Origin of the sequence: Streptomyces sp. NPDC000229, from assembly GCF_040300825.1 — a bacterium.
Classification (GTDB): Bacteria; Actinomycetota; Actinomycetes; order Streptomycetales; family Streptomycetaceae; genus Streptomyces.
This window is the reverse complement of the sequence record NZ_JBEPEL010000002.1, coordinates 109245-166915: the sequence shown is the minus strand read 5'-3', so window position 1 is coordinate 166915 and position 57671 is coordinate 109245. Positions and strand designations below refer to the sequence as shown.

General features: G+C 72.3%; 44 protein-coding genes, 1 pseudogene and 1 riboswitch (2 of these 46 cut by a window edge). Of the genes and pseudogenes, 17 read left to right on the top strand and 28 right to left on the bottom strand.

Features of this window, described 5'->3' with window-relative positions; genetic code table 11:
- The 5 genes from ABT360_RS02300 to ABT360_RS02280 all read right to left on the bottom strand — a co-directional run.
- A protein-coding gene (locus ABT360_RS02300; RefSeq protein WP_351809352.1) for a hypothetical protein crosses the window boundary here: on the bottom strand, window positions 1-657 show its 5' portion. Its footprint begins 258 nt before the window's first position; the window shows 657 of its 915 coding nt (coding positions 1-657); the start codon lies at window positions 655-657; its stop codon lies beyond the left edge, outside the window.
- Between the two features lie 93 nt (window positions 658-750).
- A complete protein-coding gene (locus ABT360_RS02295; protein WP_351809349.1) occupies window positions 751-1908 on the bottom strand; it encodes a VWA domain-containing protein in 1158 nt (385 codons plus the stop codon).
- Complete coding sequence (locus ABT360_RS02290) at window positions 1905-4370, bottom strand: DUF5682 family protein (RefSeq protein ID WP_351809347.1); 2466 nt, start codon at window positions 4368-4370, stop codon at window positions 1905-1907. The genes ABT360_RS02295 and ABT360_RS02290 overlap by 4 nt, the downstream gene beginning before the upstream one ends.
- Window positions 4367-5500 carry an ATP-binding protein gene (locus tag ABT360_RS02285; protein WP_444852165.1) on the bottom strand — a complete coding sequence of 378 codons (1134 nt, stop codon included), beginning with the start codon at window positions 5498-5500 and terminating at the stop codon, window positions 4367-4369. Before ABT360_RS02285 ends, ABT360_RS02290 begins: the two co-directional genes overlap by 4 nt.
- Before the next feature lie 124 nt (window positions 5501-5624).
- A complete protein-coding gene (locus ABT360_RS02280; protein ID WP_351809341.1) occupies window positions 5625-6065 on the bottom strand; it encodes an MmpS family transport accessory protein in 441 nt (146 codons plus the stop codon).
- A gap of 132 nt (window positions 6066-6197) precedes the next feature.
- On the opposite strand from ABT360_RS02280, the gene ABT360_RS02275 reads away from it, so the two are divergent.
- Window positions 6198-7550: an SWIM zinc finger family protein gene (locus ABT360_RS02275; protein ID WP_351809338.1), complete on the top strand. Its 1353-nt coding sequence runs from the start codon at window positions 6198-6200 to the stop codon at window positions 7548-7550.
- 16 nt (window positions 7551-7566) lie between these two features.
- A complete protein-coding gene (locus ABT360_RS02270; protein WP_351809335.1) occupies window positions 7567-9186 on the top strand; it encodes a DUF5691 domain-containing protein in 1620 nt (539 codons plus the stop codon).
- Between the two features lie 732 nt (window positions 9187-9918).
- On the opposite strand, the gene ABT360_RS02265 is transcribed toward ABT360_RS02270, so the two are convergent.
- Window positions 9919-10332: a cobalamin B12-binding domain-containing protein gene (locus tag ABT360_RS02265; protein ID WP_073753619.1), complete on the bottom strand. Its 414-nt coding sequence runs from the start codon at window positions 10330-10332 to the stop codon at window positions 9919-9921.
- 295 nt (window positions 10333-10627) lie between these two features.
- Between ABT360_RS02265 and ABT360_RS02260 the strand changes: the two genes are divergently transcribed.
- Window positions 10628-11434, top strand: a complete 807-nt coding sequence (locus tag ABT360_RS02260) for a lipase family alpha/beta hydrolase (protein ID WP_351809332.1) — start codon at window positions 10628-10630, stop codon at window positions 11432-11434.
- 227 nt (window positions 11435-11661) lie between these two features.
- Window positions 11662-13101 carry a M23 family metallopeptidase gene (locus ABT360_RS02255; RefSeq protein WP_351809329.1) on the top strand — a complete coding sequence of 480 codons (1440 nt, stop codon included), beginning with the start codon at window positions 11662-11664 and terminating at the stop codon, window positions 13099-13101.
- 84 nt (window positions 13102-13185) lie between these two features.
- Here the strand turns inward: ABT360_RS02255 and pcrA are convergent, their stop codons facing one another.
- Window positions 13186-15648, bottom strand: coding sequence for a DNA helicase PcrA (pcrA, locus tag ABT360_RS02250; protein WP_351809327.1), 2463 nt, complete (start codon window positions 15646-15648; stop codon window positions 13186-13188).
- Between the two features lie 221 nt (window positions 15649-15869).
- Window positions 15870-16038: riboswitch (cyclic di-AMP (ydaO/yuaA leader) on the top strand.
- Here pcrA and ABT360_RS02245 point away from each other — a divergent pair.
- Entirely contained in the window at window positions 16037-17266 is a 1230-nt protein-coding gene (locus ABT360_RS02245) for a C40 family peptidase (protein ID WP_351809324.1), read from the top strand. Its footprint overlaps the riboswitch before it by 2 nt.
- A 427-nt stretch (window positions 17267-17693) precedes the next feature.
- Complete coding sequence (locus tag ABT360_RS02240; protein WP_351809321.1) at window positions 17694-18218, top strand: hypothetical protein; 525 nt, start codon at window positions 17694-17696, stop codon at window positions 18216-18218.
- 7 nt (window positions 18219-18225) lie between these two features.
- On the opposite strand, the gene ABT360_RS02235 is transcribed toward ABT360_RS02240, so the two are convergent.
- Window positions 18226-18579: a hypothetical protein gene (locus ABT360_RS02235; RefSeq protein WP_351809319.1), complete on the bottom strand. Its 354-nt coding sequence runs from the start codon at window positions 18577-18579 to the stop codon at window positions 18226-18228.
- 231 nt (window positions 18580-18810) lie between these two features.
- Between ABT360_RS02235 and ABT360_RS02230 the strand changes: the two genes are divergently transcribed.
- Entirely contained in the window at window positions 18811-19845 is a 1035-nt protein-coding gene (locus tag ABT360_RS02230) for a C40 family peptidase (protein ID WP_351809316.1), read from the top strand.
- 61 nt (window positions 19846-19906) lie between these two features.
- On the opposite strand, the gene ABT360_RS02225 is transcribed toward ABT360_RS02230, so the two are convergent.
- The 3 genes from ABT360_RS02225 to ABT360_RS02215 all read right to left on the bottom strand — a co-directional run bounded on the left by ABT360_RS02225 (window position 19907) and on the right by ABT360_RS02215 (window position 23284).
- Complete coding sequence (locus tag ABT360_RS02225) at window positions 19907-21223, bottom strand: alpha/beta hydrolase (RefSeq protein ID WP_351809313.1); 1317 nt, start codon at window positions 21221-21223, stop codon at window positions 19907-19909.
- Window positions 21224-21314: 91 nt separating this feature from the next.
- Complete coding sequence (locus ABT360_RS02220) at window positions 21315-22013, bottom strand: response regulator transcription factor (protein WP_351809310.1); 699 nt, start codon at window positions 22011-22013, stop codon at window positions 21315-21317.
- The gene (locus ABT360_RS02215; protein WP_351809307.1) at window positions 22010-23284 is read right to left on the bottom strand and encodes a PspC domain-containing protein; all 1275 of its coding nucleotides are present in this window, start codon (window positions 23282-23284) and stop codon (window positions 22010-22012) included. Before ABT360_RS02215 ends, ABT360_RS02220 begins: the two co-directional genes overlap by 4 nt.
- A 163-nt stretch (window positions 23285-23447) precedes the next feature.
- On the opposite strand from ABT360_RS02215, the gene ABT360_RS02210 reads away from it, so the two are divergent.
- Window positions 23448-24746 carry a PspC domain-containing protein gene (locus ABT360_RS02210; RefSeq protein WP_351809304.1) on the top strand — a complete coding sequence of 433 codons (1299 nt, stop codon included), beginning with the start codon at window positions 23448-23450 and terminating at the stop codon, window positions 24744-24746.
- Between the two features lie 21 nt (window positions 24747-24767).
- On the top strand, window positions 24768-25055 hold the full coding sequence (locus tag ABT360_RS02205; RefSeq protein WP_351809301.1) for a hypothetical protein: 288 nt from the start codon (window positions 24768-24770) through the stop codon (window positions 25053-25055).
- Here ABT360_RS02205 and ABT360_RS02200 read toward each other — a convergent pair.
- The 3 genes and pseudogenes from ABT360_RS02200 to ABT360_RS02190 form a co-directional block, all read right to left on the bottom strand.
- Complete coding sequence (locus tag ABT360_RS02200) at window positions 24962-25480, bottom strand: DoxX family protein (RefSeq protein WP_351809298.1); 519 nt, start codon at window positions 25478-25480, stop codon at window positions 24962-24964. The two genes, ABT360_RS02205 and ABT360_RS02200, sit on opposite strands and share 94 nt — an antisense overlap.
- A 185-nt stretch (window positions 25481-25665) precedes the next feature.
- Window positions 25666-26172: pseudogene (locus tag ABT360_RS02195) on the bottom strand (hypothetical protein); the annotation flags it as partial.
- A gap of 128 nt (window positions 26173-26300) precedes the next feature.
- Complete coding sequence (locus ABT360_RS02190; RefSeq protein WP_351809295.1) at window positions 26301-27095, bottom strand: class II aldolase/adducin family protein; 795 nt, start codon at window positions 27093-27095, stop codon at window positions 26301-26303.
- A gap of 78 nt (window positions 27096-27173) precedes the next feature.
- Between ABT360_RS02190 and ABT360_RS02185 the strand changes: the two genes are divergently transcribed.
- Entirely contained in the window at window positions 27174-27638 is a 465-nt protein-coding gene (locus ABT360_RS02185; protein WP_351809292.1) for a cupin domain-containing protein, read from the top strand.
- A 32-nt stretch (window positions 27639-27670) separates the two neighbouring features.
- Here ABT360_RS02185 and guaA read toward each other — a convergent pair whose 3' ends face one another.
- A complete protein-coding gene (gene guaA, locus ABT360_RS02180; protein ID WP_351809289.1) occupies window positions 27671-29254 on the bottom strand; it encodes a glutamine-hydrolyzing GMP synthase in 1584 nt (527 codons plus the stop codon).
- A 315-nt stretch (window positions 29255-29569) separates the two neighbouring features.
- On the opposite strand from guaA, the gene ABT360_RS02175 reads away from it, so the two are divergent.
- The gene (locus tag ABT360_RS02175; RefSeq protein ID WP_351809285.1) at window positions 29570-29860 is read left to right on the top strand and encodes a chorismate mutase; all 291 of its coding nucleotides are present in this window, start codon (window positions 29570-29572) and stop codon (window positions 29858-29860) included.
- A gap of 461 nt (window positions 29861-30321) precedes the next feature.
- Here the strand turns inward: ABT360_RS02175 and ABT360_RS02170 are convergent, their stop codons facing one another.
- Window positions 30322-32019: a peptidase gene (locus tag ABT360_RS02170; protein ID WP_351809282.1), complete on the bottom strand. Its 1698-nt coding sequence runs from the start codon at window positions 32017-32019 to the stop codon at window positions 30322-30324.
- A gap of 288 nt (window positions 32020-32307) precedes the next feature.
- Between ABT360_RS02170 and ABT360_RS02165 the strand changes: the two genes are divergently transcribed.
- On the top strand, window positions 32308-33438 hold the full coding sequence (locus tag ABT360_RS02165; RefSeq protein ID WP_351809279.1) for an LPXTG cell wall anchor domain-containing protein: 1131 nt from the start codon (window positions 32308-32310) through the stop codon (window positions 33436-33438).
- A 77-nt stretch (window positions 33439-33515) separates the two neighbouring features.
- Here ABT360_RS02165 and ABT360_RS02160 read toward each other — a convergent pair whose 3' ends face one another.
- The 6 genes from ABT360_RS02160 to ABT360_RS02135 form a co-directional block, all read right to left on the bottom strand.
- The gene (locus tag ABT360_RS02160; protein ID WP_351809276.1) at window positions 33516-35354 is read right to left on the bottom strand and encodes a GMC family oxidoreductase; all 1839 of its coding nucleotides are present in this window, start codon (window positions 35352-35354) and stop codon (window positions 33516-33518) included.
- Between the two features lie 31 nt (window positions 35355-35385).
- On the bottom strand, window positions 35386-37011 hold the full coding sequence (locus ABT360_RS02155) for a succinic semialdehyde dehydrogenase (protein ID WP_351809273.1): 1626 nt from the start codon (window positions 37009-37011) through the stop codon (window positions 35386-35388).
- Between the two features lie 138 nt (window positions 37012-37149).
- The gene (locus tag ABT360_RS02150) at window positions 37150-38985 is read right to left on the bottom strand and encodes a serine/threonine-protein kinase (protein ID WP_444852164.1); all 1836 of its coding nucleotides are present in this window, start codon (window positions 38983-38985) and stop codon (window positions 37150-37152) included.
- Window positions 38986-39085: 100 nt separating this feature from the next.
- On the bottom strand, window positions 39086-40954 hold the full coding sequence (locus ABT360_RS02145) for a serine/threonine-protein kinase (protein WP_351809267.1): 1869 nt from the start codon (window positions 40952-40954) through the stop codon (window positions 39086-39088).
- A gap of 158 nt (window positions 40955-41112) precedes the next feature.
- Window positions 41113-43659: a protein kinase gene (locus tag ABT360_RS02140; RefSeq protein WP_351809264.1), complete on the bottom strand. Its 2547-nt coding sequence runs from the start codon at window positions 43657-43659 to the stop codon at window positions 41113-41115.
- A gap of 138 nt (window positions 43660-43797) precedes the next feature.
- A complete protein-coding gene (locus tag ABT360_RS02135; RefSeq protein ID WP_351809261.1) occupies window positions 43798-46350 on the bottom strand; it encodes a serine/threonine protein kinase in 2553 nt (850 codons plus the stop codon).
- Window positions 46351-46508: 158 nt separating this feature from the next.
- Between ABT360_RS02135 and ABT360_RS02130 the strand changes: the two genes are divergently transcribed.
- Window positions 46509-47585, top strand: a complete 1077-nt coding sequence (locus ABT360_RS02130) for a serine hydrolase domain-containing protein (protein WP_351809258.1) — start codon at window positions 46509-46511, stop codon at window positions 47583-47585.
- On the opposite strand, the gene ABT360_RS02125 is transcribed toward ABT360_RS02130, so the two are convergent.
- Window positions 47582-49288: a glycerol-3-phosphate dehydrogenase/oxidase gene (locus tag ABT360_RS02125; RefSeq protein ID WP_351809255.1), complete on the bottom strand. Its 1707-nt coding sequence runs from the start codon at window positions 49286-49288 to the stop codon at window positions 47582-47584. The two genes, ABT360_RS02130 and ABT360_RS02125, sit on opposite strands and share 4 nt — an antisense overlap.
- A 245-nt stretch (window positions 49289-49533) precedes the next feature.
- On the opposite strand from ABT360_RS02125, the gene ABT360_RS02120 reads away from it, so the two are divergent.
- Together ABT360_RS02120 and ABT360_RS02115 are read left to right on the top strand one after the other, a co-directional pair.
- Complete coding sequence (locus ABT360_RS02120) at window positions 49534-50775, top strand: nucleotide sugar dehydrogenase (protein ID WP_351809252.1); 1242 nt, start codon at window positions 49534-49536, stop codon at window positions 50773-50775.
- Window positions 50776-50916: 141 nt separating this feature from the next.
- Window positions 50917-51405, top strand: coding sequence for a hypothetical protein (locus ABT360_RS02115; protein WP_351809249.1), 489 nt, complete (start codon window positions 50917-50919; stop codon window positions 51403-51405).
- Between the two features lie 77 nt (window positions 51406-51482).
- Here the strand turns inward: ABT360_RS02115 and ABT360_RS02110 are convergent, their stop codons facing one another.
- From ABT360_RS02110 to ABT360_RS02095, 4 genes are all read right to left on the bottom strand, one after another.
- Window positions 51483-52607 carry a GuaB3 family IMP dehydrogenase-related protein gene (locus ABT360_RS02110; RefSeq protein WP_351809246.1) on the bottom strand — a complete coding sequence of 375 codons (1125 nt, stop codon included), beginning with the start codon at window positions 52605-52607 and terminating at the stop codon, window positions 51483-51485.
- Between the two features lie 116 nt (window positions 52608-52723).
- Window positions 52724-54220, bottom strand: coding sequence for an IMP dehydrogenase (guaB, locus tag ABT360_RS02105; protein ID WP_351809243.1), 1497 nt, complete (start codon window positions 54218-54220; stop codon window positions 52724-52726).
- A 142-nt stretch (window positions 54221-54362) separates the two neighbouring features.
- Complete coding sequence (locus tag ABT360_RS02100; RefSeq protein WP_064069910.1) at window positions 54363-54950, bottom strand: sigma-70 family RNA polymerase sigma factor; 588 nt, start codon at window positions 54948-54950, stop codon at window positions 54363-54365.
- Window positions 54951-55204: 254 nt separating this feature from the next.
- On the bottom strand, window positions 55205-55816 hold the full coding sequence (locus tag ABT360_RS02095) for a response regulator transcription factor (protein WP_003948568.1): 612 nt from the start codon (window positions 55814-55816) through the stop codon (window positions 55205-55207).
- A gap of 390 nt (window positions 55817-56206) precedes the next feature.
- Here ABT360_RS02095 and ABT360_RS02090 point away from each other — a divergent pair, with 390 nt between their 5' ends.
- Window positions 56207-56527 (top strand): WhiB family transcriptional regulator, encoded by a 321-nt coding sequence (locus ABT360_RS02090; RefSeq protein ID WP_064069911.1) that lies wholly within the window; start codon window positions 56207-56209, stop codon window positions 56525-56527.
- 149 nt (window positions 56528-56676) lie between these two features.
- Here ABT360_RS02090 and ABT360_RS02085 read toward each other — a convergent pair whose 3' ends face one another.
- Window positions 56677-57570 carry a LysR family transcriptional regulator gene (locus ABT360_RS02085; protein WP_351809238.1) on the bottom strand — a complete coding sequence of 298 codons (894 nt, stop codon included), beginning with the start codon at window positions 57568-57570 and terminating at the stop codon, window positions 56677-56679.
- An 80-nt stretch (window positions 57571-57650) separates the two neighbouring features.
- Between ABT360_RS02085 and ABT360_RS02080 the strand changes: the two genes are divergently transcribed.
- Window positions 57651-57671, top strand: the start of a protein-coding gene (locus tag ABT360_RS02080) for an MOSC domain-containing protein (protein WP_351809235.1). 648 nt of this gene lie beyond the right edge of the window; the window shows 21 of its 669 coding nt (coding positions 1-21); the start codon lies at window positions 57651-57653; its stop codon lies beyond the right edge, outside the window.

Sequence of the window (57671 nt, the reverse complement as noted above, 5' to 3'; positions counted from 1 at the left end):
GTCCGGGCCGGTGCCCCTCGCGTCGGCGGCCGCGCCGTGCGAGGTCGCGGCCCGTGTCCCGGGCTGGGCGGCGGTGGCCTGGTCACCGGTGAGGTCCCGGTCGGCGGCCTCGGCGCCGGTGGCCCCGCCCGGTGCGGCGCCCTCGGCCGACTCCTGGGCCGTCCACTGGTCCGGGGCGGTGCCGGCCGGCGGTACGAGCGGTACGCCGGGGTGGGCCTCGGGCAGCGGTGCCGGAGGAGCGCTGGGCAGGGCCGGGGCCGAGGGCGGTGTCACCGGGGCCTCGGGCAGCGCGCCGGTGACCTCGCGCACGGCGCCCGTGACGGGCTCGGTCACGGTCCGGGCCACCGGCTCGGCGGCCTCCGCGACCTCGTGCACGGCGTCCGTGACACGGCCGCCCACGGCGGCCGCGTCGGCATCGGCGCCGGGCGCGTCGGGGAGCCGCTCGACGGCAGCCGACCGCTCCGCATGCTCCGCGGGCGTCATCGACCGCTGGTCCGCCATCGACCGCTGGTCCGCCGCGTGCGCCGGACCCCCGAAGAGGAAGCCCAGGGCCAGCAGGCCTCCGAGGAACAGCACGACCGCCAGCGCACGCCCCGCCACCGCCCCGCGCACGAGGCGCGGCGCGGCAACAGGCACGGCAGCTGCTGCGGCGGTCATGGTGTCCGAATCCTCCCCCTGCGCGGAACATCGCCTTCCGCGTACGTCGCGCTGATGCTCGCACGAGCAGCCCGGGTTGACGCAAGTCCCGTGTTACTGATGGGTCACCATGTCCGGTATGGGAAGCGGCCGCTTCTCGATCGCCGCCGCCATCACCTCCGGGAAAAGGTCCGGGGTGCAGGCGAACGCCGGTGCGCCCAACGCCGCGAGCGCCGCCGCGTGTTCCCTGTCGTACGCCGGCGCCCCCTCGTCGGAGAGCGCGAGCAGTGCCACGAACTGCACGCCCGACGCCTTCATCGCCGCCACCCGCTTCAGCATCTCGTCACGAATGCCGCCCTCGTAGAGGTCGCTGATCAGGACGACGACGGTGTCGGCCGGGCGCGTGATCTGCGATTGGCAGTACGCCAGCGCCCGGTTGATGTCCGTGCCGCCGCCGAGCTGGGTGCCGAACAGGACGTCCACGGGGTCGTCGAGCTGGTCGGTGAGGTCGACCACGGCCGTGTCGAACACGACGAGCCGGGTCGCGATGGACCGCATGGAGGCCAGCACGGCTCCGAACACCGAGGCGTACACGACGGACGCCGCCATCGAACCGGACTGGTCGATGCAGAGCACCACGTCCTTCTTCACGGACTGGGCCGCCCGCCCGTACCCGATGAGCCGCTCGGGCACGATCGTGCGGTACTCGGGGAGGTAGTTCTTGAGGTTCGCCCGGATCGTGCGGTCCCAGTCGATGTCCCGGTGGCGGGGCCTGCTGATGCGGGCGCTGCGGTCGAGCGCGCCGGTGAGCGTGGCGCGGGTACGGGTGGCGAGCCGCTTCTCCAGGTCGTCCACGACCTTGCGTACGACGGCCCGTGCCGTCTCCTTCGTCGTCTCGGGCATCGCCTTGTTGAGCGAGAGGAGGGTGCCGACGAGGTGGACGTCGGCCTCGACGGCCTCCAGCATCTCGGGCTCCAGCAGCAGTGCCGACAGGCCGAGCCGGTCGATCGCGTCCCGCTGCATCACCTGGACGACCGAGCTGGGGAAGTAGGTGCGGATGTCGCCGAGCCAGCGGGCGACGGACGGCGCCGAAGCCCCGAGCCCCGCCGAACGGTCCCGTCCACCACGCCCCTGGCCGCTCTTCTCCCCGTACAGCGCGGCCAGGGTGCCGTCCATGGCCGCGTCGGTCCCGGCGAGCTCGCACCCCGTCCCGTCGGCCGCTCCCCCGCCCAGCACCAGCCGCCAGCGCCGCAGCCGCTCGTCGTCACTCACTTCCCCGCCCCCAGCAGTTCGTCGTCGTCCATGCCTGCCGTGTCCAGCAGCATGCGCAGCAGCGGCAGCACCGCGTCCGCCCGTGCCTCGTCCAGCCCCGGCGCGAAGCCGGGCGGCCCCGCGTCCGCCCGGGCCGGGCCCCCGCCCGCCGGGCCGCGCCGCACGAGCTCGCCCAGGGTGCGCCGGACGCCCGGTTCGTACGCGGAGAACGTGCGCCGCAGCAGCGGCAGTACATCGGTGAACGCCTCCGCGGGGACCCCGGTGAGCCAGGCGTCGAGGAGCCCGAGCAGCCGCTCGTCGTGCACGAGCAGCATGCCGCCGCCGGGGTTGGCCGAGCCCCCGCCGACGAACCCCTCGACCCAGGCGGCCGCCTCGGCGGGCGGCGTGCCGGGCGAGAGGGCGAGCCCCATCAGCCGCGCCGCCTCGTCCTCCGCGAGCCGCCCGTCGTCCAGCAGCAGCCGGGCGGCCCGTCCGCGGATGACGCCGGGCACACTGTCCCGCCCGGCGAGCTTCGCGAGGACCCCGGCCCAGCGCCCGGCGACGTCCTCCGCGCCGTCCCGCGTCCCGTACCGGTTCTCGTCCTTGGGGCCCCTCGTGCCGTCCCGGTTCTCGTCCTCGGCGCCCCTCGTGCCGTCCCGGTTCTCGTCCTTCGCGTCGGGCAGGAGCCGGATCGCGGTGTGGACGGCGTCCAGGTGGCCGCGCATCTCGGCCGCGCCGTCCGCGTCAAGACCCGTGCACGCGGGTGGCAGGCCGACGCAGATCCGCATCGCCAGTCCGGTGGCGACCTCGCCCAGTGCGGCCGTGTCCGTGGACCGTACGTCGCCGTACCGCAAGGAGCGGGCCAGCGCCGGCAGGGCCTGGGCGAGGTGCCCGACGTCCGCGTCGAGCGCGGCCCGGTCGGCGAGGGCCTTCATCACCACGGGCAGCGCGTCGGACAGTCCGGCCAGCAGGCACCGTTCGGCCAGGGCGGTGACCTCGGCGAGCACGGTCGCCGAGGTGGCGTCCGACTCGGCCTTCGCGGTGGCGGCGGCGAGCACGGTGGTGCCCCAGACGCCGGCTTCGGCGACCCGGACGTGCAGCTCGGGCTCCCAGCGCAGCCGCCAGCTCTCCCGGAACGTGCCGGTGCTGCCGCGCCCGGCGGCCGGTTCGCCCCAGCCGACGCCGAGGAGCCGCAGCCGGTGCAGCAACCGGCTGCGCGCGGCGTCGGTCTCCTTGCGCAGGTCCAGGTCGAGTTCGCGTTCCAGTGCCTCGGGCTTGAGGCGCAGGGTCCGCTGGAGTCCGGTGAGGTCGCGTTGCAGCGGCACGGCGGGCGCGCTGTCGGGAACCTCACCGAGCGCGTCGCCGATGATCAGACGGTCCCGGATGAGTCCGAGCGGCACGTCGGAGCCGTCGCACATCACCGCCCGCACGGCGTCGATCGTCTCGGTCAGCCCCGCGAGGGGACGCCCGCGCATCGCGGCGAGCGTCCCGGCGAGCCGTACGGCCTCGATGACGTGGGCGGAGGAGACCATCCGGTCCTCGTCGCGCAGCAGTCCGGCGACCTTGGTCATCCAGCGCTCGACCGGCCGGTCGGGGGCGCTGAACAGATGCCCGTACCAGCCGGGCGAGTCGATACCGGCGCCGTAACCGCTGTGCCGGGCGAGACGGCGGTGCGTCCAGGGCACCCAGGTGATCTCCGTCTTGACCTTGGGAAGCCCCTTGAGCAGGGCCCGGTCGGCGGTGACGGTGGTCTTTTCGGCGAGGGCGGGCACGTGCCAGGCGCCGCAGACGACGGCCACGCCGTCCCCGTGGGTCTTGCGGGTGGCGCGGATCTGGAGCCGCATGTAGGCCTCACGGATGAGGTCGCGGTCGTGTCCGCCGTGTCCGTAGGCCTCGCGCAGGGCGGCCATGGCGCCGGCGAGTTCGGTGAAGACCGCGATCGGGTCGTGGTCGCCGGGACCCGGTGGCCCGTTGGGTGCGGATCCGGTGCCGCGGTGCTCGATCACGTCCTCCCACCAGCGCTCCGGGTCGTCGTACCCGGCGGTCTCGGCGAGCACGGCGATGGGGTCGACGCGCAGTCCGTGCCGCTGATCGCCCGGTTCGCCGCCGTCCACCTCCTCCCCCTCGCCGTCCGTCCAGGTGGGGTCCTTCGCCATGGCGAGCGTGTGGGTGGCGGGCAGGTCGATGAAGCGGACGGCGGCCCCGTGGTCGAGCGCCCAGCGGATGGCGACCCATTCGGGGGAGAACTCGGCCATCGGCCAGAAGGACGCGCGCCCGGGGTCGTCCACCGCGTGCGCGAGCAGCGCGACCGGCGGGCTCATCCGCTCGTCGGCGGCGAGCGGCAGGAGGGTGTCCCCTTCGGGCGGGCCCTCGATCAGCACGGCCGGCGGCTTCGCGGCGTCGAGCGCGGCCCGGACCGCGCGGGCCGATCCCGGGCCGTGGTGACGGACGCCGAGGAGCAGCGGCCCGGTGGTCCCCGTCATGCCGACACCTCCCGGCACGCGCGGTAGAAGTCCTTCCAGCCGTCCCGTTCGCGCACGACCGTCTCCAGGTACTCCTGCCAGATCACACGGTCGGCCGCCGGGTCGCGGACGACGGCGCCGAGGATGCCGGCCGCCACGTCGCCGGGGCGCAGCACGCCGTCACCGAAGTGGGCGGCGAGGGCGAGGCCGTTGGTGACGACCGAGATCGCCTCGGCCGTGGACAGCGTCCCGGACGGGGACTTGAGCTTGGTGCGGCCGTCCGTCGTCACGCCGTCGCGCAGTTCACGGAAGACGGTGACGACCCGGCGGATCTCGTCGATGCCCTCGGGTGCCGCCGGCAGGTCGAGGGAACGCCCTATCTGGTCGACGCGCCGGGAGACGATGTCGACCTCCGCGTCCGGGGTCGCGGGCAGCGGGAGCACGACCGTGTTGAAGCGGCGGCGCAGCGCGCTGGACAGGTCGTTGACGCCGCGGTCGCGGTCGTTGGCGGTGGCGATGAGGTTGAACCCGCGGACCGCCTGGACCTCTTCGCCGAGCTCGGGGACCGGCAGTGTCTTCTCGGACAGGATCGTGATCAGGCTGTCCTGCACGTCGGCCGGGATGCGGGTGAGCTCCTCGACGCGGGCGGTCATGCCGTCGGACATGGCGCGCATGACGGGGCTGGGTACGAGGGCGTCCCGGCTGGGTCCGTGGGCAAGCAGCTGCGCGTAGTTCCACCCGTACCGGATGGCCTCCTCGGGGGTGCCGGCCGTGCCCTGCACCAGGAGGGTCGAGTCACCGCTGACGGCGGCGGCGAGGTGTTCGGAGACCCAGGTCTTGGCGGTGCCGGGGACGCCGAGCAGGAGCAGGGCGCGGTCGGTGGCGAGGGTGGTGACGGCGACTTCGACGATCCGGCGCGGTCCCACGTACTTCGGTGTGATCACGGTGCCGTCGGGCAGCGTGCCACCGAGCAGATAGGTGGCGACGGCCCACGGCGACAGCCGCCAGCGGACCGGGCGGGGCCGGTCGTCGGCCGCGGCGAGCGCCTTCAGTTCGTGCGCGAACGCGTCCTCGGCGTGCGGGCGCAGAGCCTCGCCGTGGGATGTCTCGGTGGTTTCTTCGGTGGCTTCGGTGGTTGCGGGCACGGTGATGGATCCCCCTCCAGATCACGTTCGACCGGGTGTGGGATCCACCGTGCACCATGCCACTGACAATCGGCCGTTTCCGCAGCTCAGAGGCAGAAACGGCCGACGTCCGAGCAGAGTTGGCGGGGTGTCAGCCGGCGACCGGCGACACGGCGATGCAGCCGGTGGCCGCGGCCATGCCCTTCGCGGTCTCCTCCTTGATGACCTTGCCCTGGTAGATGATCTTGCAGGTCATCTCGACGCCCGCGGGGTCGACCGCGACCGGGAGCACGCCGGGCGGCAGCAGACCGCGGAGCTTCACCGTCTTCTTCCACGGCAGCGCGGGCTTCTGCACGGATTCGACCTTGGGCTTCGTCATGTCCCCGCCGTCGACGTGGTAGTCGATCGAGTCGATGCCCTTGCCGGTGATCTCGTACGTCACCTCGTACTGCTCGTTCACTTCCTTCTCGACCTGCTTGGCTGCCTCGTCCTTGATCTCGGAACAGGCGCCGAGTCCGAAGACGAGCCCACCGGCGACGAGCGCGGACGCGATGGAGCGACTGGCGCGGCTGGTGCCGCTGATGCGGTTCATGCTGACCCCCCGGGTGAGTTGACTGCGTCACAGGCAGAAAACAGTAAAGGGAAAGCAAAGTCAACTCGCTGGCGTCCCGGCGAATCCGCTGGTCAGAGCCGATTGTCAGTGGGGGCCCCTACCGTCGTTCCCATGAATCAGCAGGGGGTGCGCTGGACGGCGGAACAGGTGCTGGCTCTGGCTCCTGACGACGCCTCACGCAGGGCGGGCAGCAAGCTCGGCACGGCCGGGCCGTGGTCGGGCGGCGGAAGCGACGGCTCGGGCGCGGTCTGGGGGCTGTGCAAGGGCAGCGGAAGCAAGCCGTACCAGACGATCGTCGACACCACGGGGCCGGCGTACAAGTGCAGTTGTCCGAGCCGGAAGTTCCCGTGCAAACACGCGCTGGGGCTGCTGCTTCTCTGGGCGGCGGACGGGGAGCCGGTGCACGGCTCCGACGTGCCGGACTGGGCGGAGCAGTGGCTGGCGGGACGGCGCGCACGCGCGGCGGGGGCACAGGGAGGTGAGGCGGGCGACGGTTCACCCGCGAAGAGCGCCGACCCCGAGGCGGCCCGTCGCCGGGCCGAGCAGCGGGCCGCCCGGATCAGCGCGGGCGCCGAGGAGTTGGAGCAGCGGCTGGCCGACCTGCTGCGCGGCGGGCTGGCCTCCGCCGACCGGGCGGGGTACGGGCTGTGGGAGGAGACCGCGGCCCGGATGGTCGACGCACAGGCGCCCGGCCTGGCCGGCCGGGTCAGGGAGCTGGGGGCGATACCGGGCTCGGGACCCGGCTGGCCGGTGCGGCTGCTGGAGGAGTGCTCCCTGACCCATCTGCTCGACCGGGCGTGGCTGGACATCGAGCGGCTGCCGGAGCCGCTGGCCGCGACGGTCCGCACCCGGATCGGGCTGACGGCACCCGCCGACGGCCCGGCGGTGCGCGACCACTGGTCGGTCCTCGCCCAGTACGACACCTCGGACGGGAAGCTGACCACACGCCGCGTCTGGCTGTACGGAAAGGGCAGCGGGCGGGCGGCGCTGCTGCTGTCCTTCGGCGCGGCCGGTCGCGCACCCGGGCTCGCCCTGCCCGTGGGCGTGGTGATCGACGCCGACGTCCGGCCGTACGCGGGCGCCGGGCAGCTGCGGGCCGAGCTCGGCGAGCAGTACTCGGTTCCGGCGCCCGACGCCGGGCCGCCGCCGGGCGGGTCGACGGCCGACGCGCTCGCGGCGTACGGGACGGCCCTGCGGGACGACCCGTGGCTGGAGTCCTGGCCGGTGACGCTGACCGGGGTCATACCGGTGCCGTCCCAGGGCGGTACCTGGCAGGTGACCGACGCGGACGGCGGGGGTGCGCTGCCGGTCGCCCCGGCCGCTCTCGCCCGGCCCGGCCTGTGGCGGCTGGCCGCGCTCTCCGGCGGCCGGCCGGTCTCGGTGTTCGGCGAGTGCGGGCACCGTGGCTTCACCCCGCTGACCGCCTGGTCCGCGGACACGCCCGAGACGGTCGCGCTGACCTGACGTACGGAGGAGCACGATGACCACCACCACCTGGGAAGACCTCGTCACCTCGGCGCTGCTCGGCACCGACCGCCGCGCGCCCGCCGCCGACGTCCTGGCGCGGTCGCCCGGCAAGGACGCTCCGGTCGCACTGCTGGACGCCGCCGCCGTGCACACCGTGCGGCGCCGGGCGGGCCTGCTCCCCGGACCCGCCGCCGACCTGCCCGAGCCGGCGCCGCACGACGAGCGGCCACCGCTGCCGGACACCGCCCGGCGCCGGCTCACCCAGCTGCTCGCCGACCGTTCCGGCGGGTCCTCCGGCGGCGGCCGCCGGGGCGCGGCGCCCGACCTCACGGAGCTGCTCCCGCAGTGGCTCGCCGCCGCCAACGAGCACGGCTACCGGGCGCCCGCGTCCGCGCTGCCCGCCCTGCTGGACGCGGCACGGGCCCGCACCGATCTGCGGCCGGCCGCGCTGGTCTTCGCCGGACCGCGCGGTCTGTGGCTGGCACGGCTCAACCCGGAGTGGCGGTTCGCGCTGCGCGGCGCCTCCGGGGGCACCGCGCTGCCCGACCCCGCGGACGAGGCCGCCGTGCGGCACCTGTGGGAGGAGGGCCTGTTCGCCGAGCGGGTCGCCCTGCTCGGAGCCGTACGGGCACACGATCCGGCCACAGCGGCCGCCCTGCTGGCCTCGACCTGGTCCACCGAACGGGCCGAGGACCGGCTGATGTTCCTCGACTCGCTTCGTACGGGACTGTCCGACGCCGACGAGCCGTTCCTGGAGCAGGCGCTCTCCGACCGCAGCCGCAACGTCCGCTCGACCGCCGCCGAGCTGCTCTCCGCCCTGCCCCACTCGGCGTTCGCCCGCCGCATGGCCGACCGGGCGTCCAGCTGCGTGGGCCTGGACCGTACGGGCGCGGAGGCGGTGATCACGGTCGAGGCCCCGCACGAGTGCGACGCCGGCATGCAGCGCGACGGCGTCCTGCCCGACCCGCCGACGGGCCGGGGTGCACGGTCCTGGTGGCTGGGCCAGTTGGTCGAATCGGCCCCGCTCGCCATCTGGTCGTCACGGCTGGGCGGCCGCGCGCCCGCGGAGATCGTCGCCCTGCCGGTCACGGACGACTGGCGCGACGAACTGCACGCCGCGTGGTGCCGCGCCGCGGTGCGGCAACGGGACCCCGCTTGGGCCCGCGCGCTGCTCGGCACGCCCACGACTCCTCCGGCGACCGGCCCGGGCACCTCATCGCTCGCCGAGCGGTCGAAGCTCCTGTCCATCCTGCCCGGAGGCGAACGGGCTTGCTGGGTGGCCGACTTCATCGCGGCGCACGGACTGTCGGAGGCGTTCCAGCTGCTGGGCGTCTGCACGGTGCCCTGGGCCGAGCCGCTCGGCCGCGCGGTGGTCGACGCGCTCGACATCGCCCGCGACGCCGGCAGCTACCCCTGGAGCTTCAGCGGCGTGATGGGCCTGGCCGAACGCTGCCTGGACCCCGGCCAGGCGGACCGCCTGGAGCTCCTGACAGCCGTCCCGGACGAACCGGAGGGCGCGTCGCCGGGGGCGGGGGGTTACTGGTCGGAGGCCTTCCAGCGCCTGGTCGCCACGCTGCGGCTCCGCGCGGCGATGCTGGCGGAACTCCGGGGCGTCCGCCCCGGGGCCACCTGACCCGCCCCTTCCCCGAACCGGGAGCTGGTGCGCCTGGCGGACCCGTGACGGGGTGAACGCCGGCTGCACGGGGGGCGGCCGGGGTTTCGCGCGGGTCCCCAGCGAACGGTCCTCGGCTCGTCCCCGAAGGGGGACGCGCAGTGGGTCGTGTTCTGGGCGTCGAACGACCGAACTTGCGAGGGGGACAACCCAGGACACGATCCCCGGAGCGGCCCCGACCGCACGCGTACGCGCCGGGCCGCGCCCGAAGGGCCGCGCCCGGGCGGTTGCCGCCTCCGGGGCCTGCCCCGTGGCCACACCCGGGCAGGCGGGCGCGTCCGCTGGGCCGGCCCGCAGGCCACCCACGGCCGGACGCACCACCCCGGGCAGGCCCGAAGGCTCACGCGCCGGGGACGCCCGCCGCCGGTAAGGGCACGCGGCGCCGGGCCGGGGCACGCGGCCGGACGGGCCCACCGCCCCCGGCGGGGTCGTCCCACCGGCACGGGAACCCGGCCCACCAGCACGGGCACCCCGCACAGGCACCCCGCGGACGCACCCCCGCACAGGCGCCCCCGCAGATGCCCCACGCGGGCACCCCGCAGGCGCACCACCGCGGACGCACCACCGCACAGGCACCCCCGCAGATGCCCCACGCGGGCACCCCGCAGATGCCGCAGGCGGGCACCCCGCAGACGCTCCGCAGGCGCGCCCCGCACGGCGCAGCCCCCCGGGGGAGCCCCCCGGGGGAGCCGGTTACGCCTCGGCGGAGACGCGGACGTTGGCGTTGACCCAGTCCACGATCGACGCCGTCGTGGCGCCGGGCGTGAAGATCTCCGCCACGCCCTTCTCCTTCAGCGGCGCGATGTCCGCGTCGGGGATGATCCCGCCGCCGAACACCTTGATGTCCTCCGCGTCGCGCTCCTTCAAGAGCTCGAGCACCTTCGCGAACAACGTGTTGTGGGCGCCGGACAGGATCGACAGACCGATCGCGTCCGCGTCCTCCTGGATCGCCGTGTCGACGATCTGTTCCGGCGTCTGGTGGAGGCCGGTGTAGATGACCTCCATACCGGCATCACGCAGCGCCCGCGCGATCACCTTCGCGCCGCGATCGTGGCCGTCGAGACCCGGCTTGGCCACCACCACGCGGATCGGACCGGTCACACCCATCACTGCCTCCACATGCGTCCCCCGTACCTGTATGCCGGGGAGGTGAACGAACGTTATCGACAGCATCCCGCAACCGGCCGTTTCGCGGTGGACAGGGAGGGGGAAATCACACGTGGGACATGTTCGCTACGCGTCGTACCCGCATCGGACGGCCCAGCGGCCACAGGAAAGCCGGGACGATCGCTACGGGAGCCGCCACGAGGTCGTCGTATCCCCGTGCCGCCGGCCGCGCGGCGCGGGGTACGGCCGCATCGCCCTCGCCCTCCGGGACGGCACCCCAGTTCGGAGGTCGGCCGTGAAGGTCCTGTTGCCCTGGAAGCTGCTGCCCTTCTTCCCGTTACGGCTGTCCGCCGCGCTGATCAAGGCCACGGCCCTGGAGCTGGCGATTCTCGCCGGCCATCTGGTCCTGTACCCCACGGGCATCGCACCGGAACGGCGGCCGCTCCCCGTCGGCGCCGCCCCCCACCCGCCGACCGTGCTGCTGCACGGGTTCGTGGACAACCGGTCCGTCTTCGTGCTGCTGCGCCGGTCCCTCGCCCGGCAGGGCAGCCGTCAGGTGGAGTCGCTCAACTACTCCCTGCTCACCTGCGACATCCGCGCCGCCGCCGAATTGCTCGGCCGCCACGTCGAGGAGATCTGTGACCGCACGGGACAGCGCGAGGTCGACATCGTCGGCCACAGTCTCGGCGGACTGATCGCCCGCTACTACGTCCAGCGACTGGGCGGCGACCGCCGCGTGCGCACTCTGGTCACCCTCGGGACGCCGCACTCCGGCACGACGGTCGCGCCGCTCGCGGGCGCGCACCCGCTGGTGCGCCAGATGCGTCCCGGCTCGTCCGTTCTGCGGGAGTTGAGCGAGCCGGCGCCTGACTGCCGTACGCGCTTCGTCAGCTTCTGGAGCGATCTGGACCAGTGGATGGTGCCCGTGGAGACGGCGCGCATCGATCATCCGGACCTGATCGCGCAGAACGTCCGCGTCACCGGGATCGGCCATCTCGCCCTGCCCGTGCACCCGGCGGTCGCAGCCGGCATCCGCCAGGTCCTGGAGCTGGAGTCCGACGGGACGACCGCCGGAACATCTGATTCCGCGTCCGTAGCCTGACGCGACTCGACCAAACTTCGAACAGCTCTCGAACGTAGAGCCAAAGCTCTGCCCACACTCCGCCGAAAGGCGGCCGAATGCCCGTTTCCCAGGGGGCCAAAACCCACGGAAGATTGTCGGTTGCGCATACCGCCGGGTACAGTCGCGCCCACTGCTTTCCCCTCTGGGTCCCCCGTCACCGGGGCCTGCCCAGACCTGGTCCTGCTGCCGAGGCGAGAGAGAAGTTGGTGAACGACCAGCACCCCCACGCCGGGTACGTCGGAGACGACGCCTATTCCTCGGGTAGCTTCGAGACCGGCAGCCTGGAGACCGGCAGCTTCGCCACCGATCCTCTCTTCGGCGCTCTTCCCGGCACGTACGAGAACACCTACGAAGGCAGCGGCAGTTACCACGTCGGCTACACCGCCGACCACAGCGGCCAGTACGACACCACGCAGTGGGCCGCCGCCACCGCCACCCAGCAGTGGGCCACCACGGACACGACCGGGTACGTCGAGTACTCCGCCCACACCGGGCAGTGGGGCGCCGGCGCCTGGAGCGAGGCGAGCGCCGCGCACGACGCCACCGGCCAGTGGAACATGGCCCCGGGCGCGACGGCGGCCGCCGCCTCCTTCGAAACCGGCGCCTACAACGCCAGCGCCTGGAACTACGCCACCGCGCCGACCGGGACGTTCACCGTCCCCGAGCAGTACGACTACGCGGCCGCGGACCAGCTGCCCACGCCGGAGCCGCAGACGGAGTCCCCGTCGGCCCACGAGCTCGCGGCCGAACACGAAGCGGCGTACGAGCCCGAGGGCGAGGCGGAGCCCGGGGCCGAACCCGAGGACCTGCACGAAAGCCTCACCGAAACCGCACTCGCGCCTGTCGTCCCCCGCCCCAGCCGCCGCTCAGGCGGTGGCGGTGGTGGCGGCAGCCGCGGCCGTCGCCGCACCCCCGCCAAGCGTTCCGCGCTCCTCACCGTCGCCGTGCCCTCCGCCTGTGTGATGGGAGTCGCCGGTATCGCCGCCGCGTCCGTCAGCGGCCTCACGGGCAGCGCCACCGGCGAGACCAAGAGCGACGAGAAGGCGGTGACCGCCGCCGACCCGGCCTCGGTCCAGCCGGTCGTCGCCAACAGCGAGCTCGACACCCAGCTGGCCGCGCTCAGCGCCGACGCCCGTGACTTCGGCGACCGCGCGAGCCGCACCCAGGAGCGCATCGACCTCAAGGCGCGCCAGGAAGCGGAGCGCAAGAAGCGCGAGGAGGAGGCGGCCCGCAAGGAGGCGCTGCGCCCCAAGTTCGCCCTCCCCGTCGAGTTGCACCAGCTCAGCGCCCGTTACGGGCAGGCAGGCGTCAACTGGATGTCCCTGCACACGGGTATCGACTTCCCCGTCCAGTACGGGACCCCGGTGATGGCCGCGACCGACGGCACCGTGCGCACCCAGTGGAACAGCGCGTACGGGAACATGGCGATCGTGACCGCCAAGGACGGCACCGAGACCTGGTACTGCCACCTGAGCAGCACCAAGATCCGGTCCGGCGAGGTCAAGGCCGGTGAGGTCATCGCCTACTCGGGCAACTCCGGCAACTCCACCGGACCGCACCTGCACTTCGAGGTACGGCCCGGCGGCGGCGCCGCGATCGACCCGCTGCCGTGGCTGCGCAGCCACGGCCTCGACCCGACCGGCTGAGCAGGCGCACCGGCCGAGCAGGCTGAGCGGCTGGGCACGCTCACCAGCTGAGCAGGCTGAGCACGCTCACCGGCCGAGCGGCTCCTACAGCTTCTCGACCGGCGCGTACCGCAGCAGCAGCCGCTTGGGCTTCTCGTCCCCGAAGTCGATCGTCGCCTGTGCGTCCGCGCCCACCCCGGTCACCGCCATCACGGTGCCCAGCCCGAACTGGTCGTGCGTCACCCGATCCCCGACCGCCAGCGAGATCACCGGCTTGTCCGTCGTACGCCGGGTGGCGAAGCCGGAGGGGCCGCCGGAACGCGACCGGGACGAGAGCGACGAGGACAGCGACGACGCGATCCCGGACGTCGGTCCGGCGGGCTTGGCCATCGCGCCCGTGCGCTTCCACTCCAGGTGCTGCCCCGGGATCTCCTCCAGGAACCGCGACGGCGGGTTGTACGAGGGCTGGCCCCACGCGCTGCGCATCGTCGACCGTGTCAGATAGAGCCGCTCGCGGGCACGCGTGATGCCGACGTACGCCAGCCGCCGCTCCTCCTCCAGCTCCTTGGTCTGGCCGAGGGCGCGCATGTGCGGGAAGACACCGTCCTCCATGCCGGTCAGGAACACCACGGGGAACTCCAGGCCCTTGGCGGTGTGCAGCGTCATCAGCGTGATGACGCCGGAGCCCTCCTCGTCCTCGTCCGGGATCTGGTCGGAATCGGCGACGAGGGCGACCTGCTCCAGGAACTCGGCCAGGGTGCCGGGCTCCTCGCCCCGCTCCTGCTCGAACTCGAGGGCCACGGCGGCGAGCTCCTGGAGGTTCTCGATCCGGGTCTCGTCCTGCGGGTCGGTGGAGGCCTGGAGTTCGGCGAGGTATCCCGTCCGCTCCAGGACGGCCTCCAGGACCACCGCGGGGCCGGCACCCGAGTCCACGATGGTGCGGAGCTCCTCCATGAGCGTGTTGAACCGCTTCACGGCGTTCGCCGACCGGGCCGCCATGCCGTACGCCTCGTCGACGCGGCGCAGCGCCTGCGGGAAGGTGATCTTCTCGCGCAGCGCCAGCGCGTCGATCATCGCCTCGGCGCGCTCGCCGATGCCCCGCTTGGGAACGTTGAGGATGCGGCGCAGCGGGACGTTGTCCTCGGGGTTGGCCAGGACGCGCAGGTACGCCAGGACGTCCCGGACCTCCTTGCGCTCGTAGAAGCGGACTCCGCCGACGACCTTGTACGGCAGGCCGACGCGGATGAAGATCTCCTCGAAGACACGGGACTGGGCGTTCGTCCGGTAGAAGACGGCGACGTCGCCGGCCTTGGCCTCGCCCGCGTCCGTCAGCCGGTCGATCTCGTCGGCAACGAACTGGGCCTCGTCGTGCTCGGTGTCCGCGACGTACCCGATGATCCGGGCGCCCTCGCCGGCGTTGGTCCACAGGTTCTTGGGACGGCGGCTCTCGTTGCGCTCGATGACGGCGTTGGCGGCGGAGAGGATGGTCTGCGTGGAGCGGTAGTTCTGCTCCAGCAGGATCGTGGTCGCCTCCGGGTAGTCCTCCTCGAACTGGAGGATGTTGCGGATGGTCGCACCCCGGAAGGCGTAGATCGACTGGTCGGCGTCACCGACGACGCACAGCTCGGCCGGGTCCAGGTCCTCGTAACCGGTGCCCACCAGTTCGCGTACGAGCGTGTACTGGGCGTGGTTGGTGTCCTGGTACTCGTCGACGAGTACGTGGCGGAAGCGGCGGCGGTAGTGCTCGGCGACGTCCGGGAACGCCTGGAGCAGGTGGACCGTCGTCATGATGATGTCGTCGAAGTCCAGGGCGTTGGCCTCGCGCAGCCGCGCCTGGTACATCCGGTACGCCTCGGCGAGCGTCTTCTCGAAGCCGTCGGCGGCCTGGTCGGCGAAGGTCTCCTCGTCGATCAGCTCGTTCTTCAGATTCGAGATCTTGGCGCTGAACGACTTCGGCGGGAAGCGCTTGGGGTCGAGGTCCAGATCGCGGCAGACCAGCGCCATCAGCCGCTTGGAGTCGGCGGCGTCGTAGATCGAGAAGGACGAGGTGAAGCCGAGCTTCTTCGACTCGCGGCGCAGGATGCGGACGCACGCGCTGTGGAAGGTCATGACCCACATGGCGTTGGCGCGCGGGCCGACGAGCTGCTCGACGCGCTCCTTCATCTCGCCGGCGGCCTTGTTGGTGAAGGTGATCGCCAGTATCTGGCCCGGGTGGACGTGCCGGGTCGCCAGCAGGTGGGCGATGCGGTGGGTCAGCACCCGGGTCTTGCCCGACCCGGCACCGGCGACGATGAGCAGCGGCGAGCCGGTGTGCACGACGGCGGCGCGCTGCTGGTCGTTCAGCCCCTCCAGCAGCGCGGCGGGGTCCACGACGGGGCGCGGGGCGCCGTCGCGGTAGTGGGCGTCCCGGGCCGGGGGCACGTCGAAGCGGTCCCCGAAGAGGTCGTGGGGGACCTCCTCCGCGGCCGGGCCGTGCCCGGGGCCCTCGGAGTCCTCGGGCGGCGGGGGCTCCTCGGAGGTGTGGTTCCGGAGGTCCGCCAGGAAGCTGTCGTCAAAGAGGCTGCTCATCGCCTATCGAGTCTAGGCCGCCCCACTGACAGCCGTGGACGAACGGCGGATGCGCCGAGAACAGGCCCGATTCGTCACGCTCCGTACCGAGTCGACGACATCACGCCAAGGTCACGAATACGTATCGGGCATATCGAACATCAACCTTCACAGCACCACCACAGGTTGGCTAGCGTGCTCGCCCAAGCGGTCCGTTCTCTCTTCGGCGAACCACGCCAATCGGATCGCCCACGCCGAATTCGTGCTGCCTCCACGGCAGTTCGGAACCGGGGACCCACCACGTACGACCGAGGTGAATCGGCCTGCAGCCGCTCGGGCACGGCCGTAGGGCACCTTCCAGTTCCGCCCGAACCTGACAGCTGACCCGGTAGGCGGTCCACGGAAGGAGATGCCGGCCTTGGCGTCGCATCGCAAGCCGCGCACAACGCGCACCTTGCAGACCCTGCATGCCCACTCCCCCGCCGTCGGGGTCACGACGGCCGCCGCCCTGGCCTCGGTCACGCTCCTGTCGTCACAGAGCGCGACCGCCGCGCCGGGTGCGCCGGGCGACCCCGACCGGGGACCGACGGTCGAGGAGGTACAGAGAAAGGTCGACGACCTCTACCGGCAGGCGGGCACGGCGACGCAGCAGTACAAGAAGGCCAAGGAGGCCACGGACCAGCAGCGGCGCCGGGCCGGCGGGATGCTCGACGACACGGCCGGGCGTACGGACGCCGGGCGTACGGACGCCGGGCGTACGGACGTCGCGCGTACGGACGTCGCGCGTACGGACGTCCTGAACGAGTCCCGCCGCACCCTCGGCGGCGACGCGGCCACCCAGTACCGCTCGGGCGGGCCGGCCCCGACCGCGTCGGTGGTCTTCCCGGACGCCCCGCAGGCGCTCGTGGACGGGACGCGGCTGACCGACCACCGGCACGAGACGCTCACCGACCACCGGTCCGAGCAGGCCGAGGCCGCGGAGCAGCGGGCGGAGGCGATGCGGAAGCTGGAGTCGCTCACCGCCTCGCAGGCCTCCCTCCGCACCACCAAGCAGGCCGTGCAGCGGAAGCTGGGAGAGGCACGGGTGCTGCTGGCTCGGCTGACGGCCGAGGAGCGGGCGCGGGCCGAGGCGGCAGAGGCCCGCACGCGCCACGAGCTGCACCAGGAGCAGCCACAGCACCAGCCGCACCAGCCGCACCCGCCCGAGGCGCAGTCGCCGCCCACGCCTCAGCCTCAGCCCCAGCCGCACCCGTACCCGCACGGGCACCCGGAGGACGACAGCGGCTACACCGCCAAGGCCCGCGAGGTCCTCGCCTTCGCCGAGGCCCAGATCGGCAAGCCGTACGTGTGGGGCGCGACCGGCCCGAGCTCGTACGACTGCTCCGGGCTCACCCAGGCCGCGTGGCGGGCGGCGGGGGTCGACCTCCCTCGTACGGCCTGGGAGCAGGTGTGGGCCGGGACCAGGGTCGCGACGGAGGACCTGCGCCCCGGCGACCTGGTGTTCTTCCACGACGACATCAGCCACGTGGGCGTCTACAGGGGCGACGGACGGATGATCCACGCCCCCCGGCCCGGTGAGGTCGTCCGCGAGGAGTCCATCCACTACATGCCCATCCACAGCTGCGTGCGTCCGGCCTGACATGACCTGACCGACATGACCGCGGGGGAACCATGACCGCGGGGGAACCATGACCGCGGGGGAACCATGACCGATCACCGCCGGCTGACCGTTCTGTTCGTACCGGAGACCGCGTACGGGCCGACGAACAACCGCGTCGGGATCGCGGACGTGCTGCGGCGCCGTGGCCACCGGGTGATGTTCGCCGCCGAGGCGTCCTGGCGGGGGGGCCTCAGCGCGCTCGGGTTGGAGGAGGACCTCGTCCGTCTCGCTCCTCCCCCACAGGGGGAGGAGGGGGACGCGGGCCGGTTCTGGAAGGACTTCGTACGGGACACCGCTCCGGAGTACCGCCTTCAGCCGAGGCTCGCAGTAACGGGCACCCGAGACCAGCTCCTCCGGTCACCTCCTGCAATCCGCTGGAGATCAAGAGCCCCGGCACCAGACCGGCTTGATCCAGGTACCGAGCTGCTCGGAGGTCGGCTTGCGGAACGTCCCGCACGCCTTCTCCGGTTACCCGGCCGGCGACGACTCCGGCTGGGCGGCCTTCCGGGCCGAGTACGACCGTACGCGCCGGGAGCTGTGGGCCGGCTTCAGCGCCTGGGTGACCGAACAGGGGGCGCCGCCCCTGCCGGACCTGGAGTTCATCCACGAGGCGGACACGAACCTGTACGTGTATCCCGAGGCAGCCGACTACGCGCGCGTGCTGCCGCCGCACTGGCACCGCCTGGACTCGTGCGTACGGGAGACGGACGAGGCCTTCAGCCTGCCGCCGGACCTCGCCGACCTGGGCTTCGGTGCCCGGCTGGACACCTACCGGTTCACGGACGAGGAGCTGACCGGCGCCCTGGAGCGGCTGTTCGGCGACACGTCTCTGCGCGAGCGGCCGACCGCGGCGGGGGCGGTGATCCGGGAGCGGGACGGGCTGCGGCGGGCGGCGGACCTCATCGAGGAGGCGGCCGCCCGGGGCGCCTGACGGGCGATCAGGTCCAGAGGGTGGCGATGAAGATGTTGGCCATGGTCAGGCCGCCCACGGCTCCGAAGGCCGCCTTGTCGACCCGCTCCTCGTCCCGCTTGACGTAGACCAGGCCGAGGATGACGACCAGGACGGCCAGCTTCACACCGATCTTGATGTTGTTCACGGTCTGGTCGTCCGCCTGGTTGAGGCCGACCAGGACCACTCCCGTGACCAGCATGGTCAGCGCGCCGTGCAGCATCGCCGGGCCGAAGCGTGCCGCACCCTCGCCCATCGCCTTCATCTGGGTCAGGAATCCACCCAGGAGGGCGGCGATACCGATGACGTGCAGCGCGACGAAGACATTGATGAGTACGTCCATGGGGCGGAGCCTAGCCGGGGCAATACCACCGGTCTCCGGCCAGGGTCGCCTCATTCGTCGCATCGGTCGCAGCTGATACGGAATGCAGGATTCCGAGACCGTGGCCCCTTCCGAATCCGCTCCCGAACCCTCACTTGCGGCCAATTGCGGTCATGCCGCCGCTCGGCCGTGACTCCCAGGTTTAGCGTCCTCCCCCAGGCCCGACCCCGCCGAAGGAAAGTGAGCGCCCCCGTGGCAGCGCACCGGAAACCGAAGCAGCACCCGTTGAGCGGCCGCGCGGCCGTGACCCTGGCACTCGCCGGGGCGGCCGCCGCCACCGCCTTCGAGGGTTCCGGGTACGCCGAACCCCACCTCACCCCCGCCCAGGTCAAGGCCAAGGCCGACCGGCTGTACCGGGAGGCCGAGGAGGCCACCGAGAGGTACAACGGCGTCAAGGAGCAGGTGAAGCGGGCCGAGGCGTCATTGGACGCCCTGCGCGACGAGGCCGCCCGCCGGACCGCCCGCCTCAACACCGCCCGCAACGCGCTCGGCTCCATAGCAACCGCCCAGTACCGCAACGGCGGCCTCGACCCCGCCGCCCAGCTCGCGCTCTCCAGCGACCCCGACGCGTACCTCCGGGGCGCCGCCCTCGCGGACCGGGTCGGCGACCGCCAGGCCACGGCCGTCACCGCCGCGCGCAGCCAGGTCACCGAGCTCGCCCGGCTGCGCGCGGAGGCCACCGGCCGGCTGCGCGAGCTGACGGCCCAACAGGCCGAGCTGGCCCGGCACAAGGCGACCGTCCAGGGCCGGATCGCCGCCGCCGAGAAGCTCCTGGACCGGCTCACCGCCGCCCAGCGCGCCGCGTACGACGGCACGTCGGCCCGGGCCTCCCGGAGCGACTCCCGCGGCGCGCCCCGGACCCCTGTCCCGGCGCCCAACCCGCGGGCAGCGCAGGCGGTCTCGTACGCGTACGGAGCCTTGGGCAAGCCGTACGTGTGGGGTGCCACCGGGCCGTCGGCCTTCGACTGCTCGGGGCTCATCCAGGCCGCCTGGCGCTCCGCCGGAGTGTCGCTGCCCCGCACCACGTACAGCCAGATCGACGCCGGCCGGCGCGTGTCCCGCTCCGCGCTGGCCCCCGGCGACCTGGTGTTCTTCTACTCGGGCATCAGCCACGTCGGCCTCTACGTCGGCGACGGCAAGATGATCCACGCCCCTCGGCCGGGCGCCCCGGTACGGATCGCGCCGATCGACGAGATGCCGTGGGCGGGCGCGACCCGCGTGGCCTGAGCGCGCCGCCGCGCGGCGGCGCGACCACGTACGGCGGCGTCCGCCGGCAGCAGCCCGGTCGCTAGGGGCGGCCGCCGACGGACAAGGTGCCCGGCCCGGCCCCGGCGCCGGACCCTTCGCCCGTGCCCGCGGCCATTCCCGCGCCGTCGCCCCGGCCACGCCCCGCGCCGGGTCCCCGGTCCTGGCCCTGGCCCTGGTCCTGGTCCTGGCCGTCGCCCGCGGCGGCCCCCGGGCCCGCGTCGGTACCCGGGCCCCGTCCGGCCCCCGCGCCCTCGGCACGGAACTGCTGCGTCAGCCACTGGAAGACCGACGGCACCTCCCGTACCCACGTGCTGATGCGGTGACCGCCGTAGACCTGCTGGACGTCGATGCGCGTCGGCGCCTTGGACGCCTCCCGCAGCGCGACGCCCTGCTGGTAGCCGTCGCCCCCGTCGCCGGTGACGAGCAGCGTGACCCGGGGCGGCACCGGGGCGGCCCTGAGCATGTTGAGGGGGTTGTGGGCGTGCCGCAGCTCGGGGTCCTTGGCGGTGAGCGACGACGGCTCGGCGGCCGGGTCGTTGTAGCCGGACATGCTGACGCCGAACCGGTAGCGGTCGGGGTGGGCGATGGTCAGCTTCGTGGCGCAGTGGGCGCCCGACGAGAATCCGACGACGGCCCAGCCGTCGGCCGTCTCCGAGGCGCGGAAGTTGTCGATGACCATCTTGCGTACGTCGACGCTGAGCCAGGAGTCGGCGTTGACCTTGCCGGGCACGTTGGCGCAGCCGGTGTCGGTGTGGCCGAGGACGTTGCTGCGCGGCGAGACGAGGATGAACGGCTCGACCGTGCCGTTCCTCATCAGCGGCTCCAGCTGCTTGCTCACGTGCATGCTGCCGAACCAGGACTTCGGCGAGCCGGGGAAACCCGAGAGCAACTCCACGACGGGGAACTTCTTGTCCTTGTGGGCCGGGTCGTCGTACTGCGGCGGCAGCCACACGTACACCTCGGCCTTCACCCCCGATATCCGCCCGTCGAGGACGGTCCGCCGTACGCCGGGGCCCACATTGGGGTCGTCGACGGGGCTGAACGTCTGCTTGACCTTCGGCAGGTCTGCGATGCGCCTGCCGCCCAGGCCGTCGGGGCCGAGGTCGATGGCGGAGTCGACGTGGTCACTGGTGCCCAGCAGGTCGTCCCAGCTGTCGTACAGCCCGTTGACGTTGTTCACCGCGACGAAGACCACGACGATCGCCGTGAGCTGCGCGAAGGCGACCATGCCCAACCGCGTCGCGCCCCGGACGAGGGCGGGGCCGCGCACGCGGCTCCACAGCGCCAGGGGCAGCAGAACGGCGACCACGGCCAGGACGACCGCGGTCACGAGGAAGGGAGTACCTGTCAGGCTCATCACGGGGAGTAGGAGGGAACCTGTGCCGTACTGGTTGCCGCTCCTATGTACCGGTTACATCACAAATACCCCTGGCGGTGTCCGGCAGCCGTCACACCAGGCGGCGGGCGGTCGCCCAGCGGGTCAGCTCGTGCCGGTTGGAGAGCTGGAGTTTCCTCAGCACCGCCGAGACGTGCGACTCGACCGTCTTCACCGAGATGAACAGCTGCTTGGCGATCTCCTTGTACGCGTACCCGCGCGCGATCAGCCGCAGCACCTCCCGCTCCCGCTGGGTGAGCCGGTCCAGGTCCTCGTCGACCGGCGGGGCGTCCGTCGAGGCGAACGCGTCCAGCACGAAGCCGGCCAGCCGGGGCGAGAACACCGCGTCGCCCTCCTGGACACGGAAGACGGAGTCGACGAGGTCGGTCCCGGTGATCGTCTTGGTGACGTACCCGCGCGCACCGCCCCGGATGACCCCGATGACGTCCTCGGCGGCGTCCGAGACGGACAGGGCAAGGAACCGCACCGGGTTCTCGGGGGCCGTCATCAGGCTCGCGCAGCGGCGCAGCACCTCGACACCGCCACCGCCCGGGAGGTGGACGTCGAGGAGGACCACCTCGGGGCGGGTCGCACTGATCACGGCGACCGCCTGGTCGACGTCGGCGGCCTCACCGACCACCTCGACGCCGGTCGTCTCGGTCCGGCCGATCTCGGCCTGCACGCCGGTGCGGAACATCCGGTGGTCGTCCACCAGCACGACCCGCACCCGACGTCCCGCGCCGCCAGTCGTCGTGACGCTCTCGTCGGTCATCCGTCCGCCCTCTCCATTTCCAGCTCCACTTCGGTGCCGTCACCCGGCACCGACCGCAGCCGCGCGGTGCCTCCGTTGCGCTGCATCCGGCCGATGATCGATTCTCGTACGCCCATCCGGTCGGCGGGTACGGAATCGAGGTCGAAGCCCGGCCCCCGGTCCCGTACGGACACGAAGACCGTGCGGCCCTCGACCTCCGCGTACACCTGCACCGCCCCTCCCTCGCCACCGTACTTGGCGGCATTGACCATGGCCTCACGCGCGGCCTGCATCTGGGCAGCCAGTTTCTCGTCGAGCGGGCAGTCGCCGACGACCACGACCTCCAGGGGCACCCCGTGCGTGTCCTCGACCTCGGCGGCGGTCTTCTTGACCGCCTCGGCCAGGGTGTCCGGCTCCTGGTCCTCGTCCTTGCCGGTGCCCTCCGGCCGGTACAGCCAGTTGCGCAGCTCGCGTTCCTGCGCCCGGGCGAGGCGGCGGACCTCGCCGGGGTCGTCGGCGTTGCGCTGGATCAGGGTGAGGGTGTGCAGGACGGAGTCGTGCACATGGGCGGCGACCTCGGCCCGTTCCTGGGCCCGGATGCGCATGGTGCGCTCCTCGGACAGGTCCTGCGACATCCGCACCAGCCAGGGACCGGCGAGCAGCGCCATCCCGGCGAGGACGGCTATCGCGGCGGTGAGCGCGGTGCCGAGCTGGGCGGCCGAACCGCGCACCACCATGAAGACCGTCAGCCCCATGCCGACGAGTGCGACGCCGGCCAGGCCCCGCACGAGCTGGAAGATCCGCTTGCGGCGCCCCGGCTCGGTCCAGCTGGCCCGCCGCGCGTTGTCCACCTGACGCCACACCAGGACGACGCCGACGCCGACGAGCAGGGTCGGCCACACATACCGGTTGGCGTCGCCGCCGAGGTCGACGCTGGTGACGAAGCCGATCGCACCGACGGTGAGCGCGATCAGCGCCACGATCTGGCCCTTGTCGGGCTTGCGGAGCCGGCGCCGGCCGTCGGGCGTGGTCGCGAAGACGGAGCGCGGCTCGGCGGACCGGCCGCCGACGCCCAGCGGAACGACGATCCAGAAGACGGCGTAGACCAGCACACCGAGGCCGTCGGCGATGAAGAGGGCCAGGAAGACCAGCCGCACCCAGATGACGGGAAGTCCGAGGTGCCCGGCCAGCCCGCGCGCGACGCCGCCGAGCATCCGCCCGTCGGCGCTGCGGTAGAGCTTGCGCACGGGCGGTTCGTCGGTCGTCTCGGGCGGGCGGGTGGCGACTGGCATGTCCCGATCGTCACACGCCGGCCGCCCCCGGACATCAGGGCCGTCCCTCATCCGACCCTGAGAAACCCCCTCGTCCAGGGGCGGCGGCCGACGGGGCAATATCAGGGACGGGCCAGGGTCGCGGAAGGTGCCGACGTGGCTCACGGGCCGTCACCATGGACGTATGACGTCGACGACCCCCGCTCCCGCCGCGACCGATGGCGGACCGCCCCACCCGCCGCTGCGGCGCACCACGCGGCGGAAGGTCGTGGCGGGGGTGTGCGGCGGGCTGGGACGGCACTTCGACCTGGACCCGGTGATCTTCCGGGTCGCGATCGGAGTGCTCGCCGTGACCGGGGGCCTCGGCCTGGTCTTCTACGGCTTCGCCTGGCTCCTCATCACGGCCGAGGGCGACGACGAGAACGAGGCGCGGCGGCTGGTGTCGGGCCGGGTCGACGGCGCCTCGTTGATCGCGCTGCTCATGGCGCTGGTGGGCTGCGGCCTGTTCCTGTCGATGCTGGGCAACGGCAGCACGATCTCCTTCTCGATGCTGCTGATCATCGCCGTCAGCGGGGCGGCCGTCTGGTCGCAGCGGCGCCGGCTGGCCGACGGCCACGAGGCGGTGGCGGACCCGTCGACGGGGCACACGGTGGCGGAGGCGCCACCGGAGACCAAGGCGCCGCCGCCGCCGGAGTCCCCGTCGTGGTGGCGGGAGCCGATCGTCAAGGACGGTACGTCGGGGCCGGTGCCGCTCGGGTACCTGTGGGGACCGGCCGACGGCGCGGGGGTGGAGGACGCGATTCTCCGGCGCCCCGCGAAGAGCGCCGGGGCGGCCGCCGCCCGCGCCCGTGGCCCGCGTTCCCTCGGCGGCCCGGTCCTCCTGCTGGCCCTGGTTGCGGGCGGGCTCGGCACGGGGCTGTCCTGGGCGTCGCAGCCGCTCGGCGCCTGCTTCCAGATCGGGCTGGTGTGCGCGCTGGTGGTGTTCGGGCTCGGCCTGGTGGCCGGTTCGTTCCTGGGGCGGACGGGTGCCGGCACGGTCCTCATGACGGTACTGACGGCCGTGCTGCTGGCGGGCGCGTCGCTGATACCCCGGCAGATCGACACGGAGTGGATACGCACGTCCTGGCAGCCGGCGACCACGGCGGACCTGCGCCCCCGGTACGAACTGGGCACCGGCGTCGGCACCCTGGACCTGTCCCGGCTGGCCGTTCCCGCGAACCGGACGGCGCGCACCACCGCCGAGGTCGGCGCGGGCCGCCTCCACGTCGTCGTCCCGGAGAACGTGACCGTGAGGGTGCGCGCCGAGGTGGGGCTCGGCGACCTGCGCCTCCCGGCCGACCCGCCCAACGACATCGACATCGCCCCGGACCGCGAGGCGACCCGCACGATCGCCCCGCCGAAGGGCACGGCCCCGGCGGGCACGCTCGACCTCACCCTCGAGGTCGCGCTCGGACAGGTGGAGGTCACCCGTGCCGCGTCATGAGAAGCCCGTGCCCCCTCCCCCGTGCCCGGTCCCGAGGAGCACGGCCGGTGGCGCCACGAGTTCCACCCGGGCCGGCTGGTCCTGGGCCTCACCGCCCTGGGCATCGCGGCGCTGTACGCGGGCGACGCGGCCCGCGCCTGGGACACACCCTGGTACGCGGTGCTGCCCCTGCTGTGCGGGGGGATGGTCCTGGCGGGCGCCGCCGGCTGGATCGGCTACCGCGCCCGGCGCCGTCGCGCCGCCAGGCCCGCGTCGAGCGACAGCAGCGGGGCACCGGCCAGCACGAGCGGCAGCCACGCCATCAGGTAGGCGAGGTCGTTGCCGTAGTAGTAGGGGTCGGACTGCCAGCTCACGGTCAGCCACAGGCTCAGCGAGATGAGCGCCCCGCCCAGCGCGGCGAGCCGTGCCAGCAGTCCGACGAGCGTGCCGATGCCGACGGCCAGTTCACCGAAGGCGATGCCGTATCCGAACCCCTCCGGGTTCTTCAGCGCCAGGTCGACGAGCCAGGGCACGGCGGAGGAGTCCCGGACGGACCGCATCATCTCGCCGATCGAGCCGGTCCCGGACGCCGCCATGAAGCGGTCGTCGGTGATCTTGTCGAGCCCGGCGTAGATGAAGGTGACGCCGAGGAAGACCCGCAGCGGCAGCAGCGCGTACCGGGCGGCGGTCGCCTTCCAGCCGGGCGGCCCACCGGCGTTCCCGTAGGTCGCTGTCGTCCGGTAGGTGTGCGTCATCGCCGGCCTGCCTCTCCACACGGCTGTCCCCGAAGCCGATTCTCCTCGGCATTCCCGCCCATGGATACGCGGCGGACCGGAGACCGGTTCAGGAGCGGCCGCCGGGGTACGCCGGTCCGACGCGGTACGCCGGGCGGCAGGCAACAGGCGCCAGACAGCGGTCAGGGGTGGCCGGCCGCCAGGTCGATGACGAGGAGCACCCACCCGGCGGCGACCGCCCTGGACGTCGACAGCCGGTTGTCCTCGCCGATCAGGGGCGCGAGGAGCCCGCCGTACGCCCGGTGCGCACGGGCCGCACCGGTCAGCAGGGCGCCCATGCATATCGCTGCGCCCAGCCCCGCCGTCCGCGCCCAGGTCCATCCGCCGCCCCCGCCCGGCGCGGCCACCGCGTGCGCCGCCGCGAGGAGGGCCGCCAGTGCCGCGACGGTGCCCCACACGGCGTACAGCGTGCCGCGCCACACCACGTGCGGCCATGCCTCGCCGAGCGCCCGGCCCCGCTCGGCGACCGTCCGCGCGTGCCGGCCGAGCTCGTCCGACACCCAGCGCCGTGACGCGCCGTCGGGGAGGTCCGGCACGCCCTCCCCCGACGCCAGCCGGTCGCGCCGGGCCCGGAACGCGGCCACCGCCCGCCGGTGCTCCTCGCGCGCCCCGTGCGTACAACCGCCGCACCGCCTCGCCTCGTGCACCGCCATGGCGGCCCCTTCCGTGTCTCAACCGGCGTCTCAACCACCCGACAGGGAAAAGGAATTCTTTTGAACGCCATGACCCGCGCCCGTCCACACCTCCCCAGGAGTGAAAATCCCGCTTCGAAAGTGACCGCTTACGACAGGAGTTCGGGCTCGGAGCGACTGATCTGCCGCCACAGCGGCTGATAGTTGATCCAGGCGACGAGATCGCTGCCGAGCCGTTCACGCGTGGCGACCGCCTCCCGGTGCTCGACCGGCACCGGCTTCCCCGCCGCCCGGGCCGCGAGCTGCACGCGGCTGCACCGCTCCATGGTGATGAACCACCAGGCCGCCGCGTCGACCGAGCCGCCGACCGTCAGCAGCCCGTGATTGCGCAGGATCATCGCCTTGCGCCCACCGAGCGCGGCCGCGATCCGCCGCCCCTCTGCGGCGTCCACGACGACGCCCGTGTACGCGTCGTACAGGCAATGGTCCTCGTAGAACGCGCACGCCTCCTGCGTGATCGGCTCGATCAGCTCACCGAGCGCGGCCAGGGCCCGGCCGTACGTGGAGTGGGTGTGCGCCACCGCCACGACGTCGGGCCGTGCCCGGTGCACCTCGGCGTGCACGGTGAACGCCGCCTGGTTGACGTGCTCGGTGCCCTCGACGACCTGGCCGTCGCCGTTGACGAGGATCAGGTCCCGGGCGGTGAGGCCGGCGAGCGGCTCCCCGAAGGGGTTGACCCAGAAGCAGTCGGGGAACTCCGGGTCGCGCGCGGTGATGTGCCCGGACACGCCCTCCTCGTACCCGAACCGCGCGAACAGGCGCAGCGCCCCCGCCAGCCGCCGCTTGCGGTACGCCCGCTCGTCGGCCACGGACGCGTGGGTGGGCGGCATCGCGAAGTGCAGCCGCTCGACGGGTATCGGCGTAGGTGCTTCGGCTTCGCTCATGGCCGGAAGTTACCGCCGGTCACGACAACTGACCAGAGAGATCACACCCATGGGAGCGGCTGGAGCAGAATGCACCGCATGACGGACGACGACCGCACCTCGCCTTCGCCCCTGGTCGATCTCCTCGAGCTGCAGCCCCACATCGAGGGCGGCTGGTTCAGGGAGACCTGGAAGACGACCGGATCGACCACACCCGACGGCTACTCCGGCCCCCGCACCTTCGCGACCGGCATCTACTTCCTGCTGCACCCGGGCGAACGGTCGCGCTGGCACCGGGTGCGCTCCGACGAACTGTGGCTCTGGCACCGCGGCGGCCCGCTCCGCCTCTCCCTGGGCGGCGAGGGCGACGCCCCGTCCGAGCCCTGGGAGCTGGTGCTCGGCCCGTCCGTCGAGACCGGCGAACAACCGCAGCTCCTCGTCCCCGCCGGCACCTGGCAGGCGGCCGAGCCGGCGGGCGACGAGCCGGTCCTCGTCACCTGCGTCGTCGCGCCGGGCTTCCACTACGACGACTTCACGCTCGAAGCCGCCGCCCACAGGAAGTAGGCGACGGCTCCGGTCGGGTCAGAGAGGCGTGATCACTCCCACTCGATGGTGCCCGGCGGCTTCGACGTCACGTCCAGGACGACCCGGTTGACGTCCTTCACCTCGTTGGTGATCCGCGTCGAGATCTTCGCCAGCACGTCGTACGGCATACGCGTCCAGTCCGCCGTCATCGCGTCCTCGGACGACACGGGCCGCAGCACGATCGGGTGCCCGTACGTACGCCCGTCGCCCTGCACGCCCACCGACCGGACGTCGGCGAGCAGGACCACCGGGCACTGCCAGATGTCGCGGTCGAGACCGGCGGCCGTCAGCTCCTCGCGGGCGATGGCGTCGGCCTCGCGCAGCAGGTCGAGCCGCTCCTTGGTGACCTCGCCGACGATACGGATACCGAGGCCCGGGCCCGGGAAGGGCTGGCGCTGGACGATCTCCTCCGGCAGGCCGAGCTCCTGGCCGACCATCCGGACCTCGTCCTTGAACAGCTTGCGCAGCGGCTCGATCAGCTGGAACTCGAGGTCCTCGGGGAGCCCGCCCACGTTGTGGTGCGACTTGATGTTGGCCGTGCCGGTGCCGCCGCCCGACTCGACGACGTCCGGGTAGAGGGTGCCCTGGACGAGGAACTCGACGGGGTGGTCGTCCGGCGCCTCGGCGACGATCTCGGCCTGCGCCTGCTCGAAGACCCGGATGAACTCCCGGCCGATGATCTTCCGCTTCTCCTCGGGGTCGGAGACCCCGGCGAGCGCCTCGAGGAACCGCTCCTGCGCGTCCACGACCTTCAGCTGGACGCCGGTGGCGGCCACGAAGTCCTTCTCGACCTGCTCGGTCTCGCCCTTGCGCATCAGGCCGTGGTCGACGTACACGCAGGTCAGCTGCGAGCCGATGGCCTTCTGTACGAGGGCGGCGGCCACCGCCGAGTCCACACCGCCGGACAGGCCGCAGATGGCGCGCTTCTCGCCGACCTGGGCGCGGATCGCCTCGATCTGCTCCTCGATGACGTTGCCGGTGGTCCAGTCGGGGCGGAGGCCGGCGCCGCGGTAGAGGAAGTGCTCCAGGATCTGCTGGCCGTGCGTGGAGTGCATCACCTCGGGGTGGTACTGCACGCCGTACAGCTTCTTCTCGTCGTTCTCGAAGGCCGCGACGGGCACGACGTCCGTGGACGCGGTGACGGTGAACCCGTCCGGGGCGGCGGAGCAGGCGTCGCCGTGCGACATCCACACCGGCTGCTCGGCCGGGGTGCCCTCGAACAGGGTGGAGGACGCCTTGCTGACGTGCAGCGGCGTACGGCCGTACTCGCGCGCGCCGGTGTTGTCGACGGTGCCGCCGAGGGTCGTGGCCATCAGCTGGAAGCCGTAGCACATGCCGAAGACGGGGACGCCGGCCTCGAAGATCTCACGGTCGAGCTGGGGGGCGCCCTCCTCGTACACGGAGGACGGGCCGCCGGAGAGGATGATCGCCTTCGGGTTCTTGGCCAGCATCTCGGCCACCGGCATGGTGGACGGGACGATCTCGCTGTAGACCCGGGCCTCACGGACGCGGCGGGCGATGAGCTGGGCGTACTGCGCGCCGAAGTCGACGACGAGTACGGCGTCGGGCGCGGCAGCGGGATTCGCTGATGACACTACGGCGGCCTTCCGGCGGGAGGAGCAGGAGGAGTCTGTATGTCGATTCTACCGGCGCGGCCGGGGGAGCCTTTGTCTCACCATCCGAACCCGCACCCGTCCTCCTCGGCCGATGGTCCATACTGACCGCATGCGCAAGCTCTCGACCTTCGTCTTTACCTATGGCACCGGCCCGTCCGGCTGCCATGGTCGTGCTGCTTGAGCCACTGACAAGCGACTTCCCAGGCGCCCCGGGCCGACAAGGTCCGGGGCGCCTGTCGTTTTTCCCGGACCTGGTCGCCGGCCCGGGGCCCCCTCCACCAAAGGAGCCCCGCCATGAACGCACTCGACTCCCTCGACAGGACCGGCGCCCGCACCGGCGAGGCCGCGGACGTGATCGCGGGCGCGCGTGAACGCATCGACGCGCTCGACGACCGGATCATCGGCCTCATCCAGGAACGGATGGCGGTCTCGGCCGTCATCCAGGAGGCCCGGATCTCGTCCGGCGGCCGGCGCGTGAACCTGGCACGGGAGATGGAGGTGCTGGCCCACTACAGGGACGCGCTGGGCAAGCCGGGTACGTCGCTGGCGATGACGATGCTGGAGCTGTGCCGCGGCCGCATCTGAGTTCGGGCGCGCTCTCACCCGTACGGCGCGTGACCGCTGCGGTACGGCTTCGTTGGTCCGGTTGTCCGTGTCAGCCAGGGGCGGGCCGAAGAAACCACGCGTGGCTCCGCCGGGGCGTGTGGCGTACCTCGTGGGTACGTCGTGGGACCTCGCCCCGGCGCGCGTGACCGGACGGCAGGGGACAGCAGCCCGGTCACCCGAAAAGGCGGTCGGTTCCGGGGACGCCCGGAACCGACCGCATCCGGTCCAAGGATCCGTACCACCCTCCTGGACCCGTCCCATGACTCCCCCACACCCCCACACCCCCTTCTCCCCACGACCACTGCCACCGAGCGGCGTTACCCCCCGACGCCGCTTCCCTCGGCACCCAGCGCTGCCCTGACGCCGGAGCCGATGGCCAAGGGCCCCGCGGAAGCGATTCCGCGGGGCCCTTGTTCTATGCCGGTTCCAGGCCTTCCGCCCTAGGAAGCGTTGGCGCGGCGACGGGCGACGACGAGGGCCGCGGCACCCGCGGCGACCAGGGCCGCCGCGCCGGCGGCGACCGGGAGGGCGAGCGAGCCGGTGTTGGCGAGGTTGCCACCGGTCTGGGTGGCCGGGTTCGAGCCGCCGGTGGTTCCGGTGCCCGACGTGCCCGTGGCGCCACCGGTCGTTCCGGTGGTGGACGTGCCACCCGCCGTCGAGCCGCCCGTGGTGGAGGTGCCGCCGGTGGAGGTGCCGCCCGTGCCGCCCGTGGCCGAGCCGCCGGTCGTCGAACCGCCCGTGGTGGTGTCCGTGCCGGTGTCCTTGGGGTTCAGGACCAGCTGGGCCGTGTTGTTGGCGGGCTTCGGGTCGAAGGCGAGCTCCGGGCGGCTCAGGAACTCGTTGCGGACGGTCACGGCGCCCTTGGCGTCCGCGACGACCTTGTCGATCTTCAGCTCGAAGGGCAGGGCGAAGTCCTCGTCCTCGAGCACCCGGATCGGTGTGTCACAGAAGTAGCGCGGCGCGCCGAGCGGCTCCTCGCGGTACCCGCCCTTGGCGGTGCGCGGCTCGCAGCGGGCCGGCTTCTTCGTGACCGTGGCGCCGGCCGGGATGGTCACGTCGACGGTGGCGACGGGGTCGCCGGAGCGGAGCCGGGCGATCCAGGCCGGACCGCTGTTGCGGAAGCCGACCGTCGCCTCGACCGTCCCGCCCGCGGCGGCGACGAGGGCCTCACCGTACGCGGCGAAGTCGGCCGTGTTCCGGGCGTGGAGGTCGAACTCCTGCTGGTTGTCCCGCAGGTCGAGGTCCGCCGCGCGGGCGGCGGACGGCGCCTTCTTCAGGGTGAGCTCCGGACCGGTGCCCTTGGCGGCCTTCCGGGTGCCGCTCCGCTCCTCGACACGGTGGACGAAGATTTCGGCGTAGGCGTGGTCCAGGGCCTTCAGCCCGATCGGCTCGGCGAGCGTGTAGCTGGCGCCGGGCTCGTACGTACCGGGGAAGTCGCAGACGGCCCGGGTCCAGCCCGGGGTCTCGGTGTAGTCGCAGTTGGCGTACCGCTGCGTGTGACCGAGGCCGTGCGAGTTCCTCAGCGTGAGGCGTACGCCGTCGGCCGCGGCCGTGCCGCTGTTGGTGAAGGTGATCGGGGCGTCCTGCACCTGGCCCGGCTCCACCTCGCGCTTCAGGTCGAGCGGGTGCATCACGAGGTCGGGCCCGCCGACGGTCACGCGGGAGGTGAACGAGGTGAAGGTCGCGCCCTCGGCCTCGCCGGTGACGTCGAGGTCGCCCGTGGCCCCGAGCGCGCTGCCCTTGGCCGCGGTGATCTTCAGCTCGGCGACGCTGTTGGGACCCGGGTGGAGGCCGAAGGAGTCGGTGCACGTGCCGGTGGTGCCGGTGAGGGAGCAGTTCGAGCTGCCGGTCTCACCGAATCGGACGTCGGCCACGCCCGTGAGGTCGCTCAGGTCGAAGGTGACGGTGTACTCGCCCTCGAAGTGGCCCTTCTCCTCGTCCTCACTCGGGTTGCTCACCATGACGTCGATGGTGGTGGTCTGCGGTTCGCCGGTGGCCGGATAGGGCCGCAGGCCCACTTCGGCGGGCCCGTCGAGCGTGAACACCGGGGCCTCGGCGGCGTACCCGGCCGGTGCGGCGCTCAGCACGACACCGGCGAGCAGCCCGGCGGCGGCGAGGGAGGAGGAAAGGCGTCTCATCAAGGAACCCCTGGTTGCGACGTACGGCGTGATTGCTGAACACGGGTTCGACCAGGGGACGGTCCGGATGGTTGCCCGGCCGGAGATCACGGATCGGGCACGGGGGGCACACAAGCGGAATGTGTGATGCAGCACACATAAGCTTTTCGTCAGTTGGCGTGCAACCTTCCCCGCTCGTCACAGGTCATGCATGCGGAACCAGGGGCCACGCCTGTGACACCACTGCCGGGTCGGCCCCCACGACACCGTGCCGCATGTGCGGTACGCCTGGACTTCACTGAGGTCTTCATGAAGCTTCGCCGCGCCATGGCGGTCGCCGCCGCGACCGCCGTCATAGCCCCTGCCGCCTTCCTGGCGGCTCCGGCCGCGTACGCGACGGACGGCACCACCAGCACGACCTCCACCTCCGGCGCCACGGGCGAGACGGAGAGCACCACGGACGACGGCACCACGACGACGGACGAGGCTCCGAAGACGGACGACGGCGCCACGACCGAGGACGGCACCACGACCGAGGACGGCACCACGACCGAGGACGGTTCGAAGACCGACGACGGTGCCGCCACGACCGAGGACGGCACGAAGACCGAGGACGGGTCCACGACGGACGAGGGCTCGAAGACCGAGGACGACAAGACCACGGGCGGCACCGAGGCCGGCACCGAGGACGGCGCCGACAAGCCGGGCACCGAGACCGGCACGGACGAGGAAGAGGTCGTCGAGGAGGACGAGGAGATCATCGAGGAGGAGGTCTGCAAGCAGGCCGCCGTCGATGTCTCGCTCTCCAACCTGCCCGGCAAGATCGTCGCGGGCAGCGGCTGGAAGAACTTCCAGCTGAACGTCAAGAACAACAGCACGGACGCCATCGACGACGTCGTCGTCGGCGCCTGGGCCTCGTACGAGAAGGACATGGACTCGTACACCGACCGCCTGGTCGAGAAGTACGCCAAGATCGAGTACAAGACGCCCAACGGCCAGTGGGAGAGCGGCGACCAGCTCTCCGGCGAGAACCTCGGCTTCTTCTTCGACGTCGTCAACCTGAAGAAGGACGAGAACCGCACCATCCAGCTGCGCATCTCGATCGACAACGCCGCGCCCGCCGGTGCCGCCCTCGGCTTCGCCGCCACGGGCTACGACAAGGACGAGGCGTGCTACGAGGACTACGCGTCCTACACCTTCGATGTTGTGGCCGCCGGCAGCAACGGTGGTGGCGGTGGCGAGGCCAAGCCGTCCGACCAGAAGCCTGCCGACCTGAAGCCGCAGGGCGGCTCGACCCCGATCAAGGTCGAGGGTGAGCTCGCCGAGACCGGTTCCAACTCGATGCTGCCGACCATCGGTATCGCCGGTGGTATCGCCATCGTCGCCGGTGCCGGTGTCGTCTTCGCGCTGAAGCGCCGTAACAGCGGTGCCGTCGCGTAACACGCGTACCACCTAGCACCACAGAGCAAGAGAGGCGCTGCACTCGGAGGGGGGTGCAGCGCCTCTCTCATGCCCGGCTACCGCTTGGGCGGTACCGCCGGGATGCCGAGGAACGGGAGCTTCAGGGCGCCGAAGGCGTTCGCCGGGACCGTCGGGGACTTGGGGGCGATCGGGGCGAGGCGTTCGTAGGAGGCGGTCTGGGGCGGGCGGGGGTCCTCTTCGCCCTTGTTGGGCCAGAAGGACATGGCGCGCTCCGCCTGGGCGGTGATCGTGAGGGACGGGTTCACGCCGAGGTTCGCGGAGACCGCCGCGCCGTCGATGACCGAGATGCCCGGGTGGCCGTAGAGACGGTGGTACGGGTCGATGACGCCGTCCTCCGCCGTCGCCCCGATCACGCAACCGCCCAGGAAGTGGGCGGTGAGCGGGGTGCCCATCAGCTCGCCGACGTTGGAGCCGGCGAAGCCGTTGATCTCCTCCGCCAGGAGGGTCGCCGCGCGGGTGCCCTCGGCGATCTGCTTGGGGTTGGGGGCGCCGTGGCCCTGGCGGGCGGTGAGCAGGCCCTTCCCGATGCCGTCCCGCTTGCGGTAGGTGGTCAGGGAGTTGTCCAGGGACTGCATGACCAGCCCGATGATGGTCCGCTCCGACCAGCGGCGGTTGGAGAGCGAGCGCATGGTCAGCAACGGGTGGCGGACCACGTTGCCCAGCCAGGCCCTGACCCGGCGTTCGGAGTAGGGGACCTGAAGGATGGAGAGGGACCCCATCGCGTTGGAGCCCTTGCCGTAGCGGACCGGTTCGATGTGGGTGCTGGCGTCCGGGTGGATGGACGACGTGATGGCGACGCCCCGGGTGAAGTCGGCACGCTTGTGGCCGTGCCGCTTGCGGTAGCGGCGGTCGGTGGTCTGCGAGCCGACCAGGGCCTCGGAGTTGGTACGGGTCAACTCGCCCAGGCGGTCGGAGATACGGGGCAGCTTCCCCTCGTCCTTCATGCGGTGCAGCAGCGTCTGCGTGCCGTACGTGCCGGCCGCGACGACGACGTACCGGCAGCGCAGCGTCCGCGGGGTGGCCTTGCGGCGGCGGTGCGTGGGGACGGTCGAGACGACGTAGCCGTCACCGGACGGGGCGTCGGCGACGGCGGTGACCGTGGTCATGGGGTGGATCACCGCCCCGGCCTTCTCCGCGAGGTAGAGGTAGTTCTCGGTGAGCATGTTCTTCGCGCCGTGGCGGCAGCCGGTCATGCACTCACCGCACTCGGTGCAGGCGCGGCGGGCCGGGCCGGCGCCGCCGAAGTACGGGTCGTCGGCCTGCTGCCCCGGTTCGGCCTTCGCCGTGCCGGCCCCGTCCCCGCCGGCCCCGTCCCCGCCGACGGCGTCCTTGCCGTCGCCGAAGAAGACACCGACGGGCGCGAGGTGGAAGGTGTCGCCGACGCCCATGGCCTGGGCGGCCGCCTTGAGGTGGATGTCGGAGGGGGTCATGGTCGGGTTGAGCCGTACGCCCAGCATGCGCTTGGCCTGGTCGTAGTACGGGGCCAGCTCCTCCCTCCAGTCGGTGATGGACCCCCACTGCTTGTCCCGGAAGAACGGCTCGGGCGGCACGTACAGGGTGTTGGCGTAGTTGAGCGAACCGCCGCCGACCCCGGCGCCCGCCAGGACCATGACGTTGCCGAGGAGGTGGATGCGCTGGATACCGAAGAGGCCCAGGGCGGGTGCCCACAGGTAGTTCTTCACGTCCCAGGAGTTCTTGGGCAGGGTGCCGGGGCTGAACCGGCGGCCCGCCTCCAGGACGCCGACGCGGTAGCCCTTCTCGGTCAGGCGGAGGGCCGAGACCGAGCCACCGAAGCCGGAGCCGACGATGATGACGTCGTAGTCGTACCCGTCAGGCGATTCGGCCTGGTTCCGGGCAGGGGGGACCTGGGGCATGGGCTCTCCTCGTACCGAAGTGGAAAAAGGTCTAGCGGAAGCGGAACGCCTTCATCAGGCGCAGGCTGCGGCTCATGAACGCGGCGTACTGCTCGTCGTCCATGCCGAAGGCCGGTGCGAGCGGAATCAGCCGCTGCTGCGCCACCGTCTGGGCCTCGGTGTACTTGAGGATGCCCTCCGAGCCGTGCCGACGGCCGAGACCCGAGTCCTTCATGCCGCCCATCGGCGACTGCACGCTGCCGTACGCCGGCCCGTACCCCTCGTTGATGTTCACCGTGCCTGTGCGCAGCTTCGCGGCGACGGCGTGGCCGCGGCGGCCGTCCTTGGTCCAGACGCTGGCGTTGAGGCCGTACGCCGTGGCGTTGGCGCGCTCGACGACCTCGTCCTCGTCGGTGAAGCGGTAGAGGGAGACGACCGGGCCGAAGGTCTCCTCGGTGCAGACGGACATCGGTTCCTGGACGCCGTCCAGGATGGTCGGCTCGTAGAACAGCGGGCCGATGTCGGGACGGGCGACGCCGCCGGCGAGGACCGTGGCGCCCTTGGCGACGGCCTCCTCCACGTGCCGCGTGACGGTCTCCAGCTGCCGCTCACCGGCCAGGCAGCCCATGTCGGCCCCGTAGGCGAGGGAGTTGCCGAGCCGCATCGCCTTCGTGCGGGCGGTGAATCGCTCGATGAAGTCGTCGGCTACGGACTCGTGGACGTACAGCCGCTCGATGGAGATGCAGAGCTGGCCGGCCGAGGAGAAGCAGGCGCGCACGGCGCCCGCGGCGGCCTTCTCCACGTCCGCGTCATGGAGGACCAGCATGGCGTTCTTGCCGCCCAGTTCGAGGGAGACGCCGACGAGGCGGGCGGCGGCGGCCTGCGCGACCTCGCGGCCGGTGCGGGTGGAGCCGGTGAAGGAGACGTAGTCGGCGTGCTTGACGACCTCGGGGCCGACGACCGGGCCGTCGCCGAGGACCACCTGGAAGACCTCCGCCGGGAGACCGGCCTCGATGAGGAGGTCCCGGGCCCACAGGGCGGTGAGCGCGGTCTCGGTGTCGGGCTTCATGACGACGGCGTTGCCGGAGACGAAGGCGGGCAGCGCGTCGCCGACGGACAGTTCGAGCGGGTAGTTCCAGGGGGCGATCTGGCCGACGACCCCGCGCGGCTGGCGCAGTTCGGTGACCTTGGTGAGGGTCGGTACGACGCCGGCGTGGCGCTTCGGCTTGAGGTACGCGGCCGCGCGGCGACCGTAGTGGCGGGCGGCGACGGCGACGGCCTGTATCTCTTCGTGGGCGTGCAGCCTGGCCTTGCCGGTCTCCAGCTGTATCAGGTCGAGGACCTCGGCCTGCCGCTGAAGGACCAGGTCGTGGAAGCGGAGGAGCACGGCGGCACGCGCGCGTACGGGCGTCGCGGCCCAGACCGGCTGGGCGACGCGGGCGCGGGCGAACGCCTCGGCGACGTCCTCGGGGGTGGACTCGGGCAGGTCGGCCAGCCGTTCCCCGGTGAACGGGCTGTGGTTGGCCGTCCGGCCGGAACCGACGACGCCCCGGGTGAGCTGGGCGACGACTTCGGGGGTGACCACATCGGCGGCGGTGCGGGCACCGGCCGGTGCGGGGGCTGTCGGATTCGTACCGAGAGGCGTGGCGGGGGCCTGCGTGTCCGTCGTGTCGGTCATGGGGGCGAGGGTATTCCGGATGCCGCCCGTGCGGTACCCGCCGGTAACAGCTTTTCCCGGGGCGCTCGCACCATGCCAGCGTTCACTGGCAAATAAGCCCTGATCAGGGCCTGGTCATGAGGCTGGTCATGAGGCTGGTCATGAGGGCCGTACCCGGAACGAATCGAGAAGGGTGTCGAAGTGGCGCTTCAGCTCGTCGCGCCGGGCCACCGGCGCCGAGACCCACACGTCGTACATCCGCCCGCTCTCGTCCCAGCAGATGTCGTACGTGCGGCGAGCCCCCTCCGAGGTGGAGAAGCCGTTCCAGGTGAACTCCCGGAGCGCGGCCGGCAGCCCGTTGTGCGTCGTCGGCGTGACCTTGGCGTCGCGGTAACCGGGATGGGCCTCCGGGCCGTTCGCGTGGGCGCGGCGCATGTACCCGAGGGGTCCGTCGGAGGCCGGGGCCTGGATCCGGATACCGATCCGCATCGCTCTGTCGGACGACATGTAGAAGACGCGTCTGTCATCGGTGGAACGGACGTACCCCAGGGGGACGGTCAGTGAGAAGCCGCGCGGGTCCGAAGCGGAGCGGTATCCGCTCGGTACGCGGGCGTGCGTGGAGGGGGCTGTGGGGGTGGAGGCGGGGGTGGTTGTCGGCCGGGGGCTGGGGGGACGGGTGGCGCCCGGGCCGTTGCCCGTACCGGTGCCGGTGCCGGCTGCCGCGCCGGGGGTGTTCGGGGCGGTGGGCGCGTTCGGTGACGGGGAAACGGTGGCTGTCGGGTGGTCACCGCCTCCGCCGCCGTCCCCGTCGTCTCCCAGGAGCAGGACGCCCGCCGCGCCCGCCCCGGCGAGGGCCACCAGCAGCGCGGCGGCCACCAGTGGCGTGCGGAGGCCGCGCCCGGCCGGGCGGCCGGGGTACCGGGCGGATTCCCCGTACCGGAGGACGTCGCGGGCGTGGGGCCGGTCGTGGGTGCGGATACGGTCACGGGCCCGGGAGCGGGCGCGGCCCGGGCGTTCCGGCACGGCGTCGGAGGGCGCGGGGCGCGAGGCGTCCGCGCGGGGCGGGACGGCGTCGGCGTACGGGCCGGCGGCACTGGTCGCCCTGCCGCCGTACGGCACCGGCGCGTCGTCGGCCACCTCATGCCCGCGCCGCCCGTATCCGCGCGACTCGGAGCCACGTCCGTCGGAGCCGTGTCCGTCGTACCCACGCCCGTCGGAGCCGCGTCCGTCGTACCCGCGCCCGTCGTATCCGCGAGGCCGTCCGGTATCCGCGTACGCCCGCAGCAGGCGTTCCGCCTCCGCCGCGCCCATGCGGCGGGCCGGGTCCCGCTGCAGCAGGCCCCGCACGACCGGCAGCAGCGGCCCCGCCGCCGCGGGCGGTCTGAAGTCCTCCTCCACGACCGCGTGCAGCACTCCGCCCAGCGAGTCCCTGTGGAACGGCGACTGGCCGGTCAGCACCGCGCACAGCAGCGCCCCCAGCGACCACAGGTCCGTCTCCGGACCGGCCTGCGCGCCCTGCATCCGCTCGGGCGCCGTGTACTCGGGCGAGCCGACGAACATCCCCGCCTCGGTGATCGTCGTCGACCCGGCCAGCTGGGCGATGCCGAAGTCGGTGAGAACGACACGCCCCGTCCCCTCCTCCAGCAGGACGTTGGCCGGTTTCAGGTCACGGTGCAGGACCCCCAGCGCGTGCGCGGCACGCAGGGCGCCCAGCAGCGCGAGGCCGATGCGGGCCGCTTCACGGGCGTCGAGCGGGCCTCGGGACGCGATGCGTTCGGCGAGCGAACCGCCTTCGACCAGCTCCATGACGATGTACGGGACACCGTCCTCCTCGACGACGTCGTGGACGCAGACGATGTGCGGATGGTGCACGCGCGCGATGGCACGCGCTTCACGGAGCGTCGGGTGAACGGCGGAACCCACGTCGACATGGAGTTCCTTGACGGCGACGCGACGGCCGAGCAACTCGTCGTACGCCCGCCAGACCGTACCCATGCCTCCCCGACCGAGCCGGGCCTCCAGCCGGTAGCGTCCGACGATCCGCCGCTGCTGCCCCGATCCGGACACGGCACATCCCCTCTGCTCGCGCCGAGGGTCACTCCTCGGCGGGACGCCAGCCGCGCAGCACGATGTCGAACTGCTCCCGGGTCACCGGCCAGTCGGCCGCGGGAGCGGACATGAACAACGCGTACTCGGTTCCGTCGTCCGCGTAGTACACCTGGTCGATCGCGTGCCGCTCGCCCGCGTCGGCGTTCTTCTCGGCCCAGGTGAACTCCCACAGACAGGATTCCAGTTGATCACGGAACGTGTTCGTGTGCAGCTCCTTCCGCTCATACCGGGGAAGCCGCTTCTTCAGCCCTTTCTCGATATCGAGCATGTGAAGACAGGGATTTTCGAAGTCGGGTGAGGCGTCGACGCTGATACGGATGAGGTGACGGCCGTTGTCGGGCGTGTAGTCGATCTGACCGCCTTCCGTCCGGCGCTTCCAGCCCTCCGGTACGAGAAGGCTGAAACCCGACGGGTCCTCGACCCGCTCCCAGCCCTCCGGAACGGACTGCGCCGGCCTGCCCCGGTCGGCCGCGGCGGCGCGGGCCGTGTCGTCGTTCCCGTACCGCATCACGGCGAAACCCGCGGCGCTGCCTACGACGGCGGCGAGAACGGTCACCAGGACGGCCGTGCGCAAAGCCCTGCGGCGGGAGGACCGACTGCGGACGGGTTCGTCGCCCGGGGTGCGTGGGCCGTCCGAGGCGCCCCCGGAGGACTTCCGCTCCATGGACGTGTGGCCGGCGGTCTCGTGGGCCCCGGTTTTCCGTGCCTCCGCCTTCAGGCCCTCTGCCTTCAGGCGCTCTGTTTTCAGGCGCTCTGTTTTCAGGGCCTCTGCATTCAGGCCCTCTGTGTTCAGGCCCGAGGTCGTCTGTTCCTCTGCCCTCCGGCCCGCGGTCATGTGCGCCGTGGCTCTTCGACCCCCGGTTCCCTGGCGGGCGGTTCCCCGGTCCGCGGTTCCCCGGCCCGCAGAATCCTCTTCCGGAGAGCCGGGCTCGCGCGTGTCCTCGCCGGGCTCCGGCAGTTTCACGGTCGCGGCCGACAGGTCCTGCCGGCTCATGGTCCGCGTCGGGACGTACGCCTGCGCGGCGGCCGGGGTGCGGCCCTCCATCGCCTCCAGCAGCATGCGTTCGGCCTCGGCCGCTTCCGGACGGTCCGCCGGGTCCTTGCGCAGCAGCGCGACGATGACGGGCGCGAGGGCGCCGGCATGCTCGGCGGGCGGCGGCTCCTCGGTCACCACGGCCTGCATCACGCTCAGCGGTGACGTGCGGTGGAAGGGCGGCGTGCCCTCGACGGCGGTGTAGAGCGTGGCGCCCAGTGCCCAGAGGTCGGAGGCGGGGCCCGGGTCGCCGCCGCGTACCCGCTCGGGGGCCAGGTACTCGATGGAGCCGACCAGTTCCCCGGTTCGGGTGATGGAGGAGTCGCCCTCGATGGCGGCGATCCCGAAGTCGGTGAGCAGGACGCGGCCGTCGCGGGCGAGCAGGACATTGCCGGGCTTGACGTCCCGGTGCAGCACACCGGCGGCATGCGCGGCGCGCAGCGCGCCCAGGACGTGCAGCCCGATGCGGGCGGCCTCACGTGCCTCGATACGACGATTTTCGGCCGCCTTGGCGGCGTCGGCGAGCGAGGGCCCGTCGACGTACTGCATCACGATCCAGGGACGGTTGTCCTGTTCCAGTACGTCGTGGACGGTGACGACGCCGGGGTGCGTGATGCGGGCGGCGGCGCGTGCCTCCTTCTGCGTACGGGCGTGGAGTACGGCCCGGTCGGCCTCGGAGACGTACTTACCGGCCGTGAGTTCCTTGACGGCGACGGTGCGGTGCAGCACTTCGTCGTGGGCGCGCCAGACCTTGCCCATGCCGCCGCGGCCGATGGCCTCGATCAGCCGGTAGCGACCGGCGAGCACGGGTCCCGCGCCCATGCCTTGAGAGTGTTCCACTGTCCCCCGCTCGTTCCTTCGGATTCCAGGTTACGGAGGGTTGTGCCGTGGCCGAAACCTCGGGGTTGCCAAGGAGACCGCTCTGTGATGCGTAGTTGGGGTTTCAGACGCATTTGTGACGAACAGCGAGTGACGGTGTCTCAGCGGGTGGACTGATACACGCCGACCGCCTGTTGGTAGATCTCGGAGACCTTGTCACGCTGGGTTTCCGGACCGATGACCTGGACGACGTGATAGCGGTCGCCCACGATCAGGGCGAGGTTCCGGACGTACACCTCGCGGCCGTTGGCGTCCGACCAGGTGAACTGGCCCTCCGCCATGACCTGTCGGCCCACGTCTATCCGGCGCAGCCCGGTGGCGGTTGCCCAGCTGGAGTCGCGCCAGGGCTGGAGCTCCCGCTCCTTGGTGCGCTGGTACTCCAAGGGGTCGCTGCCACCCGCCTGGACGGTGTCCCGGCCCGGGACCACGATCAGGGTGAAGTCGCCGCCGGTGTAGCGGACCTGCCCCACGTCGTTGATGGGGCTGCGCTGCCAGCTCTTGTCGACACCGATACGGAAGCCCTCGGGGTCGTCGCGCACGGTGTATCCGGCTGCCAGGTCCGGCGCGTCGGGGATGACGGTGTTGGTGGACGGGGCGGGGCCGCTCGGAGTGGGCTGCTGCTGCGGGGACCCGGATGGCTGGGACTGCGGGGGCTGTTGCGGCCGCTGGGACGGCTGTGACGGTTGAGGGGACTGGCCCCGGCTCTGCGGTTCCGCCTTGGGCATGAACATCACGGCGTACGCGATGGCGGCGGCGAGCGCGAGCAGTATGGCGAGCAGCAGCGTACGTCCGAGGGCTCGCGGGGCACGAGGGGCGCGCGGGGTGTGCGGAGTGCGCGGGGTGTGTGAGGCCCGAGGGGCGCCGTCGTTGCCCCTCGCGGGCCGGGTCTTCTTGCTGTGCCGGTGACGGCCGTGGGTGGTGCCCGGCGCGCGAGGGCGGCGCCTGCGGACCAGTTCGCCCCGGCGGCGTACGACCGGCAGGCGGGTGGCGTCGACGGACGGCATGGGGACGACCCCGGTGCCCGCGTCGGGCTCCGGCGCCGACCGGACGAGCGAACGCAGCCACCCGCGCAGCTCCTCGAAGTCCGGGCGCTCGGTCGGGTCCTGGCGCAGCAGCGACTCGACGACCGGGCGCAGCGGACCGCACTCCTCGGCGAACGCGGGCGGCTCAGCGCACACCATCTGGACCAGCTCGGCGGCGTTCTCCTCGGGGTACGGGGCGTGGCCCTGGACCGCGCGGTAGAGCAGCGCGCCGAGCGCCCACAGGTCGGTGGCGGGGCCGATGGGCGGGGCCAGCTGCCAGGTCTCGTGGACCGGCCCGGCCTGTTCGGGCGCCCACCGCTCCGTCACGGCTCCGACGACGGCGATCCGGGCCTGGCGGGCGCGTTCGGCGGCGAGGGGCGTGGCGGGGCCCCGGTACCGCGGGGCGGCGGCCTGCGCGTCCGCGACGACGTCGTCCCAGCGGCCCGGTCCGGCCGGCTGTTCCGCCGGTGACGGGCCGGGAGCGCGGGCCTGGCGCTGGGCGTCGGCGCGCAGCGCGTCCCTGGTGCCGTACGGGGAGACGCCCCCGCCGGCCGGAATGGAGCCGGGGCCGGAGCCCGGGCCGTCACTCCAGGTTCCCGCCAGCAGGACGCGCCGCGGGGCTCCGCCGTCGCCGTCGCCCTCGCCGGTGTCGTCGTCATCGTCGTCAAGGTCGGCGGCCTGCGACCACCACTGCGGCTCGTAGTCGTCCGGTGTGCCGCCTGCCGGGGCCGCGGGGCCCTTCGGCGGGGGCGGCAGGGAGAGGGCGGCGCCCGCCTCGTCCGCACGGGCGGCGGCCCGTGCTCCGGCCCGGTAGGCGGCGATGGCCCCGGCCCGGGTGGCGCGCTCGTCCGGCGCGGGCGGCTGCGGGAGGGTGGGCTCCGGGAGCAGGGGCGGCTCCGGGAGCGTGGGCGTGGCCAGTTCGTACCCGGGCGCGAGCGCGGGCAGGGGCGCGGGGGCGGGATCCGGAGGACCCGGTGCGTGCGGGAAGTCGTCGTCGGCGTCCGGATCCGGGACCGGGGCGTACCCGCACAGCGCCTCTTCCGCGGCGCCCGCCGCGAGCCCCGTCAGGACGACCCGTCCGTCGTCGCAGACCAGCACCGTACGGGCCGTGATGTTCCGGTGGACCCAGCCGTGCGCGTGGAGCGCGCGCAGCGCGGTGAGCACGTCCGAGCCGATCTCGGCCGCCCGGTACGGGCTCAGTGGCTTCTCCGCGAGCAGCGCCGCCAGCGGTCTGGCCGCCACCAGTTCACTCACTATCCACAGCGACCCGGCCTCGGCGAAGACGTCGAAAACCTGGTCGAGCCGAGGGTGGTCCGGGATCTGCGCCGCCGCCTGCGCGGCTTCGATGGCCCGGCGTACTGCCGGGTCACCGGAGCGCCGGACGGCCCGGCCGGTCGCCGCTCTGCGCGGCGGCACGCGCGACCCGGCCGAGCCGGTGGACCCGCCCGGCCGCTCCGGTTCCACGACCTCGGCGTCGACGACCTCCGGCAACGGAAGCTGCCGGACCAGCACTTCCTGACCGCTGTACGTGTCGAAGGCGCGCGTCTCGACGAGTTCGTACTCGTCCGACGGCGGCAAGGGCAGGCGGTAGCGGTCGGCGAGCACCCTCCCCGCGTAGTCGTCCACGACGCCGCCTCCCCACAAGCGCGCTGTCCCCCGGCTTCACAGACCGTACGAGACCGTCAATTCTGGTCGTCGCACGTGCAGTTACCCGCTCATTCCGGCTGCGTACGGTCCACGAGCTCTCACGATACGTGGCCCTGGTCAGTCCTTGGGGCTGAACGTCGCGAACGCCGTGTCCCGCAGCGTCTTGCACTCCGCGCCGTCCCACTCCGCGGCCTTGCAGGTGATCATGATGGCGTAACCGTGCGTGGCGTCGACCTTGAAGCCCCGGTTGAGCACCCGTACCCGCTCCCCGTTCTGCTCGCGCTCGAACCGCCAGTCGGCGACCGTCGGATAACCCTTGTAGTCCACCTCGTCGATGCCATGATGCCGGTAGCCACTGACACTGGCCTTGAGACCGAGCCAGGCGGCCGTCCAGGCGGCCACGGCATCGTCCTTGGGGCTGTTCGTGAAGTCCACCTGGACGCGCGGGAACCCACCGCTCCGGCTGTATATCCCGCCCGAGTTCTGTCCCGCTATGGCAGTCCTGCGGAAGTCCGACGGCATGGCCATGGAGAAGTGGAACCGGTCGTCGCTGACCATGGTGTACCCGGCCGGCAGTGCCGCCCCGCCGGTGCCCGTCCCCGGCCCGCCGGACGGCTTCACGCCACCATTGCCGCCATTGCCGCCGCCCGTACCGGGCTGCTCGCCTTCCTGCTCCTTGCCCGGCTCGCCGGCAGGCTGGTCGTCGTTACCGCCGGTGGCGCCCTGCGCGACCGCCGAACCGGCCGATGCCGTCCGGTCGGAGCCGGGCGTGCCCTGGCCCTTGGCGCCCGGCTCGTCGTCACCGCCCAGAGCGAAGGCGAGCACGGCGGCGATCACCGCGAGGACGACGACGACCGCGATGATCACAAGCGTACGGCGCGGCACCACATCGGTGAGCGGTGCCCGCCCGGGAGTCACCGGCGCGGAACGCTCGGCGGTCTGCGATCCGGACGCCGGCTCCGCCTTGGCGAACGCCGCCGCGTTGCGCACGGAACGCAGCGCGCCGCGCATCCGCTCCGCCGCCGGGTCGTCCGCCTCCCTGGGCTTGGCGGCGGCGTCCTCGCCGGGCAGCGGCAACAGGGGCACGATGCGCGTGACCTCCGGCGACGGCTCGGGCACCGAGGCCATGGGCGCCGCGGGGGCGTGGATCACGTCGTTGAGCAGCACGCGGGCGCCCGCGTCGTCGAGGCGCTTGGCCGGGTCCTTGTGGAGGAGTCCGTAGATGACCTCCTCCAGCGGGCCCGCGTTCTTCGGCGGGTCGAGCTGCTCGGTCATCACGGCGGTGAGCGTCGCGATGGCGGAACCCTTGTCGTACGGCGGGCAGCCCTCCACGCACGCGTAGAGCAGGCCACCCAGCGACCACATGTCCGCCGCCGGGCCCGGCTTGTGGCCGCGGGCCCGCTCGGGCGAAATGTACGACGGGGCGCCGACGAGCATGCCGGTCGAGGTGATGGACGGGTCTCCCTCGACCTGGGCGATACCGAAGTCGGTGAGGACGACCCGGCCGTCGTCCGCGATGAGGACGTTCGACGGCTTCACATCGCGGTGCAGGATGCCCTCGCGGTGCGCGGAACGCAGGACGTCGAGGATGGCGAGCCCCACCTCGGCCGCGCGCCTGGGCGTGAGGACACCGTCCTCGCGGATGGCGTCGGCGAGCGACTTGCCCTCGATCAGCTCCATGACGATCCAGGGGCGGTCGTCCTCGTCGACGACGTCGTAGACGGTCACGGCGCCGTTGTTGCGGATCCGGGCGATCGCCTTGGCCTCGCGGAGGGTGCGCGTGATGAGGCGGCGCTTCTCGTCCTCGTCGATGCTGTTGGGGAAGCGGAGTTCCTTGACGGCCACGGTGCGGCCGAGCGTCTCGTCGACGGCCCGCCAGACGGTGCCCATGCCGCCGCGTCCCAGGACGCCCCCGAGCCGGTAGCGGCCCGCGAGCAGCCGCCCTTCCTTGGTCGGACGCCCCGTTGACGCCGTGTCGGCCCGGCCACCGCCGCGCCCACCGGACGCCGTCGGCTTCGCCCCGGTCTCCGCGGACGCCGTGCCCTTGCCGCCCCTCGGTTCCTTGGCTCCCTTGGACGGCTCCTTGGACTCCTTGGGCGCCTCGGAGGCCTTGGGCTCCGGGGAGTCCTTCGGTTCCGGGGAGTCCTTCGGTTCCGTGGAGTCCTTCGGCTTCTTCACGTCCTCAGCCGTACCCGAGCGCGCCGCGGGGACCGAACGGCCACCAGTGCTCGCGGGCGTGGGCGAGGGCGAGGGCAACGGCGCCTTGCCCGGCACCTCGTCGCCCGCGCTCCGCGCGCCCTGCGGATCCGCGTCCCGCTCGCTGCCCGCGTCCTTGCCCGAACGGTCACCGGACTTCGCGGCATCAGCACCCTTGTCCGACCGGGGTGCGGGGACGGAGGTGTCCGCACCCGCTCCCGGGCGGTCCGCGTCCCGCTCACCGCCCGCGCCCTTGCCCGAGGGGTCGCCGGACCCGTCGGCCGCTGCCTCGGGCCGGCCGGCGCCCAGCTTCATGGTCGCGTCCTTGACCGGCTCGGTACCCGACGTGGCCGGTGCGTCCCCGGCCGACTCGGCGGCCGGCTTGGTGTCCGGCCCGTCCGGTCCGACACCCGGCTTCGCCGCGTCCCGCTGAGGTTCCCGAGCCGCGTTCCGCGACTGCTCCGCTCCCGACATGCGTCCCCTCTGCGATCCCTGATCCTCGCCCGCGCCTGCCGCTTCCGCGCGATGCGGTAACCCGCCCTGGAAGAGCGTCCATTGTCTCTCACTCCGGGACCGGCGAATCTCCCGGGTCCTCCGTCGGCCAGGATGGGCTCCGAAGGAGGGATCCCACGATGCCACTGCCCCGCGCCCGGCTCGCCGTTCCGCTGGTCACCGCCCTGCTCGGGCTGGGCGCCGGCCCGCTGTCGGGGGAACCCTCCCCCACCCCTCCCTCCGCCGTTCTACCCCGACTCGTCTCCGAGGGCCATGCCCCGGCCGCGGCGATGCTGTCCGCCTCGCCCACCGCGTCGCGGTTCCAGGCAGCCGGTCCCGGCATTCGCCGCGCCGACCGCTTCCGCGCGGGCAGCATCACCAAGACGTTCGTGGCGACGGTCGTTCTCCAACTGACCACCGAGGGCAGGCTGCACCTCGACGATCCGGTCGGGCGCCATCTGCCCGGCCTGCTGCCCCACGAGGCGGGCCGGCGGGTCACGCTGCGCGCCCTGCTCACCCACACCAGCGGTCTGCCGGACTACGCCGATGTCAGCAGCCGCCTGTCCCCCACGGCACGGACCACCGCCCGTGAGGCCGTCCGCCGCGCTCTGGCCCGCACGCCGGGGCCCGTCGGACGTTACGCGTACTCCAACACCAATTACGTCCTGCTCGGCCTCGTCATCGAACAGGTCACCGGCCGCACCTACGCGGCCGAGGCGAGTCGGCGCATCATCAGCCCTCTGCGCCTCGGCGGCACTTCCTTCCCCGGTGCCCGCACGGCTCTGCCCCCGCCGCACGGCCGGGCCTACGATGCCGCCGGCCGGGACGTCACCGCGCTCGACCCGCGCACCGCCGACGCGGCGGGCGAACTGATCAGCACCCTCGACGACCTGAACCGCTTCTACGCCGCCCTCCTCTCCGGCCGCCTGCTCCCCGCGCCCCAGCTCCGGCAGCTGCTGGACACCCGCCCGGCGAACGGCCCCTACGGCATGGGCATCTACCCGCACCGGCTTCCCTGCGGCACCACGGTGTGGGGTCACAACGGCCACATCAAAGGCAGCTACGTCCGCACCGCCACCACCGGCGACGGCCGACGCACCGTCACCTTCCGGGTCAATACGGACGCCGTGCCGGACAGCGCCCTCGACTCCCTGGAACCGGCCCTCCTGGCAGCCGAGTTCTGCCGCGCCGACGGGGCCACAGAAGGCGCACCCTAGAGCGGCACGATGTCCGGCGCGCCCAGCCGTGCCGCGTCCGCCGTCAGGTCGTCCGGTTGCCGCTGCGATTCGCGCTCCGCCTCCACCCGCTTCTCGTAGTGCTCCACCTCCCTCTCGATGTGCCCTTCGTCCCAGCCCAGCACCGGCGCCATCAGTTCCGCGCACTCGCGCGCGCTGCGGGTTCCCCGGTCGAAGGTCTCGATGGAGATGCGGGTCCGCCGGGTCAGCACGTCGTCCAGGTGCCGGGCGCCCTCGTGCGACGCCGCGTAGACGACTTCGGCCCGCAAGTAGTCGTCGGCACCGCCCAGCGGTTCACCGAGCTTCGGATCGGCGACGATCAGGTCCAGCAGCTCCTCCACCAGCGAGCCGTACCGGTTCAGCAGGTGCTCCACGCGTGCCACGTGAAGCCCCGTCCGGGCGGCGATCCGAGCACGCGCGTTCCACAGCGCCCGGTATCCCTCGGCGCCCAGCAGCGGCACGTCCTCCGTGACACAGGAGGCCACCCGCATGTCGAGGCCGTGCACCGCCTCGTCCACCGCGTCCTTGGCCATCACCCGGTACGTCGTGTACTTGCCGCCCGCCACGACGACCAGACCCGGCACCGGATGGGCCACGGTGTGCTCGCGGGACAGCTTGCTCGTCGCGTCGGACTCGCCGGCCAGCAGCGGCCGCAGGCCCGCGTACACACCCTGCACGTCGTCCCGGGCGAGCGGCACCGCCAGCACGCTGTTCACATGCTCCAGCAGGTAGTCGATGTCGGCGCTGGACGCCGCCGGGTGGGCCTTGTCCAGGTCCCAGTCGGTGTCGGTGGTCCCCACGATCCAGTGGCGGCCCCACGGGATGACGAACAGCACCGACTTCTCGGTGCGGAGGATCAGGCCGCTGTTCGAGTGAATCCGGTCCTTGGGCACGACCAGGTGGATGCCCTTCGACGCCCGTACGTGGAACTGCCCCCTCTCCCCGATCAGGGCCTGCGTGTCGTCCGTCCACACCCCGGTCGCGTTGACGACCTGCTTGGCGCGGACCTCGTACTCGCCGCCCGCCTCCACGTCCTGGACCCGGGCGCCGACCACGCGTTCGCCCTCGCGCAGGAAGCCGATGACCCGTGCCCGGCTGGCGACGTGCGCGCCGTAACTCGCCGCCGTCCGCACGAGCGTCGCCACGAAGCGGGCGTCGTCCATCTGCGCGTCGTAGTACTGCAACGCCCCGACCAGGGCGTCCCTCTTCAGCGCGGGCGCCACCCGCAGCGCCTGCCGCCGTGAGAGGTGCCGGTGTACGGGCAGCCCGCGTCCGTGCCCCGACGAGACGGACATCGCGTCGTACAGCGCGACGCCCGACCCGGCGTAGAGCCGCTCCCAGCCCTTGTGCTGGAGCGGGTAGAGGAACGGCACCGGTTTCACCAGGTGCGGAGCCAGCCGCTCCAGCAGCAGCCCGCGCTCCTTCAGCGCTTCCCGCACGAGCGCGAAGTCCAGCATCTCGAGATAGCGCAGCCCGCCGTGGATCAGCTTGCTCGACCGGCTGGAGGTGCCCGACGCCCAGTCGCGCGCCTCCACCAGCCCGGTCGCCAGTCCGCGTGTCGCCGCGTCGAGAGCCGTACCGGCGCCCACCACCCCGGCGCCCACGACCAGCACGTCCAGTTCACGATCGGCCATGGCCGCCAGCGCCTCGGCGCGCTCGGCGGGTCCCAGTGTCGCTGTCCTCACCGCTGCCTCCCGTCGCCCCCGTGTGGTCCCCGTATGGTTCCCCGTGTGGTCGGGCTCACAGACTCGATTCTGTCCCGGCCCTCCGACTTCAGCCACCGCCTGTGGACAACACTCGGCCGAACCATGGCTCGCAATGCCACATAACGGTCATATTTACGCCTAGTCTGACATTGCACTGCGCTCGTTCTGTCCACAGGACTTGCGCGTCTCGTCCACTCCGGCTACTGGGAAGGACGGCATCACCCATGCCCGCAGACCTCGCCGTCATCGGCCTCGGCCACCTCGGACTGCCCCTCGCCCAAGCCGCCACAGCCGCCGGGATCGACACCATCGGCTACGACACCGACCCTCGCCCCGTGGCAGAGCTGGCGGCCGGCCGTCCCCCGGTCGACGGCTCGCTCACCGCCTCGGAAATCCGCCGGATGCTCTCGGGGGGCTTCCGGCCGACGACCAACCCCACCGAGCTGGGCCGGGTCCGTACCGCCGTCATCTGCACCCCCACCCCCCTCGGCGCCGACCGCACACCGGATCTGTCCGCCGTCGCCGAGGCGGCACGCGCGTTGGCCGCCCGGCTGCGCCCCAACACCACCGTCCTGCTCGAATCGCCCGTCCACCCCGGCACCACCGAGGACGTGCTGCGCCCGCTGCTCGAAGAAGGGTCGGGCCTCAGGGCCGGCCGCGACTTCCACCTCGCGTACTCCCCCGGCCGCCTCGACCCCGGCAACCGCGCCCACGACTTCGCCCACACCCCCAGGGTGATCGGCGGCCTCACCCCCGCCTGCACGGAATCGGCCGCCGCCTTCTACGGCCGTCTCACCGACAAGGTCGTACGGGCCCGCGGCACGCGCGAGGCCGAGACCGTCAAGGTGCTGGAAACCAACTTCCGCCACGTCAACATCGCCCTCGTCAACGAGATGGCGGTGCTCTGCCACGACCTCGGCGTCGACCTGTGGGACGTCATCCGGTGTGCCGAGACCAAGCCCTTCGGCTTCCAGGCCTTCCGCCCCGGCCCCGGCGTCGGCGGCCACGGCCTCCCCGTCGACACGATCGGCCCCCACCGCCCGCTGCGCCTGGTGGAGCTGGCGGGCCAGGTCAACGAACGCATGCCGCAGTACGTCATCCAGCGCTGCGCCACGCTTCTGAACGAGCACGGCAAGTCCGCGCGCGGCGCCCGTGTCCTGCTGCTCGGCGTCACCTACAAGCCGGACCTCGCCGACCAGGAGGGCTCCCCCGCGGCCGAGATCGGCCGCCGTCTGATGGACATGGGCGCCGTGGTCAGCTACCACGATCCGTACGTCGCCGACTGGCGCGTCCGCGACCTGCCCGTCCCCCGGGCGGATTCCCTGTACGAGGCGGCCGCCGCGGCCGACCTGACCGTGCTGCTCCAGCACCACCGTACGTACGACCTCCAGGGCCTGGCGGTGAAGGCCCAGCTCCTCCTGGACACCCGCGGAGTCACCCCGGCGGGCGCGGCACACCGCCTGTAACGGCCCCGGGCGGCACCGCGGAAAAGCCCGGGCCGATTGTCGGATCGGCCTGCTAGTCTCCGGCCCTCTGAACTCACAGGGATCTTATGCGTACACAAGTGCGCACAGACCTGTGAAAACCATCCCAGGGGGACCCCCAGCATGAGCCAGCCCACTCCGCCGCCCGGCAACCCGTTCGCCGGCGGCCCGGCCGCCCCGTACCCGCCCGCGCCCGCGCCGGCCCCCGCGCGGGACAAGGTCGGGCTCGGCCTGGTGGTCGCGCTGGTGGCCGCCCTCGTCGCCGCCGTCGCGTACGGCGCCATCGGCGGCGCGATCGAGCGCGAGATCGGATACGCCGCGGTCGGAGTCGGCTTCCTCGTCGGCTTCGCCGCCGCGAAGGTCGGTGGCCGCAACCCGGCGCTGCCCGTCGTCGCCGCGATCCTGTCGATCGGTGCCGTCTACCTCGGCCAGCTGGTCGCCATAGCGGTCATCTTCAGCAACGTCGTGGGCGGGTCCGCCCCCGAGATCCTCCTGGAGGACTTCGGCATGCTGATGGACGCGTGGAAGGAGACCGCGGACGCCATGTCGTACCTCTTCCTCGCCATCGGTGCGGTCACCGCCTTCGCCGGCGCGAAGAAGGCCAACGCCTAGGACGTGGCGTACGAGGTACGCGAAGGGGCCCGCACCGTCGTCCGGTGCGGGCCCCTTCGCGTACGTACGACAGCGGGTCAGCGCTTGTGCTGCGCGTCCGCGACGGTGACCTCGACGCGCTGGAACTCCTTGAGCTCGCTGTAGCCCGTCGTCGCCATCGCCCGGCGCAGCGCGCCGAAGAAGTTCATCGACCCGTCCGGCGAGTGCGACGGGCCGGCCAGGATCTCCTCGGTCGTACCGACCATGCCGAGGTCGACCAGCTTGCCGCGCGGCACGTCCTCGTGGACGGCCTCCATGCCCCAGTGGTGTCCCTTGCCGGGCGCGTCGGTCGCCCGCGCGAGCGGGGAGCCGATCATCACCGAGTCGGCGCCGCAGGCGATCGCCTTGGGCAGGTCACCGGACCAGCCCACGCCGCCGTCCGCGATGACGTGGACGTACCGGCCGCCGGACTCGTCCATGTAGTCCCGGCGCGCGGCCGCGACGTCCGCGACGGCGGTGGCCATGGGGACCTGGATGCCCAGCACGTTCCGGGTGGTGTGCGCGGCGCCGCCGCCGAAGCCGACGAGGACGCCCGCCGCGCCCGTACGCATCAGGTGCAGGGCGGCGGTGTAGGTGGCGCAGCCGCCCACGATGACCGGGACGTCCAGTTCGTAGATGAACTGCTTCAGGTTCAGCGGCTCGGCCGCGCCCGACACGTGCTCGGCGGAGACCGTCGTACCGCGGATGACGAAGATGTCCACACCGGCGTCGACGACGGCCTTGGAGAACTGGGCGGTGCGCTGCGGGGAGAGCGCGGCCGCGGTGACCACGCCCGAGTCGCGCACTTCCTTGATGCGCTGCCCGATCAGCTCCTCCTGGATCGGGGCGGCGTAGATCTCCTGCAGACGGCGGGTGGCGTTCGCCTCGTCCAGCCCGGCGATCTCGTCGAGCAGCGGCTGCGGGTCCTCGTACCGGGTCCACAGGCCTTCGAGGTTCAGGACGCCGAGGCCGCCCAGCTGGCCGATGCGGATCGCGGTCTGCGGCGAGACCACCGAGTCCATGGGAGCGGCCAGGAACGGCAGCTCGAAGCGGTAGGCGTCGATCTGCCAGGCGATCGAGACCTCCTTCGGGTCCCGGGTGCGCCGGCTCGGTACGACGGCGATGTCGTCGAACGCGTACGCCCTGCGGCCGCGCTTGCCGCGCCCGATCTCGATCTCAGTCACGATGTGTGGCCTTTCCCTCTACGTCTGCGCCTACCAGTATCCCCGACACACGCGTGGGGGGCGGTTCCGGCCGTATGCCGGGACCGCCCCCCACGCGCGCGTGGATCGCTTCCTGCTTACTTCCTGCTGTAGTTCGGCGCCTCGACCGTCATCTGGATGTCGTGCGGGTGGCTCTCCTTGAGGCCCGCGGACGTGATCCGGACGAACCGGCCGCGCTCCTGGAGCTCCGGAACGGTCCGGCCGCCGACGTAGAACATCGACTGGCGCAGGCCGCCGACCAGCTGGTGGACGACCGCGGAGAGCGGGCCGCGGAAGGGCACCTGGCCCTCGATGCCCTCGGGTACCAGCTTCTCGTCGGAGGCGACGCCCTCCTGGAAGTACCGGTCCTTGGAGAAGGACTCGCCACGGGACTGCATGGCGCCGAGCGACCCCATGCCGCGGTACGACTTGAACTGCTTGCCGTTGATGAACATCAGCTCGCCCGGCGACTCCTCGCAGCCCGCGAGCAGCGAGCCGAGCATCACCGTGTCGGCACCGGCGACCAGGGCCTTGGCGATGTCTCCGGAGTACTGCAGGCCACCGTCGCCGATGACCGGGACACCGGCCGCCTTGGCGGCGAGGGATGCCTCGTAGATGGCGGTGACCTGCGGGACGCCGATACCGGCGACCACGCGGGTGGTGCAGATGGAGCCGGGGCCGACACCGACCTTGATGCCGTCGACGCCGGCGTCGATCAGGGCCTGGGCACCGTCGCGGGTGGCGACGTTGCCGCCGATCACGTCCACCGAGCTGTTCGACTTGATCTTGGCGACCATCTCGCCGACCAGCCGGGAATGGCCGTGCGCGGTGTCGACGACGATGAAGTCCACGCCCGCCTCGATCAGTGCCTGGGCGCGCTCGAACGCGTCGCCCGCCACACCGACGGCGGCGCCGACGAGGAGCCGGCCTTCCTTGTCCTTCGCCGCGTTCGGGTACTTCTCCGCCTTGACGAAGTCCTTGACGGTGATGAGGCCCTTGAGGATGCCCGCGTCGTCGACGAGCGGCAGCTTCTCGATCTTGTGGCGGCGCAGCAGCTCCATGGCGTCGACGCCGGAGATGCCGACCTTGCCGGTGACCAGCGGCATCGGCGTCATGACGTCGCGCACCTGCTGGGTGCGGTCGGTCTCGAAGGCCATGTCGCGGTTGGTGACGATGCCGAGGAGCTTGCCCGCCTGGTCGGTGACGGGGACGCCGCTGATGCGGAACTTGCCGCAGATGGCGTCGGCCTCGGCGAGCGTGGCGTCCGGGTGGACGGTGATCGGGTCGGTCACCATGCCGGACTCGGAGCGCTTGACCAGGTCGACCTGGTTGGCCTGGTCGGCGATGGACAGGTTGCGGTGGAGCACACCGACGCCACCCTGCCGGGACATGGCGATCGCCATCCGGGCCTCGGTGACCTTGTCCATGGCGGCGGACAGCAGCGGGATGTTCACCCGCACGTTCTTGGAGATGTACGAGGAAGTGTCGATCTGGTCGGGCGCCATGTCGGACGCGCCGGGCAGCAGAAGCACGTCGTCGTAGGTCAGCCCGAGTGTCGCGAATTTCTCGGGCACTCCGTCGACGTTGGCAGTCATGACACCTTCCCCAAATGGCCTTGATCGGTGCGGATGTCCATGCTAACGGCCTGCGGCCGTGTCTCATTCCACGAGCAAGATCACCCGGAAGGTTTGGACGTTCACACGTACGGGCGCACCCGTACAGGCCAGCTCGCGCGGCTCACTGTTCGGCGAGTGCCCGCAGTCGGCTGAGCGCGCGGTGCTGCGCCACCCGTACCGCCCCGGGGGACATCCCCAGCATCTGGCCGGTCTCCTCGGCGGTCAGACCCACGGCGACCCGCAGCACCAGCAGCTCGCGCTGGTTCTCCGGCAGGTTGGCGAGCAGGCGCTTGGCCCACTCGGCGTCGTCGCTGAGCAGCGCCCGTTCCTCGGGGCCGAGGGAGTCGTCGGGCCGCTCGGGCATCTCGTCGGAGGGCACGGCGGTGGAACCGGGGTGCCGCATGGCGGCCCGCTGGAGATCGGCGACCTTGTGGCCGGCGATGGCGAAGACGAACGCCTCGAAGGGGCGTCCGGTGTCCTTGTAGCGCGGCAGCGCCATCAGCACCGCGACGCAGACTTCCTGGGCGAGGTCCTCGACGAAATGGCGCGCGTCACCGGGCAGGCGGTTCAACCGCGTGCGGCAGTAGCGCAGGGCCAGGGGGTGGACATGGGCCAGGAGGTCGTGCGTGGCCTGCTCGTCGCCGTCGACCGCACGGTGTACGAGTGCACCGATGGCCCCGTGGGCATGGGCCGCCTCGTCGTCGCGCATCGGTCCATGGTGCCTTGGCGGTCGTTCTTCCGCGGCACCGCGTCCACTGTTGTGCACCGAAGCGTTATGAGCAGGTGCGCCAGCGTTATGAGCAGGTGCGCCGGACGTCATCTCCTGCGCCCTCCCCTCCCGCTCGATCGACTCGTCCCCGAGGAACTCCACCCTTCAAGGATGCGGCATCGGGCCGGAAACAGATATCGGGCCTCCGCCGCCCCGTCCGCCGGGCGGCGGACGGGGATCGGTACGGTCACGCGCTAGCGCACCAGGCCCCAGCGGAAACCGAGCGCGACGGCGTGCGCCCGGTCCGATGCGCCCAGCTTCTTGAAAAGCCTTCTGGCGTGCGTCTTGACCGTGTCCTCGGAGAGGAAGAGCTCACGTCCGATCTCCGCGTTGGAGCGGCCGTGGCTCATGCCCTCCAGCACCTGGATCTCCCGCGCGGTGAGGGTGGGTGCGGCGCCCATCTCGGCCGAGCGCAGCCGGCGCGGGGCGAGCCGCCAGGTCGGGTCGGCGAGGGCCTGGGTGACCGTGGCCCGCAACTCGGCGCGCGAGGCGTCCTTGTGCAGGTATCCACGGGCACCGGCCGCGACGGCGAGCGCCACGCCGTCCAGGTCCTCGGCGACCGTGAGCATGATGATGCGGGCGCCGGGGTCCGCGGAGAGCAGCCGGCGGACGGTCTCCACGCCGCCCAAGCCGGGCATGCGTACGTCCATCAGAATCAGGTCCGAGCGGTCCGCGCCCCAGCGGCGGAGGACTTCCTCGCCGTTGGCCGCGGTCGTCACACGCTCGACGCCGGGTACCGTCGCGACGGCGCGGCGGAGCGCTTCTCGGGCAAGCGGGGAGTCGTCGCAGACGAGGACGGATGTCATGGCCGTCCTCCGCAGCTGATGCGCGTCACCTTGAGCCTCCAGGCTGGTTACGAATCGTCACCTGTGCGGTTGACGCCCCCGGACATCTGCCCGAGCGCTTGTTCTTTCAACCGCCTCCGCACTCTCAACGACGGTCACTCGAAAGAGTTACGGGTTCGCCCTCACCCTTCGGCACTCTACGTGAGGGAGTGCGTACGGAGCAGAGCGACGCAGGTCACCGTTCCTTCACCCAGAGCTATGCCCCATTTAGCGGCTTTTCCTTCACTTTGTCGGTGTCTGTGGCTAGATTCGCAATGAGTCATATTTACATCTACTAAGACAGTAGTTGTACGGTCGTGGCTGTATCAGCCCACTCACCCGCTCAGTACCGGAACCAAGGGGACATGCGCTATGGCAGATTTCTCCCGCCTTCCCGGACCCAACGCCGACCTGTGGGACTGGCAGCTGCTCGCGGCCTGCCGGGGGGTCGACAGTTCGCTCTTCTTCCACCCCGAGGGGGAGCGTGGCGCGGCGCGGAGTGCGCGCGAGAACTCGGCGAAAGAGGTCTGCATGCGGTGCCCGGTCCGCGCGGAGTGCGCGGCCCACGCACTGGCCGTGCGGGAGCCGTACGGCGTCTGGGGCGGCCTCACCGAGGACGAGCGCGAGGAACTCATGGGACGAGCCCGCAACCGTCTCGTCACGGCGTCGTCGGGGACTCCGGCCCGCGCCTGAAGGAACGTTTCTGCAACAACCGCTCGGCCAGGCCCCTCCAACGCGGCACCCCGGGGGCGGCCACCTCAGGCCGCCCCTTCGGTACGAATGAGGCCGCCCTTTCCGCACGGACGACGGCCGTCCCTGCGGTACGGATGTCCCCTGCGGCCTTACGCCAGGGCGGCGGCGCGCGTCAGCTCGTCGAGGGTGGCCGCGACCGCCGGGACCTTGGCGAGGTCAGGAAGGGTGAGGGCGACGATCTCCCGCTCGACGGCCGGTTCCACCGCGACCGTCCTGGCGCCTCGGGGGCGTACCGAGCGGATGGCCAGTTCGGGCAGGACCGCGACCCCGAGGCCCGCGCCGACCAGGCCGATCACCGCGGGGTAGTCGTCGGTCGCGAAGTCGATGCGCGGGGTGAAGCCGGCGCCCTCGCACACCTCCACGAGCTGGCGGCGGCAGCGCGGGCAGCCCGCGATCCACGACTCCTCGGCCAGTTCCCCGATGGACACGGCGTCGGCGTCCGCGAGACGGTGCCCCTCCGGGACCAGGCCCACCAGGCGGTCGGCGAGGAGCGGGCGTACGACGAGGTCGTCCCACTCCCCGACGGCCGGGCGGTAGCGGAAGGCGAGCGCCACGTCGCAGTCGCCGTCGCGGAGCATCTCCACCGACCGGGGCGGTTCGGCCTCGACCAGGGAGACCCGGGTGCCGGGGTGGGCGGCGCGGAGCGCGGCGAGAGCGGTCGGGACGAGGGTGGAGCTGCCGCTGGGGAAGGAGACCAGCCGGACGCGGCCGGCGCGCAACCCCGCGATGGCGGCGACCTCCTCCTCGGCGGCGGTGAGGCCGGCGAGGATGCCGGCGGCGTGGCGTACGAGCGCCTCGCCGGCCTGCGTCAGGCGCATTTCCCGGCCGGTACGGACCAGCAGCGGCGTGCCCGCGGACGATTCGAGCGCCTTCATCTGCTGGCTGACGGCGGGCTGGGTGCAGCCCAGTTCGCGCGCGGCCGCGGAGAAGGAGCCGGTGGTGGCGACGGCGCGGAGGACGCGCAGATGGCGGGCTTCGATCACCTCTTGACTATAAGCCTCGCTTGGATGGCCCGCGAAATATCGGCTGGCTGCTTTGAGGTAGCGCGGTTTAGCGTGGCGCCATGAGAGTTCTCACCGTCAAC

Coding starts and splice junctions, on each gene's coding strand:
- ABT360_RS02115 (WP_351809249.1), top strand. CDS start 50,917: ATGAGCCAGCCCACTCCGCCGCCCGGCAACCCGTTCGCCGGCGGCCCG.
- ABT360_RS02245 (WP_351809324.1), top strand. CDS start 16,037: ATGCCGGCCTTGGCGTCGCATCGCAAGCCGCGCACAACGCGCACCTTG.
- ABT360_RS02190 (WP_351809295.1), bottom strand. CDS start 27,095: ATGAGCGAAGCCGAAGCACCTACGCCGATACCCGTCGAGCGGCTGCAC.
- ABT360_RS02235 (WP_351809319.1), bottom strand. CDS start 18,579: ATGGACGTACTCATCAATGTCTTCGTCGCGCTGCACGTCATCGGTATC.
- ABT360_RS02165 (WP_351809279.1), top strand. CDS start 32,308: ATGAAGCTTCGCCGCGCCATGGCGGTCGCCGCCGCGACCGCCGTCATA.
- ABT360_RS02225 (WP_351809313.1), bottom strand. CDS start 21,223: ATGAGCCTGACAGGTACTCCCTTCCTCGTGACCGCGGTCGTCCTGGCC.
- guaB (WP_351809243.1), bottom strand. CDS start 54,220: ATGACTGCCAACGTCGACGGAGTGCCCGAGAAATTCGCGACACTCGGG.
- ABT360_RS02150 (WP_444852164.1), bottom strand. CDS start 38,985: ATGGGTACGGTCTGGCGGGCGTACGACGAGTTGCTCGGCCGTCGCGTC.
- ABT360_RS02290 (WP_351809347.1), bottom strand. CDS start 4,370: ATGACGGGGACCACCGGGCCGCTGCTCCTCGGCGTCCGTCACCACGGC.
- ABT360_RS02210 (WP_351809304.1), top strand. CDS start 23,448: ATGACGTCGACGACCCCCGCTCCCGCCGCGACCGATGGCGGACCGCCC.
- ABT360_RS02175 (WP_351809285.1), top strand. CDS start 29,570: ATGAACGCACTCGACTCCCTCGACAGGACCGGCGCCCGCACCGGCGAG.
- ABT360_RS02200 (WP_351809298.1), bottom strand. CDS start 25,480: ATGACGCACACCTACCGGACGACAGCGACCTACGGGAACGCCGGTGGG.
- ABT360_RS02160 (WP_351809276.1), bottom strand. CDS start 35,354: ATGCCCCAGGTCCCCCCTGCCCGGAACCAGGCCGAATCGCCTGACGGG.
- ABT360_RS02155 (WP_351809273.1), bottom strand. CDS start 37,011: ATGACCGACACGACGGACACGCAGGCCCCCGCCACGCCTCTCGGTACG.
- ABT360_RS02170 (WP_351809282.1), bottom strand. CDS start 32,019: ATGAGACGCCTTTCCTCCTCCCTCGCCGCCGCCGGGCTGCTCGCCGGT.
- ABT360_RS02120 (WP_351809252.1), top strand. CDS start 49,534: ATGCCCGCAGACCTCGCCGTCATCGGCCTCGGCCACCTCGGACTGCCC.
- ABT360_RS02220 (WP_351809310.1), bottom strand. CDS start 22,013: ATGACCGACGAGAGCGTCACGACGACTGGCGGCGCGGGACGTCGGGTG.
- ABT360_RS02265 (WP_073753619.1), bottom strand. CDS start 10,332: ATGGGTGTGACCGGTCCGATCCGCGTGGTGGTGGCCAAGCCGGGTCTC.
- ABT360_RS02100 (WP_064069910.1), bottom strand. CDS start 54,950: ATGCGCGACGACGAGGCGGCCCATGCCCACGGGGCCATCGGTGCACTC.
- ABT360_RS02090 (WP_064069911.1), top strand. CDS start 56,207: ATGGCAGATTTCTCCCGCCTTCCCGGACCCAACGCCGACCTGTGGGAC.
- ABT360_RS02275 (WP_351809338.1), top strand. CDS start 6,198: ATGAATCAGCAGGGGGTGCGCTGGACGGCGGAACAGGTGCTGGCTCTG.
- ABT360_RS02145 (WP_351809267.1), bottom strand. CDS start 40,954: ATGGGCGCGGGACCCGTGCTCGCCGGTCGCTACCGGCTGATCGAGGCC.
- ABT360_RS02135 (WP_351809261.1), bottom strand. CDS start 46,350: ATGTCGGGAGCGGAGCAGTCGCGGAACGCGGCTCGGGAACCTCAGCGG.
- ABT360_RS02215 (WP_351809307.1), bottom strand. CDS start 23,284: ATGCCAGTCGCCACCCGCCCGCCCGAGACGACCGACGAACCGCCCGTG.
- ABT360_RS02095 (WP_003948568.1), bottom strand. CDS start 55,816: ATGACATCCGTCCTCGTCTGCGACGACTCCCCGCTTGCCCGAGAAGCG.
- ABT360_RS02280 (WP_351809341.1), bottom strand. CDS start 6,065: ATGAACCGCATCAGCGGCACCAGCCGCGCCAGTCGCTCCATCGCGTCC.
- ABT360_RS02185 (WP_351809292.1), top strand. CDS start 27,174: ATGACGGACGACGACCGCACCTCGCCTTCGCCCCTGGTCGATCTCCTC.
- ABT360_RS02270 (WP_351809335.1), top strand. CDS start 7,567: ATGACCACCACCACCTGGGAAGACCTCGTCACCTCGGCGCTGCTCGGC.
- pcrA (WP_351809327.1), bottom strand. CDS start 15,648: ATGAGCAGCCTCTTTGACGACAGCTTCCTGGCGGACCTCCGGAACCAC.
- ABT360_RS02130 (WP_351809258.1), top strand. CDS start 46,509: ATGCCACTGCCCCGCGCCCGGCTCGCCGTTCCGCTGGTCACCGCCCTG.